Annotated in this window: 50 protein-coding genes and 6 tRNA genes (1 of these 56 only partly in view); 38 read left to right on the forward strand and 18 right to left on the reverse strand. The window is 60.2% G+C overall.

The genetic code is table 11. The features are described 5' to 3' along the window. From pxpC to J0X03_RS17765, 7 genes are all read right to left on the reverse strand, one after another. A protein-coding gene (gene pxpC, locus J0X03_RS17735) for a 5-oxoprolinase subunit PxpC (protein WP_129993245.1) crosses the window boundary here: on the reverse strand, positions 1 to 624 show its 5' portion. Its footprint begins 309 nt before the window's first position; 624 of the gene's 933 nt are visible here — the first part of the coding sequence; it begins with the start codon at positions 622 to 624; its stop codon lies off the left edge, out of view. Continuing rightward, a complete protein-coding gene (gene pxpB, locus J0X03_RS17740) occupies positions 618 to 1,274 on the reverse strand; it encodes a 5-oxoprolinase subunit PxpB (RefSeq protein WP_129993244.1) in 657 nt (218 codons plus the stop codon). Before pxpB ends, pxpC begins: the two co-directional genes overlap by 7 nt. A 159-nt stretch (positions 1,275 to 1,433) precedes the next feature. Next, entirely contained in the window at positions 1,434 to 2,177 is a 744-nt protein-coding gene (locus J0X03_RS17745; RefSeq protein ID WP_016928738.1) for a type 2 GTP cyclohydrolase I, read from the reverse strand. Between the two features lie 18 nt (positions 2,178 to 2,195). Further along, on the reverse strand, positions 2,196 to 3,176 hold the full coding sequence (locus tag J0X03_RS17750; RefSeq protein ID WP_047025695.1) for an MBL fold metallo-hydrolase: 981 nt from the start codon (positions 3,174 to 3,176) through the stop codon (positions 2,196 to 2,198). A gap of 22 nt (positions 3,177 to 3,198) precedes the next feature. Beyond that, positions 3,199 to 4,629, reverse strand: coding sequence for a deoxyribodipyrimidine photo-lyase (phrB, locus tag J0X03_RS17755; protein ID WP_160204084.1), 1,431 nt, complete (start codon positions 4,627 to 4,629; stop codon positions 3,199 to 3,201). A gap of 16 nt (positions 4,630 to 4,645) precedes the next feature. Next, positions 4,646 to 5,602 carry a YbgA family protein gene (locus tag J0X03_RS17760; RefSeq protein WP_033651168.1) on the reverse strand — a complete coding sequence of 319 codons (957 nt, stop codon included), beginning with the start codon at positions 5,600 to 5,602 and terminating at the stop codon, positions 4,646 to 4,648. A gap of 142 nt (positions 5,603 to 5,744) precedes the next feature. Then, the gene (locus tag J0X03_RS17765; protein ID WP_004939916.1) at positions 5,745 to 5,954 is read right to left on the reverse strand and encodes a YbfA family protein; all 210 of its coding nucleotides are present in this window, start codon (positions 5,952 to 5,954) and stop codon (positions 5,745 to 5,747) included. A gap of 441 nt (positions 5,955 to 6,395) precedes the next feature. Between J0X03_RS17765 and J0X03_RS17770 the strand changes: the two genes are divergently transcribed. The 6 genes from J0X03_RS17770 (at position 6,396) to kdpE (ending at position 14,333) form a co-directional block, all read left to right on the forward strand. Further along, on the forward strand, positions 6,396 to 6,485 hold the full coding sequence (locus tag J0X03_RS17770; RefSeq protein ID WP_016928742.1) for a K(+)-transporting ATPase subunit F: 90 nt from the start codon (positions 6,396 to 6,398) through the stop codon (positions 6,483 to 6,485). Further along, positions 6,485 to 8,173, forward strand: coding sequence for a potassium-transporting ATPase subunit KdpA (kdpA, locus tag J0X03_RS17775; RefSeq protein ID WP_033642186.1), 1,689 nt, complete (start codon positions 6,485 to 6,487; stop codon positions 8,171 to 8,173). Before J0X03_RS17770 ends, kdpA begins: the two co-directional genes overlap by 1 nt. A 26-nt stretch (positions 8,174 to 8,199) precedes the next feature. After that, positions 8,200 to 10,269, forward strand: a complete 2,070-nt coding sequence (kdpB, locus tag J0X03_RS17780; RefSeq protein ID WP_160204083.1) for a potassium-transporting ATPase subunit KdpB — start codon at positions 8,200 to 8,202, stop codon at positions 10,267 to 10,269. An 18-nt stretch (positions 10,270 to 10,287) separates the two neighbouring features. Further along, positions 10,288 to 10,857: a potassium-transporting ATPase subunit KdpC gene (gene kdpC / locus J0X03_RS17785; RefSeq protein WP_033642183.1), complete on the forward strand. Its 570-nt coding sequence runs from the start codon at positions 10,288 to 10,290 to the stop codon at positions 10,855 to 10,857. A 73-nt stretch (positions 10,858 to 10,930) separates the two neighbouring features. Then, positions 10,931 to 13,627: a two-component system sensor histidine kinase KdpD gene (kdpD, locus tag J0X03_RS17790; protein WP_160204082.1), complete on the forward strand. Its 2,697-nt coding sequence runs from the start codon at positions 10,931 to 10,933 to the stop codon at positions 13,625 to 13,627. Positions 13,628 to 13,643: 16 nt separating this feature from the next. After that, on the forward strand, positions 13,644 to 14,333 hold the full coding sequence (gene kdpE / locus J0X03_RS17795; RefSeq protein ID WP_033637458.1) for a two-component system response regulator KdpE: 690 nt from the start codon (positions 13,644 to 13,646) through the stop codon (positions 14,331 to 14,333). A 27-nt stretch (positions 14,334 to 14,360) separates the two neighbouring features. On the opposite strand, the gene J0X03_RS17800 is transcribed toward kdpE, so the two are convergent. From J0X03_RS17800 to seqA, 4 genes are all read right to left on the reverse strand, one after another. Further along, positions 14,361 to 14,660: a DUF3861 domain-containing protein gene (locus J0X03_RS17800; protein WP_033642181.1), complete on the reverse strand. Its 300-nt coding sequence runs from the start codon at positions 14,658 to 14,660 to the stop codon at positions 14,361 to 14,363. Further along, positions 14,660 to 15,298, reverse strand: a complete 639-nt coding sequence (locus J0X03_RS17805) for a PadR family transcriptional regulator (RefSeq protein WP_033642180.1) — start codon at positions 15,296 to 15,298, stop codon at positions 14,660 to 14,662. The genes J0X03_RS17800 and J0X03_RS17805 overlap by 1 nt, the downstream gene beginning before the upstream one ends. Before the next feature lie 191 nt (positions 15,299 to 15,489). Then, complete coding sequence (gene pgm / locus J0X03_RS17810; protein ID WP_047025831.1) at positions 15,490 to 17,133, reverse strand: phosphoglucomutase (alpha-D-glucose-1,6-bisphosphate-dependent); 1,644 nt, start codon at positions 17,131 to 17,133, stop codon at positions 15,490 to 15,492. A gap of 77 nt (positions 17,134 to 17,210) precedes the next feature. Further along, on the reverse strand, positions 17,211 to 17,753 hold the full coding sequence (gene seqA, locus J0X03_RS17815; protein ID WP_033651164.1) for a replication initiation negative regulator SeqA: 543 nt from the start codon (positions 17,751 to 17,753) through the stop codon (positions 17,211 to 17,213). A 224-nt stretch (positions 17,754 to 17,977) separates the two neighbouring features. On the opposite strand from seqA, the gene ybfF reads away from it, so the two are divergent. From ybfF to fur, 4 genes are all read left to right on the forward strand, one after another. Then, complete coding sequence (gene ybfF / locus J0X03_RS17820) at positions 17,978 to 18,751, forward strand: esterase (protein ID WP_080273370.1); 774 nt, start codon at positions 17,978 to 17,980, stop codon at positions 18,749 to 18,751. A gap of 256 nt (positions 18,752 to 19,007) precedes the next feature. After that, positions 19,008 to 19,295: a LexA regulated protein gene (gene ybfE / locus J0X03_RS17825; RefSeq protein ID WP_004939936.1), complete on the forward strand. Its 288-nt coding sequence runs from the start codon at positions 19,008 to 19,010 to the stop codon at positions 19,293 to 19,295. A gap of 264 nt (positions 19,296 to 19,559) precedes the next feature. Then, on the forward strand, positions 19,560 to 20,099 hold the full coding sequence (gene fldA / locus J0X03_RS17830) for a flavodoxin FldA (protein ID WP_004939938.1): 540 nt from the start codon (positions 19,560 to 19,562) through the stop codon (positions 20,097 to 20,099). Between the two features lie 329 nt (positions 20,100 to 20,428). Further along, entirely contained in the window at positions 20,429 to 20,875 is a 447-nt protein-coding gene (fur, locus tag J0X03_RS17835) for a ferric iron uptake transcriptional regulator (protein ID WP_019454058.1), read from the forward strand. A gap of 249 nt (positions 20,876 to 21,124) precedes the next feature. Here fur and J0X03_RS17840 read toward each other — a convergent pair whose 3' ends face one another. From J0X03_RS17840 to nagE, 5 genes are all read right to left on the reverse strand, one after another. Then, a complete protein-coding gene (locus tag J0X03_RS17840) occupies positions 21,125 to 23,782 on the reverse strand; it encodes a beta-N-acetylhexosaminidase (protein ID WP_108680281.1) in 2,658 nt (885 codons plus the stop codon). A gap of 13 nt (positions 23,783 to 23,795) precedes the next feature. Next, on the reverse strand, positions 23,796 to 24,122 hold the full coding sequence (chiQ, locus tag J0X03_RS17845; protein ID WP_160204081.1) for a ChiQ/YbfN family lipoprotein: 327 nt from the start codon (positions 24,120 to 24,122) through the stop codon (positions 23,796 to 23,798). A gap of 46 nt (positions 24,123 to 24,168) precedes the next feature. After that, a complete protein-coding gene (gene chiP / locus J0X03_RS17850) occupies positions 24,169 to 25,572 on the reverse strand; it encodes a chitoporin ChiP (protein WP_033642176.1) in 1,404 nt (467 codons plus the stop codon). 575 nt (positions 25,573 to 26,147) lie between these two features. Further along, on the reverse strand, positions 26,148 to 27,812 hold the full coding sequence (gene glnS, locus J0X03_RS17855; protein ID WP_047572354.1) for a glutamine--tRNA ligase: 1,665 nt from the start codon (positions 27,810 to 27,812) through the stop codon (positions 26,148 to 26,150). Positions 27,813 to 28,052: 240 nt separating this feature from the next. Further along, entirely contained in the window at positions 28,053 to 30,089 is a 2,037-nt protein-coding gene (gene nagE, locus J0X03_RS17860) for an N-acetylglucosamine-specific PTS transporter subunit IIBC (RefSeq protein ID WP_033642174.1), read from the reverse strand. Between the two features lie 334 nt (positions 30,090 to 30,423). On the opposite strand from nagE, the gene nagB reads away from it, so the two are divergent. The 12 genes from nagB to J0X03_RS17920 all read left to right on the forward strand — a co-directional run bounded on the left by nagB (position 30,424) and on the right by J0X03_RS17920 (position 38,849). Beyond that, a complete protein-coding gene (gene nagB / locus J0X03_RS17865) occupies positions 30,424 to 31,224 on the forward strand; it encodes a glucosamine-6-phosphate deaminase (RefSeq protein WP_004939952.1) in 801 nt (266 codons plus the stop codon). An 18-nt stretch (positions 31,225 to 31,242) separates the two neighbouring features. Beyond that, positions 31,243 to 32,382, forward strand: a complete 1,140-nt coding sequence (gene nagA / locus J0X03_RS17870) for an N-acetylglucosamine-6-phosphate deacetylase (RefSeq protein WP_033642173.1) — start codon at positions 31,243 to 31,245, stop codon at positions 32,380 to 32,382. 27 nt (positions 32,383 to 32,409) lie between these two features. Further along, positions 32,410 to 33,630: a DNA-binding transcriptional regulator NagC gene (nagC, locus tag J0X03_RS17875; RefSeq protein ID WP_019454064.1), complete on the forward strand. Its 1,221-nt coding sequence runs from the start codon at positions 32,410 to 32,412 to the stop codon at positions 33,628 to 33,630. A 67-nt stretch (positions 33,631 to 33,697) separates the two neighbouring features. Continuing rightward, a complete protein-coding gene (locus J0X03_RS17880) occupies positions 33,698 to 34,450 on the forward strand; it encodes an HAD-IIA family hydrolase (protein ID WP_004939957.1) in 753 nt (250 codons plus the stop codon). A 190-nt stretch (positions 34,451 to 34,640) separates the two neighbouring features. Further along, positions 34,641 to 36,083 (forward strand): chitinase ChiC, encoded by a 1,443-nt coding sequence (gene chiC, locus J0X03_RS17885; protein ID WP_160204080.1) that lies wholly within the window; start codon positions 34,641 to 34,643, stop codon positions 36,081 to 36,083. A gap of 284 nt (positions 36,084 to 36,367) precedes the next feature. Further along, on the forward strand, positions 36,368 to 38,032 hold the full coding sequence (asnB, locus tag J0X03_RS17890; protein ID WP_044031765.1) for an asparagine synthase B: 1,665 nt from the start codon (positions 36,368 to 36,370) through the stop codon (positions 38,030 to 38,032). A 218-nt stretch (positions 38,033 to 38,250) separates the two neighbouring features. After that, positions 38,251 to 38,327: transfer RNA gene (locus tag J0X03_RS17895), tRNA-Met, on the forward strand. 16 nt (positions 38,328 to 38,343) lie between these two features. Beyond that, a tRNA-Leu gene (locus J0X03_RS17900) sits at positions 38,344 to 38,428 on the forward strand. A 30-nt stretch (positions 38,429 to 38,458) separates the two neighbouring features. Then, positions 38,459 to 38,533: transfer RNA gene (locus tag J0X03_RS17905), tRNA-Gln, on the forward strand. A 44-nt stretch (positions 38,534 to 38,577) separates the two neighbouring features. Then, positions 38,578 to 38,652 (forward strand) — tRNA-Gln (locus J0X03_RS17910). A 41-nt stretch (positions 38,653 to 38,693) separates the two neighbouring features. Continuing rightward, positions 38,694 to 38,770, forward strand: a tRNA-Met gene (locus J0X03_RS17915). A 4-nt stretch (positions 38,771 to 38,774) separates the two neighbouring features. Beyond that, positions 38,775 to 38,849 (forward strand) — tRNA-Gln (locus J0X03_RS17920). Between the two features lie 88 nt (positions 38,850 to 38,937). Here the strand turns inward: J0X03_RS17920 and ubiF are convergent. Next, on the reverse strand, positions 38,938 to 40,119 hold the full coding sequence (gene ubiF, locus J0X03_RS17925) for a 3-demethoxyubiquinol 3-hydroxylase (protein WP_033642170.1): 1,182 nt from the start codon (positions 40,117 to 40,119) through the stop codon (positions 38,938 to 38,940). Between the two features lie 197 nt (positions 40,120 to 40,316). Here ubiF and miaB point away from each other — a divergent pair, with 197 nt between their 5' ends. The 12 genes from miaB to J0X03_RS17985 all read left to right on the forward strand — a co-directional run bounded on the left by miaB (position 40,317) and on the right by J0X03_RS17985 (position 52,003). Then, a complete protein-coding gene (miaB, locus tag J0X03_RS17930; RefSeq protein ID WP_033642169.1) occupies positions 40,317 to 41,741 on the forward strand; it encodes a tRNA (N6-isopentenyl adenosine(37)-C2)-methylthiotransferase MiaB in 1,425 nt (474 codons plus the stop codon). A gap of 120 nt (positions 41,742 to 41,861) precedes the next feature. Further along, entirely contained in the window at positions 41,862 to 42,197 is a 336-nt protein-coding gene (locus J0X03_RS17935; protein WP_004939967.1) for a zinc ribbon domain-containing protein YjdM, read from the forward strand. A gap of 258 nt (positions 42,198 to 42,455) precedes the next feature. Then, positions 42,456 to 43,487, forward strand: a complete 1,032-nt coding sequence (locus J0X03_RS17940) for a PhoH family protein (RefSeq protein WP_170853105.1) — start codon at positions 42,456 to 42,458, stop codon at positions 43,485 to 43,487. Further along, positions 43,484 to 43,957 carry an rRNA maturation RNase YbeY gene (gene ybeY / locus J0X03_RS17945; RefSeq protein WP_004939970.1) on the forward strand — a complete coding sequence of 158 codons (474 nt, stop codon included), beginning with the start codon at positions 43,484 to 43,486 and terminating at the stop codon, positions 43,955 to 43,957. The genes J0X03_RS17940 and ybeY overlap by 4 nt, the downstream gene beginning before the upstream one ends. An 84-nt stretch (positions 43,958 to 44,041) precedes the next feature. Then, entirely contained in the window at positions 44,042 to 44,920 is an 879-nt protein-coding gene (gene corC / locus J0X03_RS17950) for a CNNM family magnesium/cobalt transport protein CorC (RefSeq protein WP_004939973.1), read from the forward strand. Positions 44,921 to 44,927: 7 nt separating this feature from the next. Beyond that, positions 44,928 to 46,457 (forward strand): apolipoprotein N-acyltransferase, encoded by a 1,530-nt coding sequence (gene lnt, locus J0X03_RS17955; RefSeq protein WP_089191293.1) that lies wholly within the window; start codon positions 44,928 to 44,930, stop codon positions 46,455 to 46,457. 395 nt (positions 46,458 to 46,852) lie between these two features. Then, entirely contained in the window at positions 46,853 to 47,749 is an 897-nt protein-coding gene (locus J0X03_RS17960) for an amino acid ABC transporter substrate-binding protein (protein ID WP_033642166.1), read from the forward strand. 216 nt (positions 47,750 to 47,965) lie between these two features. Continuing rightward, positions 47,966 to 48,706, forward strand: a complete 741-nt coding sequence (locus tag J0X03_RS17965) for an amino acid ABC transporter permease (protein WP_004939979.1) — start codon at positions 47,966 to 47,968, stop codon at positions 48,704 to 48,706. Beyond that, on the forward strand, positions 48,706 to 49,380 hold the full coding sequence (gltK, locus tag J0X03_RS17970) for a glutamate/aspartate ABC transporter permease GltK (protein ID WP_015376945.1): 675 nt from the start codon (positions 48,706 to 48,708) through the stop codon (positions 49,378 to 49,380). The genes J0X03_RS17965 and gltK overlap by 1 nt, the downstream gene beginning before the upstream one ends. Then, the gene (locus J0X03_RS17975; protein WP_004939983.1) at positions 49,380 to 50,105 is read left to right on the forward strand and encodes an amino acid ABC transporter ATP-binding protein; all 726 of its coding nucleotides are present in this window, start codon (positions 49,380 to 49,382) and stop codon (positions 50,103 to 50,105) included. Before gltK ends, J0X03_RS17975 begins: the two co-directional genes overlap by 1 nt. 113 nt (positions 50,106 to 50,218) lie before the next feature. After that, the gene (gene rihA, locus J0X03_RS17980; RefSeq protein ID WP_149542883.1) at positions 50,219 to 51,151 is read left to right on the forward strand and encodes a pyrimidine-specific ribonucleoside hydrolase RihA; all 933 of its coding nucleotides are present in this window, start codon (positions 50,219 to 50,221) and stop codon (positions 51,149 to 51,151) included. Between the two features lie 147 nt (positions 51,152 to 51,298). Beyond that, positions 51,299 to 52,003: an FMN-dependent NADH-azoreductase gene (locus tag J0X03_RS17985; RefSeq protein WP_160204079.1), complete on the forward strand. Its 705-nt coding sequence runs from the start codon at positions 51,299 to 51,301 to the stop codon at positions 52,001 to 52,003. Positions 52,004 to 52,043: 40 nt separating this feature from the next. On the opposite strand, the gene J0X03_RS17990 is transcribed toward J0X03_RS17985, so the two are convergent. After that, positions 52,044 to 52,526: a zinc ribbon-containing protein gene (locus tag J0X03_RS17990; protein WP_025301844.1), complete on the reverse strand. Its 483-nt coding sequence runs from the start codon at positions 52,524 to 52,526 to the stop codon at positions 52,044 to 52,046. A 285-nt stretch (positions 52,527 to 52,811) separates the two neighbouring features. On the opposite strand from J0X03_RS17990, the gene leuS reads away from it, so the two are divergent. From leuS to nadD, 4 genes are read left to right on the forward strand one after another with little or no spacing between them, the layout of a single operon-like run. Further along, on the forward strand, positions 52,812 to 55,394 hold the full coding sequence (leuS, locus tag J0X03_RS17995; RefSeq protein ID WP_033651151.1) for a leucine--tRNA ligase: 2,583 nt from the start codon (positions 52,812 to 52,814) through the stop codon (positions 55,392 to 55,394). 14 nt (positions 55,395 to 55,408) lie between these two features. Beyond that, entirely contained in the window at positions 55,409 to 55,969 is a 561-nt protein-coding gene (gene lptE / locus J0X03_RS18000; RefSeq protein ID WP_149542881.1) for an LPS assembly lipoprotein LptE, read from the forward strand. Further along, positions 55,966 to 57,000, forward strand: a complete 1,035-nt coding sequence (holA, locus tag J0X03_RS18005) for a DNA polymerase III subunit delta (RefSeq protein WP_047572366.1) — start codon at positions 55,966 to 55,968, stop codon at positions 56,998 to 57,000. Before lptE ends, holA begins: the two co-directional genes overlap by 4 nt. Beyond that, a complete protein-coding gene (gene nadD, locus J0X03_RS18010) occupies positions 56,990 to 57,652 on the forward strand; it encodes a nicotinate-nucleotide adenylyltransferase (protein ID WP_015376938.1) in 663 nt (220 codons plus the stop codon). Before holA ends, nadD begins: the two co-directional genes overlap by 11 nt. The last annotated feature ends 19 nt before the right edge of the window (positions 57,653 to 57,671 follow it).

A 57,671-nucleotide genomic window follows, 5' to 3' on the forward strand; every position in this document is an offset into this window, starting at 1 on the left:
GCCCATGCGATTGCTCTGCGGGCTGAGCTGCCAGGCGGCGCGCCAAAACGTATCTTGCGCCTCTTCGCTGAATTCGGCGGACTCCGGCCCCGGCAACGCACGGATGCGATTGGTGAACAGTAACTGCTTCACGCCACAGCGGGTTTGCGGCAGCGCGGCGGATTTGCCCAGCGGCAACCGATCGCCGTCCTTCAGATTACGCCCCTCGCACCCGCCAAAGGCGGCTTTCATGTCGGTGCTGCGCGAGCCCAGCATTTCCGGCACGGCGATACCGCCGGCGATCGCGAGATAACTGCGCATGCCGCGCTTCGGCGTGCCCAGCACCAGCCGCTGCCCCTTTTTCACCGGGTAGCGCCAGCCGGTCCACAACGGCTTACCGTCCAGCTGCGCGTCGCAGCCGGCGCCGGTCAGGGCGATCCAGCCGGGACGGGTAAACTCGGCGCTGAACTGGCCGAGCGTGATCTCCAGCCCGGCGGCCTCCGGCGCGTTGCCCACCAGCAGGTTGGCGATCTTCAGCGCCGGTTGATCCAACGCGCCGCCGGTACTGATGCCCAGACGGCGAAATCCTTCACGGCCCAAATCCTGCACCGTGGTATAGATGCCGGCGCGCAGAATAATCAGCATACGCCCTCCTTCTGCGGCACAAAGCGTACGCTATCGCCCGGGCGCAGCAGCGTCGGCGGCATTTCATGGGGATTGAACAACGCCAGCGGCGTGCGGCCGATCAGCTGCCAGCCGCCGGGCGTCGCCAGCGGATAGATGCCGGTCTGGCCGCCGCCGATACCGACGGAGCCGGCCGCCACCGCCAGACGCGGTTCGGCGCGGCGCGGCGTCGCCAGTTTTTCCGGCATGCCGCCCAAATAGGAGAAGCCCGGCTGAAAGCCGAGAAAATAGACCACGTAAGCCGCCGCCGCGTGGCATTCCACCACCTGTCGCGGCGTCATGCCGGTATGGCGCGCCACCTCATCCAGATCAGGGCCCTGTTCCCCGCCGTAGACAACCGGGATCTCCACCTGACGCGACTCTGGCGTCAGGCGCTCTTTGCTTTCCCACCCCTGCTGCAGTATCGCGAGCATCGCTTCGGCGTCGGCCTGCGGCGTATGCAACAGCAGCGTCAGGTTGTTCATTCCCGGCACCACTTCCCGCACGTCAGGATGATGATTCAGCTTTTCCGCCAGCGCCCAGATGCGCTGCTGGCTCGGCAACGTCACCGGCGGTGACAGTTCAAGCACTACCGCTCTTTCACCTAAAAGGTAATAACGCGCTTGTTGCACCCTTATTCTCCTTATTATTATCGCGCTGAAAAACACACCAGTTATGCGTGACGCAGCCCCGGCTGTCAATAGAACGCAACCATAAGGAAAATAAGGAAATAGCGCGATAAAAGGATTCAGCCGGCGCGCAGGCCGGGCTGGATCCGACGCAGAAAAAAATCAGGCGGGATTCGGGATATCGATAAAGGTCACATCAAAACCGTGGTGCTGAGCCAGCCATTCCCCCAGCGCTTTCACGCCGCCGCGCTCGGTCGCGTGGTGGCCGGCGGCAAAGAAATGCACGCCCATTTCGCGCGCGCTGTGAATGGTCTGCTCAGACACTTCACCGCTGATGAAAGCATCGACGCCGAAGCGCGCCGCGCTGTCGATAAAGCCCTGGCCGCCGCCGGTGCACCAGGCCACTCGGCGAATATGCTCAGGCGCGTTATCGCCGCAGTGCAGCACCGCGCGCCCCAGCCGGCTTTCGATGCGCTGTTGCAGCGCTTCGCCGGTCAGCGGCTGTTCGAATTCCCCGTGCGGCACCAGCGGCTCGACGTCGCCAATCACCCGAATGCCCAGCGCCTGCGCCAGCTGCGCGTTGTTGCCCAGCACCGGATGCGCGTCCAGCGGCAAGTGGTAGCCGTACAGATTGATGTCGTGGGTCAACAGCGTTTTCAGGCGGTTGCGCTTCATGCCGCGCACCGCCGGCGCCTCGTTTTTCCAGAAATAGCCGTGATGCACGATGATCGCGTCGGCCTGATGCGCCACCGCGGCGTCCAACAGCGCCTGACAGGCGGTGACGCCGGTCACGATGCGCTGCACGTGCGGGCGCCCTTCCACCTGCAATCCATTGGGGGCATAGTCCTGAAACGCCGCGGCGTTCAGTTCCGTGTTGATCAGTTGTTCCAGATCGAGGTTACGCATTCTCTTCTCTCTTCATAGTCAAAATGTCTGCCGATCGCCCTGCGCCATCAGGATGAATTTCACCCCCAGATCGTTGCCCTGCGCCAGCTGCTGCGCAATGGCGGCGCGCGCCTCTTCGCCCTGCTTCAGGCTCGGTTTGATGTGGCTGATCACCACCGGCAGACCGTTCAGCGAGCCTTCGCCGCCGCTGTACTGCGTCAGGTTCTTCAGCTCCTTCAGCAGCCAGGCCGGCGTCAGATGGCCGTACAGATGTTTGTCCTCCACCCCGTTAGGGTAAGAGGTTTCGATAATCATGCCCTTGAGCTTTTTCTGCTCGACAAGCGGCCCCAGCACGCGCCACACGGTATCGAGATCGCGCGACTGCTCCACCTTGTCCGGCCCGGTATCGCCGAAGTAGGCGAAGAACTCGTTGCCGTTGGAAATCAGCAGCATTGACGACGGGTAGCGATCGTGGCTGAGCGGGTACATCACGCCGGTCAACCCGGTCAGGCCGAGGGTAAAGCGCTGCTGCGGCCGCACCGTTTGCAGCCGGTAGGTGCCCAGCCGCGAGCCGTTGCCGGCGTCGGTAAAGTTCGGCCAGGCCTTCCAGTTGAAGTAATGGTTGCGCAGGGTCAGCACGGTGTCCGCCTGGGCGTAAACGGTTTTTTTATTATCCTCGGGCGAGCCGACGATCAGCCCCGCCACGTGGTCCAGATGGCCGTGGCTGATGAAATAGCCGCCGATCAACTGCCGGAACACATAGCCCTGCGGCGTATAAGGCGCGGCCAGCTCGGGGGTCACCTGCGGGAAACTGCCCTTCTCCAGCCCTTTGGCGATGCCCGGCAGCAGCGAGCCGGCGTCCAGCGCCACATACTGCGGCTGATTATCGCTGCGGATCAGATAAGAGGTCAGGTTGCCGTCGCTGACGCCGCCGTCGACGCCCAGCGCCACCACGTCAAAGCCGGCGATCGCCAGCGCGGAATAGCCGCTCAGACACAGGGCCAGCACCTTTTTCATCATTACGTCGCTCCTTGCAGTTGCCTCAAGACTCTCCCCGTTTTGCCGCCTCGAACGCCGCCAGCGTCTCTACACGCGCTTGCTTGTGATCGACGATCGGCAGCGGATAGTTCAGCGGGCATCGCTGCTTTTCCGCCCAGCGATGGGGATGATGGATGTCATTGTCGGGCACATCCGCCAGTTCCGGCAACCATTTACGGATAAAAGTGCCTTGTGGATCAAAACGTTCACCCTGGGTGGTCGGGTTAAAGATGCGGAAATACGGCGCGGCGTCGGTGCCGGTGGAGGCCGCCCACTGCCAGCCGCCGTTATTGGCCGCCAGATCCCCGTCCAGCAGTTGCGACATGAAATAGCGCTCCCCGGCGCGCCAGTCGATCAGCAGATCCTTCACCAGAAAACTGGCGCTGATCATGCGCAGCCGGTTGTGCATCCAGCCGGTAGCGTTCAGTTGGCGCATGGCGGCATCGACGATCGGATAGCCGGTTTCGCCCCGCTGCCAGGCCTGCAGCTTCGCCGCGTCAGCGCTCCAGCGCACCTTGTCCGTCCAGGCGATAAAGGGACGATGGCGGCACAGCTCGGGGTAGGCCACCAGCAGGTGGCGATAGAACTCGCGCCAAATCAGCTCGTTCAGCCAGGCGAAAGCGCCGCTCTCGCGATCTTCCAGCAGCTGCGGGCATTCGGCGCGCAGGCGGTTAAAACACTGGCGCGGCGACAGCGCGCCGATCGCCAGATAGGGCGACAGGCTGCTGGTGCCGGCGAGGGCGGGCAGATCGCGCTGCCGAAGGTAATCTTGCACCTGCTCACGACAAAAGGCGCGCAGCCGCTGCAGCGCGGCCTCCTCGCCGGCGGGATAATCATCCCCGATGTCCGCCGCGGGATAATCGAACGCCACCGGCGCTTCAGGCGCAGGCAACGCGCCATCGGCACGGATCTTCGGCGCCGGCAGGCAGCTCACGTCGGACTCAGTCAGGCGCTGAATGAAGGCGTTGCGAAACGGCGTATAAACCTTGTACATCTCGCCGCCGCCGGTTAGCACGCTGCCCGGCGGCAACAGCAGACTGTCATCAAAACCGTGGCACGTTACCCGTCCATTCAACTGCTGCTCCAGCCGCGCATCGCGTCGCCGTTCATTCAGTTCGTACTGGCGGTTGTAAAATAGCGCGTCCACCTGCTCTCGCCGGCAATACTCCGCCAGCCAGTCGATAGACGCGGCAAAGTCCGTGCCGGCATGGCAATGCAGCGCAATGCCCTTTTGCGCCAGCGCCTGCTGTACCGCCCGCAGGCTGGCGTGGATCAGCGCCGCCTGCCGCGGCGCCATCTCATGTTCCCGCCACTGCTGCGGGGTGGCGATAAACACCGCCAGCACCCGGGCTTTGGGATCGCTGCAGGCAGCGTGCAGCGCTTTGTTGTCGGTGATACGCAGATCGTTACGCAACCAGACCAGATGCGTGGTCATAAAATTCCCTTGTCAATCAATGGCCGTAACGCAAACGCAGCGCCTCCGGATAAGGTTCGAAATAGCGTTGTTCCGCCAAATAACTGTCGGGGTATTCCGCCATGTAATGCTTAAGCAAGGCGATCGGCGCCAGCAGCGGCTGCATGCCCTGCCGGTAGCGGTCGATCAGGTGCGCCAGCTCCTGGCGCTGCGCCGCGCTGAGCTGGCGGCGGAAGTAACCCTGCACGTGCATCAGCACGTTGGTATGGTTGCGGCGCGTCGCCTTGTGCGCCAACAGCGCCATCAGGCGGCTGCGGTACTCCACGGCGAAGTCTTCCAGCGAGTCCCAGCGGTGAATGTCGGCGACGAAACGCCCCAGTTCGCGGTACGCCGGCTGCGAATGCGCCAGCAGCGACAGTTTGTAGCGGCTGTGAAACGCGATCAGCCCGCCGCGGGTCAGCCCCTGACGCCACAGCATGTTCAACTCATACAGCGCGTACACTCGCTCGATAAAGTTTTCCCGCAGCGCCGCATCCTGCAAACGCCCATCCTCTTCCACCGGCAGCCACGGCATCTGGCGCAGCAGCTCGGCGGTAAACAGCCCGACGCCGTTTTTACGCGAGTCCTTGCCGTTCTCGCTGTAGACCCGCACCCGCTCCAGGCCGCAGCTCGGCGACTTGGCGCAGACGATATAGCCGCACAGGTGCTGCAACGCGGCCACGCGCTGCGCGGAGAAACTGCGCATCTCCTCGGTCAGATCCACGCCGGCGTCGTTGCTGTAGCGCATCGCCGGCCACGGCTGCGCCTGTTTCACCAGGCGCAGCGCCGGGCGCGGCGTGGGCAGGCCGATCGCCATTTCCGGGCAAACGGGCTCAAAGCGCACATAGGGCGCCAACTGTTCCACCGCGAAGGCCAGCCGCTTGTGGCCACCGTCGAAACGCACCGCGTCGCCCAGTAAACAGGCGCTGATGCCGATAGGGATCTTGTCACTCATACCGTTCTCTCGTGGTGTTGGTCGATGGGGAAAGTGTAGAAGAATGGCTTGCCAAATACGACCTTGCGCTGGACGGCAGCGGGCTTGGGGCATAAAAAAACCCCCGCCGCAGGGCGAGGGTTGTTCGTGAGTCGGCAGTGACTCAGTAGAAGTCGCAGGACGCCAGTTCCGCCTGCTGCAGCCAGACCGGCTTATCGCTGGTTTTTGACCAGACGCGATGCAGGTAGCTGTAAAAACGCCCGCGATCGCTGCGGAACAGCATCACCGGCAGGGCCAAAATGCCCGCGATCACCACTGCGCTGCGGCGCAGGAGAATCCGATGCAGTGAATAAGCGTGATAGGTCGTAGACATGCGAACCTCCTTAAAAACGCCTGCCGTTGATTTGTCAGGGAAAACGGCGTGGGCGTATCAAATGAACAATCGGTAATTTGGTAACTGGACAAAATTTTAGCGCACTTGATGAAAGTTTACTACTCATCCGACCACTAAATCGCACAAAAAATCGCTAATCACCGCGGCGATTCGTAATTTTGTTACAACCAAGTTAATTTTTAACTTAACATTGGTTACGTTGTGGTTATTATCCGGTTCCTGCTGCCACGCCTCTGCCCTTGCTTATTCACTCATCAGGCGCAATCTCGCCGCCAACCTGCTGGTTGAAATGCTCAATTTTTGCTGAAATTTCAGCCATTTTTATACTTTTTTTACACCCGCCCGCGCGATTTTTTCATCTTCTTTCTACCCCGCTCCCTACACTGCCTCTATCAAAAACAACACCTCTGGAGGTGTCCCGTGAGTTTCAGCGTTATTGGTGGTGCGCTGTTGGTTCTGCTGCTGTTGGCCTATCTGGTCTACGCCCTGTTTAACGCGGAGGATTTCTGATGGCGGCTTCAGCCTTTTTACTGATCGCCAGTTTCCTGCTGGTGCTTCTGCTGCTGGCACGGCCGCTGGGCGGTTTTATGGCGCGCCTGATCGAAGGTGAGCCGCTGCCTGCGCTGCGCGCAGTGGAAGCCGGCGTCTGGCGCGCCTGCGGCATCCGCCCCACCGAGATGAATTGGTGGCAGTACGCGCTGGCGATCCTGGCGTTTAACCTGCTCGGCCTGGCGCTGCTGTTCGCCCTGCTGATGGCGCAGGGCTCGCTGCCGCTCAACCCGCAAGGCTTCCCTGGCCTCTCCTGGGATCTGGCGCTCAACACCGCCGTCAGCTTCGTCACCAACACCAACTGGCAAGCCTACAGCGGTGAAAGCGCCCTCAGCTATTTCAGCCAGATGGCCGGGCTGGCGGTGCAGAACTTCGTTTCCGCCTCCACCGGCATCGCCGTGGCCTTTGCGCTGATCCGCGCCTTTACCCGCCGCGCCGGCAAGACCGTCGGCAACGCCTGGGCCGATCTGTTCCGCATCACGCTGTATGTGCTGCTGCCGATCGCGCTGCTGATCGCCCTGTTCTTCGTCAGCCAGGGCACGCTGCAAAACTTCCTGCCTTACCTGCACGTCACCACGCTCGAAGGCGCGCAGCAGACGCTGCCGATGGGGCCGGTCGCCTCGCAGGAAGCGATCAAGATGCTCGGCACCAACGGCGGGGGGTTCTTCGGCGCCAACTCGGCGCACCCGTTCGAAAACCCGACCGTGCTGACCAACTTCGTGCAGATGCTGGCCATCTTCCTGATCCCTTGCGCGCTGTGCTTCTCTTTCGGACAACTGGCCGGTGAAAACCGTCAGGGCCACGCGCTGATCTGGGCGATGGCGCTGATCTTCGTGGTGGCGGTGGTGGTGGTGATGTACGCCGAGCTGGCGGGCAACCCGCACCTGAGCGCGCTGGGCGCCGACAGCAACATCAATATGGAAGGCAAAGAGTCGCGCTTCGGCATTCTCGCCACCAGCCTGTTCTCGGTGGTGACCACCGCCGCGTCCTGCGGGGCGGTCAACGCCATGCACGACTCCTTCACCGCGCTGGGCGGCATGGTGCCGATGTGGCTGATGCAGATCGGTGAAGTGGTGTTCGGCGGCGTCGGCTCCGGCCTGTACGGCATGCTGCTGTTCGTGCTGCTGACCGTATTTATCGCCGGTCTGATGATCGGCCGCACCCCGGAATATCTGGGCAAGAAGATCGACGTTTACGACATGAAGATGACCGCGCTGGCGATCCTGGTCACGCCGACGCTGGTGTTGCTGGGCAGCGCGCTGGCCATCGGCACCGACGCGGGCCGCGCCGGCATCCTCAATCCGGGCGCCCACGGCTTCAGCGAAGTGCTGTATGCCCTGTCCTCCGCCGCCAACAACAACGGCAGCGCCTTCGCCGGCTTGAGCGTCAATACGCCGTTCTACAACCTGCTGCTGGCCTTCGCCATGTTCGTCGGCCGCTTCGGGGTGATCCTGCCGGTGCTGGCGATCGCCGGTTCGCTGAGCGCCAAGCCACGCCAGCCGGCGGGCAACGGCACCCTGCCGACCTATGGGCCGCTGTTTATCGGCCTGCTGATCGGCACCGTGCTGCTGGTGGGCGCGCTGACCTTCGTGCCGGCGCTGGCGCTGGGCCCGGTGGCCGAGCATTTGCAGCTTTGGTTGGCAAACTAACAGACGTCACAGAGAGAGAATAAGAGATGACTCGCAAACAACGCGCGCTGTTTGAACCGGCTCTGGTGCGCACCGCTCTGATCGATGCGGTGAAAAAACTGGACCTTCGCGTTCAATGGCGCAACCCGGTGATGTTCGTGGTGTATATCGGCAGCCTGCTGACCACCGCCATCTGGCTGGCGATCCTCGCCGGCCAAACCGACGGTGCCGCCGCCTTTACCGGCAGCGTCTCCCTGTGGTTGTGGTTCACCGTGCTGTTCGCCAACTTCGCCGAGGCGCTGGCCGAAGGCCGCAGCAAGGCCCAGGCGGAAAGCCTGAAAGGCACCAAGAAAACCAGCTGGGCGAAAAAACTGGCCGGCCCGCGCCGCGACGGCGCCACGGAGAAAGTGGCCGCCGAGAGCCTGCGCAAAGGCGATATCGTGCTGGTGGAAGCCGGCGACACCATTCCGTGCGACGGCGAAGTGCTGGAGGGCGGCGCCTCGGTGGATGAAAGCGCCATCACCGGGGAATCCGCCCCGGTGATCCGCGAATCCGGCGGGGACTTCTCCTCGGTCACCGGCGGCACCCGCGTGCTGTCCGACTGGCTGGTGGTGCAGTGCAGCGTCAACCCGGGGGAAACCTTCCTCGATCGCATGATCGCCATGGTGGAAGGCGCCAAACGCCGCAAAACGCCGAACGAAATCGCGCTGACCATCCTGCTGGTGGCGCTGACCATCGTGTTCGTGTTGGCCACCGCCACCCTGTTCCCGTTCTCGCAATACAGCGTCGAGGCGGCCGGCAGCGGCAGCGTGGTCACCATCACCGTGCTGGTCGCCTTGCTGGTTTGCCTGATCCCCACCACCATCGGCGGTCTGCTGTCCGCCATCGGCGTGGCCGGGATGAGCCGCATGCTCGGCGCCAACGTGATCGCCACCAGCGGCCGCGCGGTGGAAGCCGCCGGCGACGTGGACGTGCTGCTGCTGGATAAAACCGGCACCATTACGCTGGGCAACCGTCAGGCTTCGGAGTTCCTGCCGGCGCCGGGCGTGAAAGAGCAAGAGCTGGCGGACGCCGCGCAGCTGGCTTCGCTGGCGGACGAAACGCCGGAAGGCCGCAGCATCGTGGTGCTGGCCAAACAGCGCTTTAACCTGCGCGAGCGCGATCTGCAGGCGCTGAACGCCACCTTCGTGCCCTTCTCCGCCCAGACTCGCATGAGCGGCGTCAACGTGCAGGAGCGCATGATCCGCAAAGGCGCGGTGGACGCCATTCGCCGTCACGTCGAAACCAATCAGGGGCACTTCCCGCGGGCGGTGGACGATCTGGTGGAAAGCGTGGCGCGCACCGGCGGCACGCCGCTGGTGGTGGCGGAAGGCGCACGGGTGCTGGGCGTGGTGGCGTTGAAGGATATCGTCAAGGGCGGCATCAAAGAGCGCTTCAATGAGCTGCGCAAGATGGGCATCAAAACGGTGATGATCACCGGCGATAACCCGCTGACCGCGGCGGCGATCGCCGCCGAAGCCGGGGTGGACGACTTCCTGTCGGAAGCCACGCCGGAAGCCAAGCTGGCGCTGATCCGCCAGTATCAGGCGGAGGGCCGTCTGGTGGCGATGACCGGCGACGGCACCAACGACGCCCCGGCGTTGGCGCAGGCCGATGTGGCGGTGGCGATGAACTCCGGCACCCAGGCCGCCAAAGAGGCGGGCAACATGGTCGATCTGGATTCCAACCCGACCAAGCTGATCGAAGTGGTGCATATCGGCAAACAGATGCTGATGACGCGCGGCTCGCTGACCACCTTCAGCATCGCCAACGACGTGGCCAAGTACTTCGCCATCATTCCGGCGGCGTTCGCGGCCACCTATCCGCAGCTGAACGCGCTGAACGTGATGCACCTGCACTCCCCCGCCTCCGCCATCATGTCGGCGGTGATCTTCAACGCCCTGGTGATCGTGTTTCTGATCCCGCTGGCGCTGAAAGGGGTGAGCTACAAACCGATGAGCGCCGCGGCTCTGCTGCGCCGCAACCTGTGGCTGTACGGGGTCGGCGGTCTGCTGGTGCCGTTCGTCGGCATCAAACTGATCGACCTGATCCTGGTCGCGCTGCACGTCGCCGGTTAACCATTGAGGGAAAAGAACATGACATATTTACGACCTGCGCTGGTGATGTTGATCCTGCTGACGCTGCTCACCGGCATCGCCTATCCGCTGCTGACCACCGGGCTGGCGCAGCTGCTGTTTTCGGGCGCGGCCAACGGTTCGCTGCTGTACCAGGGCGACAAGGCGGTCGGCTCCGCGCTGATTGGCCAGAACTTCACGCGCGCCGACTATTTCTGGGGCCGCCCGTCGGCGACCGGCGATTCAGCCTATAATCCACAGGCCTCCGCCGGCAGCAACCTGGCGGCCACCAACCCGGCGCTGGATAAGGTTATCGCCGAACGCGCGGCGCAGCTGCGCCAGGCCAATCCGGCCATGAGCGGCCCGATCCCGGTGGATCTGCTGACCGCCTCCGGCAGCGGGCTGGATCCGCAGATCTCGACCGCTGCGGCGCGGTATCAGCTGGCGCGGGTCGCGGCGGCACGTCATCTGCCGCCGGAACAGGTCGCCAAACTGATCGAAGACAACACCGATCGGGCCACGCCCAACTTCATGGGCGAATCGGTGGTCAACGTGTTGAAGCTGAACCTGGCGCTGGATGCGTTGAAGTAACGCGCCGTATTCAGCATAGTGATAGGGTTCGGCATGCCGAACCCCTTTTTGCTTGGTAACACAAGGAATTGTCATGGTCGAAGAAGAACAGCAGCGTCCCGATCCCGATAGCCTGCTGGCGCTGGCCAATGAAAAACCGCGCGGCCGGTTGAAGGTATTCTTCGGCGCCTGCGCCGGCGTGGGCAAAACCTACGCCATGCTGCAGGAGGCCCAGCGTTTGCGCGCCCAGGGGCTGGACGTGCTGGTCGGCGTGGTGGAAACCCACGGCCGCAGCGAGACCGCCGCCCTGCTCGACGGCCTGGCGCTGTTGCCGCAAAAGCGCATCCAGCATCGCGGGCGACTGGTGCAGGAATTCGACCTCGACGCCGCGTTGGCGCGCCATCCGGCGCTGATCCTGATGGACGAACTGGCGCACAGCAACGCCCACGGTTCGCGCCACCCCAAACGCTGGCAGGATGTGGAAGAGCTGCTGGACGCCGGTATCGACGTGCTGACTACCGTCAACGTACAACATTTGGAAAGTCTGAACGACGTGGTGGGCGGCGTGACCGGCGTGCGGGTGCGCGAAACGGTGCCCGACCACGTGTTTGACGAGGCCAGCGAAGTGGTGCTGGTCGATCTGCCGCCGGACGATCTGCGCCGACGGCTGCACGAAGGCAAAGTGTATATTCCCGGTCAGGCCGAGCGCGCCATCGAGCATTTTTTCCGTAAAGGCAACCTGATCGCCCTGCGCGAGTTGGCGCTGCGCCGCACCGCCGATCGGGTCGATGACCAGATGCGCGAGTTTCGCGACACCCAGGGACGCGAGAAAGTGTGGCACACCCGCGACAGCATTCTGCTGTGCGTCGGCCACAACAGCGGCAACGAAAAGCTGGTGCGCATCGCCGCCCGGCTGGCGGCGCGGCTCGGCTGCCACTGGCACGCGGTCTACGTGGAAACCCCCAAGCTGCACCGGCTGCCGGAAAACCAGCGCCGCGCCATTCTGCGCGCGCTGCGGCTGGCGCAGGAGCTGGGCGCCGAAACCGCCACCCTGGCCGATCCGTCCGAAGAGCGCGCAGTGCTGCGCTACGCCCGCGAACATAACCTCGGCAAAATCATCATCGGCCGCCGCAGCGAGCAGCGCTGGAAGCTGCGCGGCAGTTTCGCCGATCGCCTCGGCCGCCTGGGCCCGGATCTCGATCTGGTGATCGTCGCGCTGGACAGCGACGCCGTACAGCCGCCGCCGGGCAAGGAGCACGACGGCCGCAGCTTCAATGAGAAATGGCGCATGCAGCTGCGCGGCTGCGCGGTGGCGGTGGCGCTGTGCGCGCTGATCACCCTGCTCTCGCAGTGGCTGTTGCCGGGCTTCGATCAGGCCAACCTGGTGATGGTCTACCTGCTCGGCGTGGCGATCGTCGCGCTGTTCTTCGGCCGCTGGCCATCGGTGCTGGCGGCGGTGATCAACGTCGCCAGTTTCGATCTGTTCTTCGTTCAGCCCGAATGGTCGTTCGCCGTCAGCGATATGCAGTATCTGCTGACCTTCGGCGTGATGCTCGCCGTCGGCATCATCATCGGCAACCTGACCGCCGGGGTGCGTTATCAGGCCCGGGTGGCGCGCTATCGCGAGCAGCGGGCGCGCCATCTGTACGAAATGTCACGCGGGCTGAGCCGCGCGCTGACCGTGGCCGACATCGCCGACACCAGCCGTCATTTCCTCTCCAGCAGCTTCCAGGCGAAAACCGTGCTGCTGCTGCCGCAGGAAGACGGCCGGCTGCAGCAAATGATCGGCGAGGAAGGCGGGCTGCTGTCGGTAGACGAAGCCATCGCGCGCTGGAGTTTCGATAAAGGCTTGCCGGCCGGCGCCGGCACCGACACCCTGCCCGGCGTGCCTTACCAACTGCTGCCGCTCAATACCCCCAAACAGACCTTCGGCCTGTTGGCGATCGAACCCAACAACCTGCGCCAGCTGATGGTGCCGGAACAACAGCGGCTGCTGCAAACCTTCGCAGTGCTGATCGCCAGTGCGCTGGAACGGCTGCACCTGGCGCGCAGCGCCGAAGAAGCCAAGCTGGACGCCGAACGTGAACAGCTGCGCAACTCGCTGCTGGCGGCGCTGTCGCACGATCTGCGCACCCCGCTGACCGTGTTGTTCGGCCAGGCGGAAATTCTCACGCTGGACCTGGCGGCCGAAGGTTCCAATCACGCCACCCAGGCCAGCCAGATCCGCCAGCAGGTGCTGAGCACCACCCGGCTGGTGAACAACCTGCTGGATATGGCGCGCATCCAGTCTGGCGGTTTCAGCCTGCGTAAAGAGTGGCAGTCGCTGGAAGAGATCGTCGGCGCTTCGCTGCACATGCTGGAGCCGCTGCTCAGCCAGCATCCGATCGAGGTCGATCTGCCGCCGGAACAGATCCTGGTCAACTGCGACGGCAGCCTGCTGGAACGGGTGTTCACCAACCTGTTGGAAAACGCCAATAAATACGCCGGCGCCGAGGCCACCATCGGCATTCGCGCCCGCACGCTGCCCGAGTGGCTGGAAGTCGAGGTCTGGGATAACGGCCCCGGCATCCCCGCCGATCAGCTGCAGCTGATTTTCGACAAGTTTTCACGCGGCAATAAAGAGTCGGCGATCCCTGGCGTCGGCTTGGGGTTAGCGATTTGTCGTGCCATTATTGAAGTGCATGACGGCCGCATCTGGGCGGAAAACGGCGCCAACGGCGGCGCCAGCTTCCGCTTCGTGCTGCCGCTGGAAAAACCGCCCGAGATCGACGGCGACGCCTTCGATCTGTAATCAACGCAGGGGAAACGTGAGCATAACGCCAACCAACATTCTGATTGTTGAAGATGAAAAAGAGATCCGCCGCTTCGTGCGCACCGCGCTGGAGAGCGAAGGCCTGCGGGTGTTTGAAAGTGAAACGCTGCAGCGGGGGCTGATTGAGGCCGGCACGCGCAAACCGGATCTGATCATCCTGGATTTGGGGTTGCCGGATGGCGACGGGCTGAGCTACATCCGCGATCTGCGGCAGTGGAGCGCCATTCCGGTGATCGTGCTCTCGGCGCGCAACGCCGAAGAGGACAAGATCGCCGCGCTGGACGCCGGCGCCGACGACTATCTCAGCAAACCGTTCGGCATCGGTGAGCTGCTGGCGCGGGTGCGGGTCGCGCTGCGTCGCCACTCAGCTAGCCAACAGGAAAGCCCGCTGGTGAGCTTTTCGGCGATTACCGTCGATCTGGTGAATCGCCGGGTGCTGCGCAACGACGAAGATCTGCATCTGACGCCGATCGAGTTTCGCCTGTTGGCGGAGCTGCTGGCCAACGCCGGCAAGGTGATCACCCAACGCCAGCTGTTGAGCCACGTCTGGGGGCCGAACTACGTGGAGCACAGCCACTATCTGCGCATCTACATGGGCCATTTGCGGCAGAAGCTCGAAGCCGATCCGGCCCGGCCCAAACACCTGCTGACCGAAACCGGCGTCGGCTATCGCTTCATGCCTTAACCCCGGAGGGCGCGGTTTGCCGCGCCTTTACGCCGCCGGGCCCTTCTTCAATCCGACCATAAATTCCTTAAACGCCTCGCGCAGCGGAGCGAACACCGGGTGTTTGCGGTTTTCGATCATCACTTCGGAGAACAGCTTCAACCCCACGGCGAAGGCCGCGCTCTGCTCGGGGCCGAAGTTCAGATCGTCACGCGCCCGAATGCGCTCGACGATCTCGAGAATATCGTCGTGGTTGCTCACTTCAAAACTCAGCGGCGCTTTCTCGACGGGATTGCCCTGGCGATCGCTCAGGGCTTCAACGGTAATGTTAAAACGGTGGCCGGGCATCAGTTCTTCTCCTGTTGCGAAGGTTGAATCTGCATTTCGCTTTCGATCGCCGCCACGGCGGTCAGCAACGCGGCGTTGATGCGCTCCACCTGCTGCGGCGTAAGATCGGCGCGCATCACGTTGCCGCGCAGCAGGCTGCGCAGACGGTTCATGGCGTCGTAGATGCCTTCCGCCAGGTTGCCGTGCCGATGACGCTCGCGGCCGGCGCCCGCCAGACGCGCCAGAATGACCTCAACCACCTGTTGATGCTTTTGCAGCTCGCCCTCGCCCGCCGCGGTGATGCGGTAGCTTTTGCGGCCGTTGCCGGTGGTGAGCGGTTCGAGGAAATCCTGCTCTTCCAGCAGCGTCAGCGTGGGGTAAATCACCCCCGGGCTCGGCACGTACAGGCCGGATGACGCTTCCTCGATCGCCTTGATCAATTCGTACCCGTGGCTGGGCTTGCGCGCCACCAGCGCCAGCAGCACCAGGCGCAGATCGCCGTGTTCGAACAGACGATGACGCCCGCCCCGGCCGCCGCGCCCACCCCGGCCGTGCTCTTCGCCTTCGCCGCCGAAGTGATGGCGCCCGCCGCGATGACGACGACCCTCTTCGCATTCATGGTGATGATGATGCCGGTGTAAGCCTAATCGATGAAACATAAGGTGAGACCTCGCTTTAGTAGGGAACATCAATACGAGGTTGTTTAGATATATCTAAACAGCATCGATAGCGCTAATCTAGATCGATATATCTAAATGCGCAAGCGCGTGCCGTGAAAAAGATATATCTAAATAGCGCCCATAAAAAAAGCGCTGTAAAAACAGCGCTTTTTATCAATCAAGAAAAGTGATTACTTGGCGGAAGCCAGCACTTCGCTGACGATCTCGACCGCTTCGTGCTCAATCTTCTCGCGGTGCTCCGCCCCGAGGAAGCTCTCGCAGTAGATCTTGTAAGCCTCTTCGGTGCCGGAAGGACGAGCCGCGAACCAACCGTTGTCGGTCATCACTTTCAGGCCGCCGATCGACGCGCCGTTGCCCGGCGCTGCGGTCAGACGTGCAGTGATCGGGTCTCCGCCCAGCGTACTGGCCTTGACCATCTCCGGCGACAGCTTGGACAGCGCCGCTTTCTGCGCATGGGTTGCCGGCGCCTGGATGCGGTTGTAGCTTGGCGCACCGAAACGCTTGGCCAGATCGTCATAGTGATGCTGCGGGTTCTCACCGGTTACCGCGGTGATTTCAGCCGCCAGCAGGCACATGATGATGCCGTCTTTGTCGGTCGACCACGGCTGGCCGTTGAAGCGCAGGAACGAGGCCCCGGCGCTCTCTTCGCCGCCAAAGCCCAGGCTGCCGTCGAACAGACCGTCCACGAACCACTTGAAGCCGACCGGCACTTCCACCAGCTTGCGGCCCAGATCGGCCACCACGCGATCGATCATCGCGCTGGACACCAGCGTTTTACCTACCGCAACATCGGCGCCCCACTGCGGGCGATGCTGGAACAGGTAGTTGATGGCTACCGCCAGATAGTGGTTCGGGTTCATCAGACCCTTCGGCGTGACGATGCCATGGCGGTCGTAATCCGGATCGTTGGCGAACGCCAAATCGAATTTGTCGCGCAGCGCCAGCAGGCCGGCCATCGCCGACTCCGACGAGCAGTCCATGCGGATGATGCCGTCGTGATCCAGGTGCATAAAGCGGAACGTCTGATCGATGGAATCGTTCACCAGCGTCAGATCCAGCTTGTAGTGTTCCGCCACCCGCTGCCAATAGGCGATGCCGGAACCGCCGAGCGGATCCACGCCCAGCTTCAGGCCGGCGCGTTGGATGGCCGGCATGTCGACCACCTCCACCAGCCCTTCGACGTAAGGCTGCACCAGATCTTTGGCGTGCAGGTGGCCGCTGTTCCAGGCCTTGTCCAGCGACTGACGCTGCACGCCTTTCAGCTGCTGCGCCAGCAGTTCGTTGGCGCGCTTTTCGATCACTGACGTCAGGTTGGTGTCAGCCGGGCCGCCGTTCGGCGGATTGTATTTGATGCCGCCGTCTTCCGGCGGGTTGTGGGACGGCGTAATGACGATGCCGTCGGCCTGGGCACCGCCGTGGCGGTTGTGGCACAAAATGGCGTGCGATACCGCCGGCGTTGGCGTGAAGCCGTTGTTTTCCTGCACGATCACATCGACGCCGTTGGCGGTCAGCACTTCCAGCACGGAAATAAAGGCCGGCTCGGACAGCGCATGGGTGTCTTTGCCCACGTAGCACGGGCCGGTGGTGCCCTGCTGATGACGAACTTCGGCGATCGCCTGAGCGATGGCGAGGATGTGCGCTTCGTTGAAGCTGTGGCGCTGCGCGCTGCCGCGGTGGCCGGAGGTGCCAAACTTCACCGCATGTGCGGCATTGCCGGCTTCCGGTTGCAGCACATAGTACTGCGACGTCAGCTGGGCTACGTTGATCAGATCGCTTTGACGGGCGGGCTGCCCGGCACGTGGATTATTCGCCATCGACATATCTCCCTCATCCCTGTCGGTGACCGGGCAAATACGTCGCGCACGGCCATCATGACGGGCTGTTCGCTAAATTAGACGGTACCGCAAACTTTCTCGATCAGTTCCGCCGGGAACTGCATCGCCTGCATGATGTGTTCGATCATGCTGCGTTTGCGGCCGGTATTGGTATTGGTGATCACCCAGTAAGGGGTGCCCGGCACATGCTTCGGCTTGGTATGCGTGCCGTTGGCCAGCAGGGTCTGCTGATCGCCGGCGAAATAGGTGCGGGTACGGCCGGTCAACGCCTCGGTGGCGGCGGCAAAACCGGCGGCATCGAGGGTGTACAGCGTGGACAGCACCAGCATGAAACGGTTGACCGCTTTGTTCTGCTCGGCGTATTCATCCGACAGCAGCAGTTCACGCACGGCGCGTACGCGATCGCGCGGGCGCTGAACCGGCGCCGCTTTTTCCGCTTCGACGGACGGCGACGCACTGGCGGCAGGCAACGCGCGCACCGGCTGACCGGCGGTGAATTTCAACATGCGGCGTAAAATATCGGACGCGCTTTCACCGATGTGTTGCGTGTGGCTGGCAATATAACGGTAAAGCTCTTCGTCGACTTCAATAGTTTTCATCTTTATCCAATACTGTTTTTTCTACTTAGAACCTGAAGCCAGATCCTGCATTCAAGCCATGGGATTATAAGGTTAAAAGCGCTGGGGCGAACACAACAATGTGCCTCCGGACGGCAAATGCAGACTAATACCTATAGCCGGCACTGCCAAGCCCGCGCCGCGAAAATTCCGCATGATTCATCGTGCGATTCAATCATGATACCCTAATCTGAATCTCTCTCAGTATGAACTTCGCCATGAAATTACATTATCAACTGCTGGCCGCCGAGTCAGACGCGCTGCCGGTGCTGCTGATCCACGGGCTGTTCGGCAATCTGGACAACCTGGGCGTGCTGGCGCGCGATCTGCATCAGCGTCACAGCGTAATTAAGGTCGATCTGCGCAACCACGGCCTCTCCCCGCGCGCCGACGAGATGAACTACCCCGCGATGGCGCAGGATCTGCTGGAGCTGCTCGACGAACTGCGGCTTGAGAAAGCGATCGTCATCGGCCATTCGATGGGCGGCAAAGCGGCGATGGCGCTGACCGCCATCGCGCCCGAGCGCGTCGCCAAGCTGATCGTCATCGACGTCGCGCCGGTGAATTACCAGACCCGACGTCACGACGAGATTTTCGCCGCCCTGAAGGCCGTCAGCGCCGCCGGCATCACCCAGCGCCAGGCCGCCGCCCAGCTGATGCGTGATTACCTGCAGGAAGAAGGCGTCATCCAGTTCCTGCTGAAATCCTTCCATAACGGCGAATGGCGCTTCAACCTGCCGGTGCTGATTGAACGCTATGATGACATCACCGGCTGGCAGGACGTGCCGGCCTGGCCGCACCCGACCCTGTTCATTCGCGGCGGCCTGTCGCCGTACGTGCAGGACAGCTACCGTGCGGACATCGCCCGCCAGTTCCCGCAGGCCCGCGCGCACGTCGTTGCCGGCACCGGCCATTGGGTGCACGCCGAAAAACCGGAGGCGGTGCTGCGCGCCATCCACCGTTTCCTCGACGAAGCCTGAAAAATACGCTCACCTGGTGAAAAAACGCGCTAAAGATAACGGCTTAGCGCGTTTAGCCCGCAGTTAGGCATTGTCGCCGCTCCATCTGCTGGGGTAATATGGCGCGCTATAATTTTGCCGCCGCGCCAGCGCGTTCGCGAACGCCGGGTCGGGGGTGAATTTGGGTTAGGGTTTATTGGCCCGAAGTGTGTTAACCGATGCCTCCGGAAGCGTGCGAGCGCTTTTTGATGCAAACTCCCTTGCAGTACCGCTACCTATGGCAAAAGAACAAACGGATCGCACGACGCTGGATCTGTTCGCAGATGAACGCCGTCCGGGGCGCCCGAAAACCAACCCGCTTTCCCGCGATGAACAGCTTAGAATCAATAAGCGCAATCAGTTACGGCGCGATAAAGTGCGTGGATTGCGGCGCGTAGAGCTGAAAATCAACGCGGATGCGGTGGACGCCCTGAACAAACTGGCGGAACAGCGCAACATTAGCCGCAGCGAACTCATCGAGCAGATGCTGTTGGCGCAACTGGCGGAAGAACAGCCGGAACATTGATCTCTTCGGCCGCACGCGCGGCGCGGCGTTAAGGACAACGCCGGATCGACCACGCTTTTCTTCATTCTCCGGCATCGCATAAATGCGATAAAACCCCGGCGCCACTTTCTGGCATGATACGCATTTACCGGCAAGAGACTGCGCCTGTCGGCGCCCGCCCCCGTGGCGAAAGGCTCTTGTCATGGCATCATTTTAATCGGCGTCAGCGGCGGCAGTGCTGGCATCGAGTAATGCAATTACTTGAATTTAAAGGTTATACGCGATATGGCTACTGTAGGCATTTTCTTTGGCAGCGACACTGGCAATACCGAAAACATTGCCAAAATGATCCAGAAAATTCTCCAGAAACAGTTTGGCGACGACGTCTCTGAAGTGCATGACATCGCTAAAAGCAGCAAAGAAGACCTGGAAGGGTTCGATATCCTGCTGCTGGGCATCCCGACCTGGTACTACGGTGAAGCGCAGTGTGACTGGGATGATTTCTTCCCGACGCTGGAAGAAGTCGACTTCAACGGCAAACTGGTGGCGCTGTTCGGCTGCGGCGACCAGGAAGACTACGCGGAATACTTCTGTGACGCGATGGGCACCATCCGCGACATCATCGAACCGCGTGGCGCGGCCATCGTGGGCCACTGGCCGACCAAAGGCTACCACTTCGAGGCCTCCAAAGGCCTGGCGGACGACAACCACTTCATCGGTCTGGCGATCGACGAAGACCGTCAGCCTGAGCTGACCAACGAGCGCGTGGACGCCTGGGTCAAACAAATCGTCGAAGAGCTGAGCCTGGCCGATATCGTCGGCTAAACGCCGGGACTGGCGAAAGGTTGAACAAAGGCCCTGTAAAGTGCATAGTGTGCCGACAGGGCCGTCATCGGCAACAGGGATTGCTGCGATAGAAGCTACAGATTTGTAACTTCCCACCCCGTCACGGTAGACTGAGATATCGGTTTATCCCATCCATCAAGGCGTTGCATGCAAAACATGCAATAGTGCAATTATATCTTTGTTAACAACCGGCGGTTTCCATTTAGTACAACCGGTTCTATAATGAGACGCATTAACTCTTTGTGCCGACCGATGCCACAGGCGAGTACGCCTCAACTTGATTAGCATAGTAACAGGACTGAATTCGCATGACCGACAACAACATCGCATTGAAGAAGGCCGGCTTAAAAGTCACGCTTCCGCGACTCAAAATCCTGGAAGTACTGCAAAATCCGGAATGCCATCACGTCAGTGCGGAAGATTTGTACAAAAAACTGATTGATATGGGCGAAGAGATCGGGCTGGCGACGGTTTATCGCGTACTGAACCAGTTTGACGATGCGGGCATTGTGACACGTCACAATTTCGAAGGCGGCAAGTCCGTGTTCGAGCTGACCCAACAGCATCACCACGATCACCTGATTTGCCTGGATTGCGGCAAAGTGATCGAATTCAGCGACGAATCCATCGAAGTGCGCCAGCGTGACATCGCCAAGCAGCACGGCATCAAGCTCACCAACCACAGTCTGTACCTGTACGGCCACTGTGAAACCGGCGACTGTCGCGAAGACGAAACGCTGCACGACAAGAAATAAGCCCTGACCGGCTATGAAAAACCGCCTCACCTTGAGGCGGTTTTTTTATGCCCGCCGTACAACGGGAAAAAAAATCCCCGGACCAGCCGGGGAAAATCATGTCATGAAATACCACAATTGCAGCGGCACAGCGACTCCACGTACTACTCTCACTACAACGTCCGCCCTGCGCCGACACGCGCGGGCGAACGCATTCCCCCTTCGTTATGATGCGGCCCGCCGCCAAAACTGCGGGCCGCACCGCCCTTCTTAGACCTTTTCGGCGCGGCTGTAGCGTTTGCCGTCCGGGCTGACCGAGCGCACCTGTACTTCGCCGGAGACCGCAGGTTTAGCCTTGGCATCATAGCGCTGCCACTGCTTACCGCCGTCGGTGGAGTACTCGATGCCCAACCCCGGCAGCGCGATATTCGCCTCCAGCTTGCCGCCCGCCACGCGAGCGCCCGGCACCGGCAGACGATAAGCCACGCCGCCTTTGTCCAGCTTGGCCAGTTCACGCTGGCCCAGAATATTGGCGAAGCGCAGCCAATCTTTCTCCAGCGTCTTGGTATCGACAAAGTGGGTTTCCCCGCCTTTGTATTCGCGGCCGGCGCGATAGTCCTGCTCCCAACCGGCGCGATGCCAGGCGCGCTCCGCCACCGACAGCGCGCGTGGGAAGATCATGTATTCCATCTGCGGGTCGGTGCGCTGGGTTTCGCTCCACAGCTGAGCGGAAAGTCCATATGCCCCCGGCCACGGCTTGTCGCTCTTGGCGTTGAAGTGGTTGCCGTCTCGGTCAACCGAGGTTTCCGCGTTCTGCGGCATGTTGTCCGGCGCGAAGCTGAACACCTTGCGCTCGTCGCTGAAGCGGGTGCCCCAGTAGTAACCGCGCTCGTCCGGGTTCACCTCGTAAGGGAAGTCCATATAGACGTAGTCCGGGTTGGAGACCACCACTTCATACCCTTTGTTGGCCCAGTCGTTGACGCTGTCGAAACCGCCCCAGTACAGGGTGTCCCAGAAGTTGACCCCCACGCGCGAGGTGGCGAACGCCTTCGAACTCTCGGCGTCTTTCAGGCCGTCTTGCCAGGCCTGCATTCTGTCGATGCCGTGCGCCTTCACCAGCTTGCTGACCTCTTGGCCGAAGTAGCTCGGCAGGTGCTCCATGTCGGCCACTTTGCCCTCTTTGATCATCACCTGGCACACCTGAGACTTGGCCCACGGCTTGTCTTCATTGCTCTGGTCAATGATGCCTTTACCCGGTTCCGGTTTCGCCTTGTCGGTGTAGCCGGCGCCCAGGCGGATGTTTTTCGCTTCGTCGCCGCCAAAGTGCCAGGTCTTAATCGGCTGGCCGGCTTCTTTATGCATCTGGGCAATCTCGCCAATCACCTTGTCGACAAAGCGCTGGGAGGAATCCAGGCACGGGTTCAGGTAACTCTGACGGTTAAAGAACTGCACGGAGGTGGTATTGGAGGTATCGGTCGGATCCACCAGGCGGAACTCGTTGGCCTCCTGCTCTTTGCCGGCGGCATGCAGTTTCTTGTAGCGCGCTTCCATCGAGACCACCGCCGCGCGGGCGTGCGCCGGCATGTCGATCTCCGGGATCACCTCAATCTGGCGCGCCTGGGCGTATTTGATGATGTCGATGTAGTCCTGACGAGTGAAGAAACCGCCGTAGACATCCGGCCCCTGGCCGTACTGCGGCAGCAGGCAGGTGGTTTCGCTCAGATCGTGGCAGCGCTGGCCGCCGACTTCCGTCAACTCAGGCAAGCCGGGAATTTCGATTCGCCAACCTTCGTCATCGCTCAGGTGGAAGTGGAATTTGTTGAGCTTGTAAGCCGCCATCTGATCCAGCAGGCGCAGCACCGCATCCTTCTTATGGAAGTTGCGCGCCACGTCGAGGAAAATGCCGCGATACTGGAAGCGCGGCGCATCGCTGGCGTCGAGCGTGGCGATCTTGCCGCTGCCGTCGGTCGGCACTAACGACAGGATAGACTGCAACCCGTAGAACACCCCGGCCTGATCGAAGCCGATCACCCGCGCCTCTTTCTTGCCGATCTTCAGCTCATAAGCGCCCGGCACCGCCATCGCGCCTTTAAACTTGCCCGGCTGGATGTCGGTCTTGATCGGGTAACCGTTGGCCTGAACCGGCACGCCCAGCAGCGCGAAGCGCTGGTTGACGACATCCGCCGCCGGCTTGACCAACGTGCTCAGATCCGGCGATACCCCTTTGCGCAGATCGGCGTCCTGCTCGTGCACTTTCACCTGCATCGGCGTCGGCACAATCTGGCCGCGCAGCGCGCCGGCGGGCAGCGTCTGCAGATCGGCGTTGCTGACAAAACGCGAAGCCGGCGTCATCAAAATATTTTTGTCGTCCTTGGTGCGCTTCCACTGATCGCCGGTAAACGGCGCCACAAACTGATCCAGATTTTCGGTGTCGGTATTCGCCAGCATTTTCGGCTTGGCGTCGCCGGAAGTGGCATACCAGCGGGGCAGGAAGTCGTTTCTGAACAACTGCCAATATTCGGCGACCACCGGGATTTCCACCGCCTTACCGGCCGGGAAACCGCTGAATTTGGCGGTCGGCTCCAGCTTGTACAGATCGCCGGTGAGGTGAGCGATCTTGAACTGATCGTTGTCTACCCGCAGAGTCTGGCGCGGGCTGTGGAAATAAATGATCCAGTCTTTGCCGTCGATCGCCTGCCCGTCGTTGCTCAGGGTGAACAACACCCGGTTGCATGAGGCCCAGTCGGCGCCCAGCGCCGCGCAATCCACGCCGTTTTCCCCGGCGCGGTTATCCAACATTTTCACGTTCAGCTTCAGTTGGCTCAGCTGATCCACCAGCTGTTGATCGGCCATGGCGCTCCCCATGCCGCCCAGGAATCCCATCGTTGCCGTCAAGGCGGCCAGTGCGCTCAGTTTGAATGCGTTCATCTTCTCGTCCTTCTTAATTATTGTTATCGCGAATTTCTTGCCACAGCTTGCCGCACTTGGCGTCGTAAGCCTGACCGTTGCCGCTGTGAACCGCCATAATGCAGTTCTGATAATCCATCACCCGTACCGTTTCCTGCGCGGCGAACTGCTGGTGCTGTTTCTGTTGTTTCAGCACGTTCAGTACCGCCTTGCACGGCTGCAGACGCTCCGGCGAGCCTTCCGCGGTATTGATGCAGGCGCTGTAAGCCTGTTTCAACCTGGCGTCTTCCGGCGGCGCGGCGGGTTGCGCACAGGCGCTCAGGGCCGCAGCGGCCGCCAACATCAGCATGATTTTTTTCATCGTTGATATTCCCTTAACTGCCCCGGCGGCAAGGCCGGGGAACGCATCAGAAGATGGTGAATGGCGCGATGACCATGAACTTGACGTCTTTCTCGTCCTGGAAGATGTTGCCGTAACCGCCGCCCCAGCTCGGGATGTTGGTGTGGTTGTCATACTGGGTGTAATGCAGCTTGAGCAGCGTGCCCTTGGCTCGCCCTTCCTGGATGGTGTACATCGCGTCCAGACTCCAGGCGCTCTCTTTCAGGCGCTGGCTCTGATCGTAGATCGGGTTGGTGCTCGGCTTGGCGTCCCACGCGTAAACGTAAGAGCCGCCGACCGCCATGCCCGGCAGGTTCCAGTTGCTGAGGTCATACATCACGCCGGCATACACCGCTTTTTCGCCGTTGGCGTTAAAGTCGGAGCGGTTATCCCACCACACGTCCAGGCGACCGTTTGACGAGGCGTAGGTCGGGGTCATACGTTGCAGGAAGAAGCCCTGATTGCCTTCCGCCTTGACCATGGTGCCTTCCAGACGCCAGTTGAACTGGCCGGTGGTGTAACCGAAGGTCAACGCCTGCAGCCAGGCCAGGCCGTCATAGATGCTGTTCGGATCGTTCTTGTTGCTGATGCGGTCTTCCGCGCCATAGAACTGGTAACTGGTGGTCAGCGGGTTGCCCAGCAGATCGAATTTGTAAGACGCCTTGGTGAAGTACTGATTCACGTACCCCTGGGCCTGGCCGTAAGCGGCTTCCAGCACCAGATCGTTTTTGAAATCGTACTTGGCGCCCAGCGAGTGCAGGTAGGAGACGCGGGTTTTCTTATCGTTCTGGCGGAAGTCGTCCATCTCGATATGCCACGGCGCTTTGTATTTGTCGGCCCACATGTAGGAGAAGCTCAACGCGCCGGCATCGCCGTAGTCGAACTTGGCGCCGGCTTCAGCCCCCTGATAAGTGCCCGGCATAAAGCTCCAGTGCGGCGCCAGCAGGGTTTGGCCGCTCGGCTGAATATAGCCGGCGCGCGCCCAGACCGGGCCGTATTTGAATTTGGCGGCGGCTTTGTACAGGCTGATACCCCCTTTATCACCGGAGTAGTCTTCGTCGTAGGTACGGTTCTTCGAGGAGAACGCGATTTCGTTCGGGTGACCGCTGGCGCTGGATTCAGCCAGTTCGATGGCGGTAAAAGTGCCGACATCCAGACCGAACATGTCCCAGGCGTAGCCCGACGCGAAATCCAGGCTCAGGTTGGCGGTAGAGTGGGACAGGTTGGTGGTGTATTGATTGTAATCCTTGCTGTCCGGATTGAGATCTTTACGGTCACGCTCACGTTGCCAGTAATAAATGCCGCCGGTCAGCGTGGAATCCTCGATAAACCCTGCGGCTTTCGCCTCAGGCGCCATGGCAAACCCTGTTCCCAACAGCGCGCCCGCGACTGCGAGCGCCAGCGTTTTACGCTGAGCACCGTGCGTACCCATATTGAAATTCCTCTTTGACTTAACTTAAAAGTTGCAGCCGCCTGTGTTCACCACTGCCCTGCACGACTGCCAATAAAAAACCCGAACGGGTAAAAATATTGCCGACGAGATGTTATTCCCACAGCACTAATTGCTACAGACAGACTATTTTTCGCGACGCGAATTATCAAATGAAAAATGCGGAAGATTTGTCAAAGTATGACAAGGAGCACATATCGGTGATAATTTGTTACGCTGGCACTCATGGAAGGTGTCGAATAAAAAATTCAATTAAATCAGAATAAATACGGATACCAGGTCAACCAGAGACGATTAATGGTTTCAGCCTGACTAAATCCGTCAGTCAGGAGATAAAATTTGAGAGCGCTCTCTAAATGAAATTAATTCGCACCACGAATATATAAGTAAAGATTAAGACTACTAAGCCCAATTAAGAAAACTTATTGATTAACGCACCGCAGTTAATTAAACGCAGCCCGGAAAAACGTGGCGGGAATAGATGATTTACTCAATAGCAGGCATAAAAAAGCGCGGCCTGAGCCGCGCTGATACATTAATTTTCGAGGCGATTAAGATTAGCCTTCGATTTTCGCCCAGGTGTCACGCAGACCGACGGTGCGGTTAAACACCAGGTGCTCAGCCGAAGAGTAATGGCTGTCGGCGCAGAAGTAGCCTTCACGCTCGAACTGATAGGCTTTCTCCGGCTGTGCGGCCGCCAGACTCGGCTCAACGAAACCGTGCTTGATCACCAGCGATTCCGGGTTAATGGTGGAGAGGAAGTCCTCCGCCGCGCCCGGGTTAGGCACGCTGAACAGGCGATCGTACAGGCGAATTTCCGCCGGCAGCGCGTGCGCCGCAGACACCCAGTGGATCACGCCCTTCACCTTGCGGCCGTCGGCAGGATCTTTGCTCAGCGTTTCCGCATCGTAGCTGCAGAAGATGGTGGTGATCTCGCCGGCTTCATCTTTCTCGACGCGCTCGGCCTTGATCACGTACGCGTTGCGCAGACGCACTTCCTTACCCAACACCAGACGCTTGTACTGCTTGTTGGCTTCTTCGCGGAAGTCGGCGCGATCGATATAGATCTCACGGCTGAACGGCACATCGCGGTGGCCCATTTCCGGCTTGTTAGGGTGGTTAGGCATGCTGACCATTTCCACCGCATCGCCCATGTTCTCGATGACGATTTTCACCGGATCCAGCACCGCCATGGCGCGCGGCGCGTTCTCGTTCAGATCGTCGCGGATGCAGGATTCCAGCGCCACCATTTCGACGTTGTTGTCTTGCTTGGTTACGCCGATGCGCAGGCAGAACTCGCGGATCGAGGCGGCAGTATAACCGCGGCGGCGCAGACCGGAGACGGTCGGCATGCGCGGATCATCCCAACCTTCGACGATCTTCTCGGCCACCAGCTGATGCAGCTTGCGCTTCGACATGATGGCGTATTCGAGGTTGAGACGCGAAAACTCGTACTGGCGCGGGTGGCAAGGAATGGTGATGTTATCCAGCACCCAATCATACAGACGGCGGTTATCCTGGAATTCCAGGGTGCACAGCGAATGGGTGATCCCTTCCAGCGCATCGGAAATGCAGTGGGTGAAATCGTACATCGGGTAGATGCACCATTTATTGCCGGTCTGGTGGTGTTCGGCGAACTTGATGCGGTACAGCACCGGATCGCGCATCACGATAAACGGCGAAGCCATATCGATCTTGGCGCGCAGGCAGGCGGCGCCCTCGGCGAACTCGCCGTTGCGCATCTTCTCGAACAGCGCCAGGTTCTCTTCCACGCTGCGACCGCGGTACGGGCTGTCTTTGCCCGGCGCAGTCAGGGTGCCGCGGTATTCGCGGATCTGCTCCGGCGACAGTTCGTCGACGTAGGCCAGCCCTTTGCTGATAAGCTCCACCGCATACTGGTGCAGCTGATCGAAATAGTCTGAGGAGTAACGAACGTTGCCGCTCCACTCAAAGCCCAGCCACTCCACGTCGTGCTTGATAGACTCGACGAACTCGATGTCTTCTTTCACCGGGTTGGTGTCGTCGAAACGCAGGTTGCACTGGCCCTGATAGTCCTTGGCGATGCCGAAGTTCAGGCAGATGGACTTGGCGTGGCCGATATGCAGATAGCCGTTAGGCTCCGGCGGGAAACGGGTATGTACCGACGTGTGTTTCCCCGACGCCAGATCTTCATCGACGATCTGACGGATAAAATTGGTTGGGCGGGCTTCAGCCTCACTCATTTCACTGTTCCTCAATGCAAAGCGCTACACATAACCGCCTATGATCCAACAAGCCACGTCTGGAAACAACCGTTTGTTTCATGAAAAATGCGGCGCGTTGCACCATCGGCGCGCAGCGCACCGCCGTGGGGCGAAACGGGATAAAAAAAGCGGGAAGAGATCGCTCTCTTCCCGCCAAGTCGGGGCAAACTCCGCCATGATGCGTGTTCGGCCCCAGGCACTACTCAGGTAAAAACAGCCTTATTTCTGGATCTCATACAGCTTGGTCTGACCGGCGACTACAGAGCCGCTGGCCAGCGCCGCCAGGCCGGCGTACTCGTCAGAGTTGCTGACTACCACCGGGCTTATCATCGAACGCGCATTGGCATTCAGGTAATCCAGATCCAGTTCCAGAATCGGTTGACCGGCTTTCACTTCCGCGCCCTCTTCCACCAGGCGTTTGAAGCCCTGGCCTTCCAGCGCGACGGTGTCGATCCCCATGTGCACCACGATCTCGGCGCCCTTGTCGGTTTCCAGGCAGAATGCGTGGTTGGTATTGAAGATTTTCACCACGGTGCCGTCAGCCGGCGCCACCACGATCTTGTCGGTCGGGCGAATCGCCAGGCCGTCGCCTACCGCCTTGCTGGCGAAAGCTTCGTCCGGCACCTGTTCGAGCGCCACCACTTCGCCGGTCACCGGCGCCAGCAGCGTTTCAAACGCGGCTTTCGGCGCGTTCGGCACCGCCTGCGGTTTAGCTTCCGCGGCAGGCGCCGCCGCCGGGGCCACCGCTGCCGCTACAGGGCCGGCCGCAATCACGTTGCGCATTGCGCTGGCGATAAGTTCGGCACGGGTGCCGACGATCACTTGCACGCTCTGCTTGTTCAGGCGGATAACGCCCGACGCGCCGAGGCGTTTCGCCAATGCGTCGTTCACCAGCGCGGAGTCTTTCACGTTCAAACGCAGGCGGGTGATGCAGGCGTCGATGCCGGTCAGGTTGTCGGAACCGCCGATCGCGCCGACGTAACGACGAGCCAGGGTGGTGGTTTCGTTCTCGTCTTTACCGGCGTTGCTGTCGACGTTGACGTCGTAGCCGTCGGTTTCGTCACCGGCAACCGCCAGCTCGCGGCCCGGGGTCATCAGGTTGAATTTTTTGATGGTGAAGCGGAACACAACGTAGTAGATGACGAAGAACACCAGGCCTTGCGGGATCAGCATGTACCAGTGGGTCGCCAGCGGGTTGCGAGACGACAGCACCATATCCACCAGGCCGGCGCTGAAGCCGAAACCGGCGATCCAATGCATGCTGGCGGCGATGAACACCGAGATACCGGTCAGCACGGCGTGGATCACGTACAGCACCGGCGCCACGAACATGAAGGAGAATTCCAGCGGTTCGGTAATACCGGTAAAGAAGGCGGCGAAAGCGGCCGCCAGCATGATGCCCGCCACTTTGGCTTTGTTCTCAGGACGCGCGCAGTGGTAAATGGCCAGCGCCGCCCCCGGCAGACCGAACATCATGATCGGGAAGAAGCCCGCCTGATAACGGCCGGTGATGCCGACAACCGCTTTACCGGCTTCGATCGACTGCTGGCCGCCAAGGAAGTTAGGAATATCGTTGATGCCGGCCACGTCGAACCAGAACACCGAGTTCAGCGCGTGGTGCAGGCCGACCGGGATCAGCAGGCGGTTGAAGAAGGCGTAGATGCCCGCGCCGACCGAGCCCATTTTCTGAATGTGTTCACCGAAGTTCACCAGACCGTTGAAGATCACCGGCCAAATGTACATCAGGATGAAAGCCACCAGGATCATCAGGAAGGAAATGAGGATCGGCACCAAACGGCGGCCGCTGAAGAACGACAGCGCCTTGGGCAGCTCGACGCCGCTGAAGCGGTTGTACACTTCGGCGGAGATGATGCCCACCAGAATACCGACGAACTGGTTCTGGATCTTGCCGAACGCGGCGGGCACCTGATCGAGCGGGATCTTCTGAATCATCGACACGGCGGCCGGCGAACAGAGGGTGGTCAGCACCAGGAAGCCGACGAAGCCGGTCAACGCGGCGGCGCCGTCCTTGTCTTTGGACATGCCGTAGGCCACGCCGATAGCGAACAGCACCGACATGTTGTCGATGATAGCGGAGCCGGATTTAATGAAGAAAGCGGCGAGCGCGTTGTCGCCGCCCCAACCAACAGGGTCAATCCAGTACCCGACGCCCATCAAGATGGCGGCGGCGGGCAGCGTGGCGACCGGCACCATCAGCGCCCGTCCCACCTTTTGCAAATAACTAAGAATGTTCACCTTTTCCCCCTATGTTGTCCGCGGACGGACCCTATTAGTAGTTTATTTGGAGCTCTCACTACCTTTTTAGAAACAGCGCTTGGCACGTATCACTCATGCCGAGTGTAAAAAATTTATTTTGTATCGCAAATTAAAACCTCCCTTTTTGTGATAAATATCACCAAAAAGTAGTCTTTACCTCCCAGATTGCTGGCCATCACACAAAACTTATTTTATCATTCAAAAAATCAACCGGACGGACGATTCACGCGAGAATCATAAAGCTGGGTTACGCTTACGACTCCCGCAGGCCCGTACAGTATAGCTTTAGTTTACTTATCCCAAGAGGTGTTAGATGAGACTTATCCCACTGAAAGATACCGCACAAGTCGGCAAATGGGCCGCGCGTCATATCGTTCAACGCATCAACGCATTCAAGCCAACCGCAGAGCGCCCGTTTGTTCTCGGCCTGCCCACCGGCGGCACGCCGCTGGAAGCCTACAAACATCTGATTGCGATGCACAAAGCAGGTGAAGTAAGCTTTAAGCATGTTGTGACTTTCAACATGGACGAGTACGTTGGCCTGCCGCAGGAACACCCGGAAAGCTATCACACCTTCATGTACCGCAACTTCTTTGATCACGTTGATATCCCTCGCGAAAATATCAACCTGCTGAACGGCAACGCCGCGGATGTCGACGCCGAGTGCCGCCAGTACGAAGAGAAGATCAAGTCTTACGGCAAAATTAACCTGTTCATGGGCGGCGTGGGCATCGACGGCCATATCGCGTTCAACGAGCCGGCTTCGTCCCTGGCTTCGCGCACCCGCATCAAAACGCTGACCGAAGACACCCGCATCGCCAACTCGCGCTTCTTCGGCGGCGACGTCAGCCTGGTGCCGAAATATGCGCTGACCGTCGGCGTGGGCACGCTGCTGGACGCGGAAGAAGTAATGATCCTGGTCACCGGCCACGCCAAGGCGCAGGCGCTGGAAGCCGCAGTGGAAGGCAATATCAACCACATGTGGACCATCAGCTGTCTGCAGCTGCACGCCAAAGCGGTAGTGGTGTGCGACGAACCGGCCACCATGGAGCTGAAAGTCAAAACTGTCAAATATTTCCGCGAGTTAGAAGCGGAAAGCGTTAAAAGTCTTTAATCTTTGCAGGGGGCTACGATGTTCGCTTTAACCCACGGCCGAATCTATACCGGCCACGACGTACTTGATGACCATGCAGTCATTATCGCTGATGGGCTGATCGAGAAAGTCTGCCCGGCGGCTGAATTGCCCGCCGGCATCGAAACGCGCGACCTGGGTGGCGCCATCCTGGCCCCCGGGCTTATCGACGTGCAGCTGAACGGCTGCGGCGGCGTACAGTTCAACGATTCGCTGGAAGCGATCTCGGAAGAAACGCTGGAGATCATGCAGCGCGCCAACGAGAAATCCGGCTGCACCAGCTATCTGCCGACGCTGATCACCAGCAGCGACGAATTCATGAAGCACAGCGTCGACGTGATGCGCGCTTATCTGAAAAAGCACCAAAACCAGGCGTTGGGCCTGCACTTGGAAGGGCCATACCTCAGCCCGGTGAAAAAAGGCACCCACAATCCGGCGTTCATTCGCAAGCCGACCCAGGAAATGATCGATTACCTGTGCGCCAACGCCGACGTGATCACCAAGGTGACGCTGGCGCCGGAAATGGTTGAACCGCACTTTATCAAGCAGCTGACCGAGGCCGGCATCGTGGTCTCCGCCGGCCACTCGAACGCCACCTACGATCAGGCTCGCACCGGTTTCGCCGCCGGCATCAGCTTCGCCACCCACCTGTACAACGCCATGCCTTATATCACCGGCCGCGAACCGGGGCTGATGGGGGCAATCTTCGATACGCCGGAGGTCTATACCGGCATCATCGCCGACGGCCATCACGTGGCCTGGGCGAGTATCCGTAACGCCAAACGCCTGAAAGGTGATAAATTGGTCTTGGTCACCGATGCCACCGCGCCGGCGGGTGCAGATATTGACCAATTTATTTTCGCCGGTAAAACAATATACTATCGGGATGGGCTGTGCGTGGATGAGAACGGCACCCTGAGCGGTTCCGCGCTGACCATGATCGAAGCGGTGCGAAACAGCGTCGAGCATATCGGCATCGCGCTGGACGAAGCGCTGCGCATGGCGACGCTGTATCCGGCGCGCGCCATCGGCGTCGATCACCGTCTGGGCACCCTCGAAGCCGGCAAGGTGGCTAACCTGACCGCCTTCACCCGTGATTTCAAGATCACCAAAACGCTCGTTAACGGTAACGAGGTTTAATTCAATGAACAGCGAGTAAAATTATTGATGAGCACTGGCGGACAAGCACAAATAGGGAACGTTGACTTAGTCAAACAACTTAACGGCGCGGCAGTTTACCGCCTGATCGACCAGCAGGGCCCGATCTCGCGCATTCAGATTGCCGAACTCAGCCAGCTCGCCCCCGCCAGCGTCACCAAAATTACTCGCCAGCTGCTGGAGCGCGGGCTGATCAAAGAAGTCGATCAGCAAGCCTCCACCGGCGGCCGCCGCGCGATCTCCATCGTGTCGGAAACCCGTCATTTCCATACCGTCGCGGTGCGTCTCGGCCGCCACGACGCCACCATCACCCTGTATGACATGAGCGGCAAGTCGCTCAGCGAAGAACACTATCCGCTGCCGGAACGCACTCAGGAAACGCTGGAGAATGCGCTGTTCGCCGCCATCGCCCAATTCATCGACGCTAACCAGCGCCGCCTGCGCGAGCTGATCGCCATCGCGGTGATCCTGCCCGGCCTGGTGGATCCGGCGCTGGGCGTGGTGCGCTACATGCCGCACATCAGCGTCAGCAATTGGGCGCTGGTGGACAACCTGCAGCAGCGCTTTAACGTCACCAGCTTCGTCGGCCACGACATCCGCAGCCTGGCGCTGGCGGAGCACTACTTCGGCGCCACCCGCGACTGCGAAGACTCGATTCTGGTGCGCCTGCACCGCGGCACCGGCGCCGGCATCATCGTCAACGGGCAGATTTTTCTCGGCAACAACGGCAACGTCGGCGAGATCGGCCATATCCAGATCGATCCGTTGGGGGAACGCTGCCACTGCGGCAACTTCGGCTGCCTGGAAACCGTGGCCGCCAACGCCGCGATCGAACAGCGCGTGCGCCAGCTGCTGAGCCAGGGCTACCCGAGCAAACTGACGCTGGAAGACTGCGGCATCAACGCCATCTGCAAGGCCGCCAACCGCGGCGATCTGCTGGCCAGCGAAGTGATCGAACACGTAGGCCGCTATCTGGGCAAAGCGGTGGCCATCGCCATCAACCTGTTCAATCCGCAGAAGGTGGTGATCGCCGGTGAGATCACCGAAGCGGACAAGGTGCTGCTGCCGGCGATCCAGAGCTGCATCAATACCCAGGTGCTGAAGGACTTCCGCAAAAATCTGCCGGTGGTGACCTCCGAACTCAATCATCGCTCGGCGATCGGCGCTTTCGCCCTGGCCAAACGCGCGATGCTCAACGGCGTGCTCTTGCAGCGATTGCTGGAAAGCTGATCCGCCGCTTCTGGCAGGCGTGTTATCGTCACCCTTCGCCTGCCGTAATCATGAGAAACAGCGACAAATGAAAATCAAAAACGTTATATGCGATATCGACGGCGTGCTGCTGCATGACAATACGCCGGTTCCCGGCGCCGACCTGTTCCTGGCGCGCATCCAGGAACAAGGCATGCCGCTGGTGGTGCTGACCAACTACCCATCACAGACCGCACAGGATCTGGCGAACCGCTTCGCCGCCGCCGGGCTGGAAGTGCCGGAGAGCGCGTTCTACACCTCGGCGATGGCCACCGCCGATTTCCTGCGCCGTCAGGAAGGCAAAAAAGCCTATGTGGTCGGCGAAGGCGCCCTGATCCATGAGCTGTACAAAGCCGGTTTCACCATCACCGACATCAACCCGGACTTCGTGATCGTCGGTGAAACCCGCTCTTACAACTGGGACATGATGCATAAAGCCGCCTACTTCGTGAGCAACGGCGCGCGCTTTATCGCCACCAACCCGGATAGTCACGGCCACGGCTTCTCGCCGGCCTGTGGCGCGCTGTGCGCCCCCATTGAGAAGATCACCGGCCGCAAGCCGTTTTACGTCGGCAAGCCCAGCCCGTGGATCATTCGCGCCGCACTGAACAAAATGCAGGCGCACTCGGAAGAGACGGTGATCGTCGGCGATAACCTGCGCACCGACATTCTGGCGGGCTTCCAGGCCGGCCTGGAAACCGTGCTGGTGCTGTCCGGCGTCTCCACGCTGAGCGACATCGAAACCATGCCGTTCCGCCCGAGCTACGTCTACCCTTCCGTCGCCGATATCACCATCTTCTGATGCGGCCATGGCGGCCGCCCGGCCGCCATTATTTCCTTCTCCCTCAGCGTCAGTTTGAATTTAATTCGTTCATGGCCGTAAAAGGTTTCAGCCTGCCTGCGTTAAAAATCCTCATTATAACGTTACGCCCCGCCAATAGCTGATATTGCCGGCGAGCGAAAAACCCTTACCCCTAATTAATGAGGCTACCATGAGCACAAATAACACTATTAATGCCGTCGCTGCCGATGACGCGGCCATTATGCCGTCTATCGCCAATAAAAAGATCCTGATGGGTTTCTGGCACAACTGGGCCGCCGGCGCCAGTGACGGCTATCAGCAGGGCCAGTTCACCAATATGAACCTGACCGACATTCCCGCCGAGTACAACGTGGTGGCCGTCGCCTTTATGAAAGGCCAGGGCATCCCGACCTTCAAGCCTTACAACCTGTCCGATGCCGAGTTCCGCCGCCAGGTGGACGTGCTGAACAGCCAGGGCCGCGCGGTGCTGATCTCCCTCGGCGGCGCAGACGCGCATATCGAGCTGAAAACCGGCGACGAAGATAAGCTGAAAGACGAGATTATTCGTCTGGTGGAAGTCTATGGCTTCGACGGCCTGGATATCGATTTGGAACAGGCGGCAATCGGCGCAGCCAATAATAAAACCGTCTTGCCTGCGGCATTGAAAAAAGTAAAAGACTATTACGCCGCGCAGGGGAAAAACTTTATTATCAGCATGGCGCCGGAATTCCCGTATTTACGCACCAACGGCACCTACCTGGATTATATTAACGCCCTCGAAGGCTATTACGACTTTATCGCGCCGCAATATTATAACCAGGGCGGCGACGGTATTTGGGTGGATGAACTCAATGCCTGGATCACGCAGAATAACGACGCCATGAAAGAGGACTTCCTCTACTACCTGACGGAAAGCCTGGTCACCGGCACCCGCGGCTATGCGAAGATCCCGGCGGCGAAATTCGTCATCGGCCTGCCGAGCAACAACGACGCCGCCGCCACCGGCTACGTGATCGATAAACAGGCGGTGTATAACGCCTTCTCCCGTCTCGACGCCAAGAACCTGTCGATCAAGGGCCTGATGACCTGGTCAATCAACTGGGACAACGGCAAGAGCAAAGCCGGCGTGGCCTACAACTGGGAATTCAAAACCCGCTACGCGCCGCTGATTCAGGGCGGCGTTACCCCACCGCCGGGAAAACCTAATGCACCAACGGCGCTGACGGTCGCCGATCTGGGCGCCACCTCGCTGAAGCTGAGCTGGGCCGCCGCCACCGGCGCCTTACCGATCGCCAGTTACACCGTCTACCGCAACGGCACCCCGATCGGCCAGACCGCCGGCCTGTCGCTGGCCGACAGCGGCCTGACCCCGGCCACCCAGTACAGCTACTTCGTTACCGCCACCGACAGCCAGGGCAATACCTCGCTGCCGAGCAGCGCGCTGGCGGTTAAAACCGCCAACGACGGCACGCCACCCGATCCGGGGGCGCCCGAGTGGCAGAACAACCACAGCTACAAAGCCGGCGACGTGGTGAGTTATAAAGGCAAGAAATACACCTGTATCCAGGCGCACACCTCCAACGCCGGCTGGACGCCGGACGCCGCCTTCACCCTGTGGCAGCTCATCGCCTAATCGCTAATCGATTGCCGGCCAAACCGGCCGGCAATCCCGTCATCACGCTAAAAATTGCATAATCGCCAATTTTTCCCGCCAATAACTGAAAATCCGTTAAAAATCGCAGCCACGCAAACAACTATTTCTCAGCGTATGGCTAAAACGCTTGCATCACCTGCAGCTTTAGGCGCATTTTCATAACCACAGCGCAGCAAAACCGCGTTATCGCTGATGAATCGGCAATGCTGCCCATAACAGTAAAAAACAACATCACAGTCATGAAAGCCCGTTAGGAGAGTTGTATGTGTTCTATTTTCGGTGTGCTCGATCTGAAGTCCGATCCCGTTGAACTGCGTAAGAAAGCGCTGGAGCTGTCGCGCCTGATGCGCCACCGCGGCCCGGATTGGTCCGGCGTTTATGCCAGCGACAAAGCCATTTTGGCCCACGAACGCCTGTCGATCGTCGACGTCAACAACGGCGCTCAACCGCTGTATAACGCCGCGCACACCCACGTTCTGGCGGTCAACGGCGAAATTTACAACCACCAGGCGCTGCGCCAACAGCTGAGCGACCGCTACGCGTTCCAGACCGGGTCCGACTGTGAAGTGATCCTGGCGCTGTACCAGGAGAAAGGCCCGGACTTCCTCGACGATCTGCAAGGCATGTTCGCCTTCGCCCTGTATGACACCGAAAAAGACGCTTACCTGATCGGCCGCGATCACCTGGGCATCATCCCGCTGTACATGGGCCACGACGAGCACGGCAACCTGTACGTCGCTTCGGAAATGAAAGCGCTGGTGCCGGTGTGCCGCACCATCAAGGAATTCCCGGCTGGCAGCTACCTGTGGAGCCAGGACGGCCAGATCCGCGAATACTATCGCCGCGACTGGTTCGATTACGACAGCGTCAAAGACAACGTGACCGACGCCGCCGCCTTGCGCACCGCGCTGGAAGAGTCGGTGAAAAGCCACCTGATGTCCGACGTGCCTTACGGCGTGCTGCTGTCGGGCGGGCTGGATTCCTCAGTCATCTCGGCGATCACCAAGAAGTACGCCGCGCGCCGCGTGGAAGATCAGGAACGCAGCGAAGCCTGGTGGCCGCAGCTGCACTCCTTCGCCGTCGGCCTGGAAGGCTCGCCGGATCTGCGCGCCGCGCAGGAGGTCGCCAACCATCTGGGCACCGTGCACCATGAGATCCACTTCACCGTCCAGGAAGGCCTGGACGCCATCCGCGACGTGATTTACCACATCGAAACCTATGACGTCACCACCATTCGCGCCTCGACGCCGATGTACCTGATGTCGCGCAAAATCAAGGCGATGGGCATCAAGATGGTGCTCTCCGGCGAAGGCGCGGACGAAGTGTTCGGCGGCTACCTTTACTTCCATAAGGCGCCGGACGCCCGCGAATTCCACGAAGAGACCGTGCGCAAGCTGCTGGCGCTGCATATGTTCGACTGCGCGCGCGCCAACAAGGCGATGTCCGCCTGGGGCGTTGAGGCCCGCGTGCCGTTCCTGGACAAGAAATTCCTCGACGTGGCGATGCGCATCAACCCGAAAGATAAAATGTGCGGCAACGGCAAAATGGAAAAACACATCGTCCGCGAATGTTTCGAGTCCTATTTGCCGGCCAGCGTGGCCTGGCGCCAAAAAGAGCAGTTCTCCGACGGCGTCGGCTACAGCTGGATCGACACGCTAAAAGAAGTCGCTGCGCAGCAAATCAGCGATCAACAGCTCGAAACCGCGCGTTTCCGCTTCCCGTACAACACGCCGACCTCGAAAGAAGGCTACCTGTACCGCGAGATCTTCGAGGAGCTGTTCCCGCTGCCGAGCGCCGCCGAATGCGTGCCGGGCGGCCCGTCCGTCGCCTGTTCGTCCGCCAAGGCCATCGAATGGGACGAATCGTTCAAGAAGATGGACGATCCTTCCGGCCGCGCCGTCGGCGTGCACCAGGCCGCCTATAAATAATCGCGCGGCGTTTTCCCCAAGGCGGGCCTTTTGGCCCGCCTTTTTGTTGCCTTTCCCCCCTGCCAACTGCCTGAATTGCCGATTTTATCGCCATAATGTTCACAACCCAGACAAACGGCGCTTCCCGGCACTTTTTCGGGAAAAAACTTGTTGACGCAAATCGGTCATATACGCATAATGCGCCCCGCAACGCCGATGAAGGCAAAGCAAAAAAAGAGGGCTACGTAGCTCAGCTGGTTAGAGCACATCACTCATAATGATGGGGTCACAGGTTCGAATCCCGTCGTAGCCACCATCTCTTTTTTGTATTTGCGGGAGTGGCGAAATTGGTAGACGCACCAGATTTAGGTTCTGGCGCCGCAAGGTGTGCGAGTTCAAGTCTCGCCTCCCGCACCATTTCTCTTCATCGTCGGCGCAGTATGTTGATGGGGTATCGCCAAGCGGTAAGGCACCGGTTTTTGATACCGGCATTCCCTGGTTCGAATCCAGGTACCCCAGCCATATTCTTTCGGGAATGGGGTTTCAACATAAGATTTGTTTGCAGGTGGGGTATCGCCAAGCGGTAAGGCACCGGTTTTTGATACCGGCATTCCCTGGTTCGAATCCAGGTACCCCAGCCATAACAAACTGCTTGCAAATCAAAGAAGTAAAAAGTAACATCGGCTACGTAGCTCAGCTGGTTAGAGCACATCACTCATAATGATGGGGTCACAGGTTCAAATCCCGTCGTAGCCACCATAATTGGGGTGTCGCCAAGCGGTAAGGCTCTGGTTTCTGATACCAGCATACCCAGGTTCGAATCCTGGCACCCCAGCCATATTTAGAAAAGCCCGCTTCGGCGGGCTTTTTGCTGTCTGCCGTTCAGCCAACCTTAAATAGGCCCAGCCACCGCTGAGCCCTGTCGGTTACAATCCCAAGGCGTACTTCAACGCATGCTCTTTCAGCTTGCCCGCCCGCTGCGCGGCCATCAGCGCCAGATTGCGCGCCACGGTCAGCGGCGCCAGGTTATTGCTGAAGGCGGTATAGAACAGATCCATGCCGCTCTGCATCAACAGATTGTCGGTACGGCGGCGGCGTTGATAGCGCAGCAGCACCGCCTCGCCGCTCCAGTCTTCTCCCTGCTCTCGCGCCTCGCTCAGCACGTTCAGCAAGGCATCCACATCGCGATACCCCAGATTGACGCCCTGCCCGGCCAGCGGATTGATGGTATGCGCCGCATCGCCCAGCAGCGCCAGGCCCGGCAGCACGTAGCGCTGCGCATGACGGCGCGTCAACGGGAACGATCCGGCGGCATGCACCTTGACCGGGCCCAGTCGCGCCGGAAAAGCAGCGGCGATCTCGCGCTCCAGCTGCGCCGGCGGCATCGCCTGCAGTTGGCGAATGCGCTGCGGGCTGTCATACCACACCAGCGACGCCCAGCTGTCGTACAGCGGCAGGAAAGCGCGCGGCCCTGACGGGAAGAAGCGCTGCCAGGTCACATCCTGCTGCGGCGCGCCGGTATCGACGGTGATCAACATGCACGCCTGACGATACTGCCAGCCGTTGGTGCCGATCGCCGCCAGCTTGCGCACCTGCGAGTTGGCGCCGTCGGCGCCGACAACCAGCCGCGCCTGCAGCGTTTCACCGCTGTCCAGCGTCAGTTGCCAGGCCTTGTCCGCCCGCTGCAGCGATTGCAGCCTGGCGGGGCACAGCAGCGTCAAATTGGCGCACTGTGCGAACTGCTGCCACAGCGCCAGCTGCAAAATGCGGTTTTCCACCATAAAGCCCAACTCCGGCAGCCCCAGCGATAGCGCATCGAACGCCACGCGCGACGACGCCCATTCCCAGGTCTCCAGCCGGCGATACGGCACCGTGCGCATCGCCGTCACGGCGGGCCAGGCGCCGAGCTGTTTCAGCAGCCCCACCGAGGTGCAGCCGATAGCGGAAATGCGCAGGTCCGGCGGGCTTTGCGCCTCGAACGCCTGCGGCGCCTGATGTTCCAGCAACGCCACCGACCAGCCCGCCTGCGCCAGGCCCAGAGCCGCCGCCGCGCCGACCATGCCGCCGCCCACCACCACCGCGTCGTACCGATTTTGAGATGTCTTCATATTGGCTATGTTTTCTATGTGAATGCTCGCCATCCCACCCGACATGGCGTTTTGCGCAGTGTACCGGATTTTCGCTTCGGCTTCAGGTTGCATGCCATTTTCCCCCGCGCTGGTCACAACGGCGGCAAATGATTACAATACGCGCCCTGCATGTCGCGTAACGCAACTTTCGCTCCGCACTGAGTAATGGCAAGTCAATGACGAAAAAACTACATATCAAAACCTGGGGCTGCCAGATGAATGAGTACGATTCATCGAAAATGGCCGACCTGTTGAACAGCACGCACGGCTTCGAGTGGACCGACAACGCCGAGGAAGCGGACGTGCTGTTGCTGAATACCTGCTCGATCCGTGAAAAAGCGCAGGAAAAAGTTTTCGCCATGCTGGGGCGCTGGCGCTTGCTGAAAGAGAAGAACCCGTCTGTCATCATCGGCGTCGGCGGTTGCGTGGCCTCGCAAGAAGGCGAACTGATCCGCAGCCGCGCGCCTTGCGTCGACGTGGTATTCGGCCCGCAGACCCTGCACCGCCTGCCGGAAATGATCAACCACGTTCAGGGCACCCGCAGCCCGGTGGTCGATATCAGTTTCCCTGAGATCGAAAAGTTCGACCGCCTGCCGGAGCCGCGCGCCGAAGGCCCGACCGCGTTCGTGTCGATCATGGAAGGCTGCAACAAATACTGCACTTTCTGCGTGGTGCCATACACCCGCGGCGAGGAAGTGAGCCGCCCGAGCGACGACGTGCTGTTCGAAATCGCCCAACTGGCGGCGCAGGGCGTGCGCGAAGTCAACCTGCTCGGCCAAAACGTCAACGCGTACCGCGGCGCCACGCATGACGGCGATATCTGCTCGTTCGCCGAACTGCTGCGCCTGGTGGCCGCCATCGACGGCATCGATCGCATTCGCTTCACCACCAGCCACCCTATCGAGTTCACCGACGACATCATCGCGGTGTACGAAGACACGCCGGAGCTGGTCAGCTTCCTGCACCTGCCGGTGCAGAGCGGTTCGGATCGCATCCTGACCATGATGAAACGCGCCCATACCGCGCTGGAGTATAAGGCGATTATCCGCAAGCTGCGCAAGGCGCGCCCGAACATCCAGCTCAGCTCCGACTTCATCGTCGGTTTCCCGGGCGAGAGCCAGGCCGACTTCGAACAAACCATGAACCTGATCGCCGACGTCAACTTCGACGTCAGCTTCAGCTTCATCTATTCGTCTCGCCCCGGTACGCCGGCGGCAGACATGGTTGACGACGTCAGCGAAGAAGAGAAAAAACAGCGGCTGTATATTCTGCAGGATCGCATCAACCAGCAGGCGCTGCAGTTCAGCCGCCGCATGCTCGGCACCGTCCAGCGCATTCTGGTGGAAGGCACCTCGCGCAGAAGCGTGATGGAGCTGGCCGGGCGCACGGAGTGCAACCGTGTGGTAAACTTCGAAGGCACGCCCGACATGATCGGCCAGTTTGTCGACGTGGAAATTACCGAGGTGCTGACCAACACCCTGCGTGGCGCAGTGGTGCGCACCGAACAGCAGATGGATCTGCGCGTACATGAATCCCCGCAGTCGGTGATCGCCCGTACCCGCAAAGAAAACGCGCTGGGCGTCGGCATTTACCAGCCCTGACGCCGCGGCGGCCCGCATTATCGCCGCCCGTTCGCGCTACTCCTTACCGTTTCTCCGCCGGGCGTCCACGCCCGGTGATGTTCTTTTTTTTATTTTTTATTGTTGAAGAGGCGACATAACATGCAACTCCCACACTGCCCGAAGTGCAACTCCGAATACACCTACCAGGACAATGCCCTGTTCATCTGCCCTGAGTGCGCCCACGAGTGGAGCGACAGCGCCCCGGCGGAAGATCAGGACGCGCTGATCGTCAAAGACGCCAACGGCAACCTGCTGGCAGACGGCGACGCGGTCACCGTGATCAAGGACCTGAAGGTTAAAGGCAGCTCCTCGATGCTGAAGATCGGCACCAAGGTGAAAAACATTCGTCTGGTGGAAGGCGACCACAACATCGACTGCAAAATCGACGGCTTCGGCCCGATGAAACTGAAATCCGAGTTCGTGAAAAAGAACTGATTCTCGGCGGCCTTGTTCTGTGATGACGCGGCGGGCTTTGCGCCCCGCCGCGTTTTTTCCTTATCTTCCCTTGAATTCCGCCGACGGCGCACAGATAGATCAGCGGTAAACTTGCGCCGTTGCGGCGCACCATGAATAATTCAAGAAAGAGAGTATTCAGGCTCGCCCTGAACGCGCGCGTCCCGGACGCGCTATGTGACATCAACCAGGCCCGATGTGACCTAGAGGAATAGTTTGAACGTCGCAACACAAGAAATTATGTTGGAGCCCGCAGACAACAAGCGTTTGCTCAGCCTGTGCGGCCCGTTTGATGACAACATCAAGCAACTCGAGCGCCGATTGGGCATCGAAATCAATCGTCGCGACAACCGCTTCAAGCTGGTCGGCAAAAACCTGTGCGTGGTCGCCGCCGCCGATATCCTGCGCCATCTGTACGTGGATACCGCGCCGATTCGCGGCGTGATCCCGGATATCGATCCGGAGCAAATCCATCTGGCGATCAAAGAGAGCCGGGTGCTGGAACAGGTGGCGGACAGCGTGCCGGATTACGGCAAGGCGGTCACCATCAAAACCAAGCGCGGCATGGTGAAACCGCGCACGCCTAACCAGGCGCAGTACATCGCCAACATTCTCGATCACGACATCACCTTCGGCATCGGCCCGGCCGGTACCGGCAAAACCTACCTGGCGGTCGCCGCCGCGGTGGATGCGCTGGAACGCCAGGAAATTCGCCGCATTCTGCTGACCCGTCCCGCGGTCGAAGCCGGCGAAAAGCTGGGCTTCCTGCCGGGCGATCTGAGCCAGAAGGTTGATCCTTATCTGCGCCCGCTGTACGACGCCCTGTTCGAAATGCTGGGCTTCGAGCGCGTGGAGAAGCTCATTGAGCGCAACGTGATCGAAGTCGCGCCGCTGGCCTATATGCGCGGCCGTACGCTGAACGATGCCTTTATCATTCTGGATGAGAGCCAGAACACCACCATCGAGCAGATGAAGATGTTCCTGACGCGCATCGGCTTCAACTCTAAGGCGGTCATCACCGGCGACGTCACCCAGATCGACCTGCCGCGCAACCAGAAATCCGGCCTGCGCCACGCGGTGGAAGTGCTGTCGGACGTGGAAGAACTGAGCTTCAACTTCTTCCACAGCGAAGACGTGGTGCGCCACCCGGTGGTGGCCCGCGTGGTCATCGCTTATGAGGCCTGGGAAGCGGCCGAACAGAAACGCAAAGACGCAATTGCCGAACAACGTAAGCGCGAGGCGCTCGCCGCCTCCGAGCAGGAGACACCATGAGTCAGGTGATTTTGGATCTGCAGATTGCCTGTGAAAGCAGCGACGGCCTGCCGGATGAAGCCACGTTCCAGCGCTGGCTGGAAGGCGTGCTGCCGCAATTTCAGGAAGAGGCCGAGGTGACCGTACGTCTGGTGGACGAAGCGGAAAGCCACGAGCTGAACCTGACCTATCGCGGCAAAGACAAGCCGACCAACGTGCTCTCTTTCCCGTTCGAGGCTCCGCCGGGCATCGAACTGCCGCTGCTCGGCGATCTGATCATCTGCCGCCAGGTGGTTGAACAGGAAGCGATTGAGCAAGGCAAGGCGCTGGAGGCCCACTGGGCGCATATGGTTGTCCACGGCAGCCTTCATCTGCTAGGGTATGACCACATCGAAGACGATGAAGCCGAAGAAATGGAGTCTTTGGAAACCGAAATCATGCACGGACTGGGCTATCCTGATCCGTACCTGGCGGAAAAAGACCCCGTCTGACGTCAGCCGTTTACCTTACAGCCCCTAACGGGGCTGTCGCTGACGCCCCTTAACTCTGACATGAGTGACAGTAACGAAAACGCCATGAGCGACGACCATTCACAAAGCAATGACAGCCCCAGTCCCAAGAAGGGGTTCTTTACTCTTATCCTTAACCAGCTGTTCCACGGCGAACCCAAAAACCGTGGCGATCTGGTCGAGCTGATCCGTGATTCCGAACAAAACGACCTGATCGATCCCGATACCCGCGACATGCTGGAAGGCGTGATGGATATCGCCGAACAGCGCGTGCGCGACATCATGATCCCTCGCTCCCAGATGGTGACGCTCAAGCGCAACCAGACGCTGGAAGAGTGCCTGGACGTGATTATCGACTCCGCCCACTCGCGCTTCCCGGTGATCAGCGAAGACAAAGATCACATCGAAGGCATCCTGATGGCCAAGGATCTGCTGCCGTTCATGCGCGCAGACTCCGAGCCGTTCAGCATCGACAAAGTGCTGCGCACCGCGGTGGTGGTGCCGGAAAGCAAGCGCGTCGACCGGATGTTGAAAGAGTTCCGCTCCCAGCGCTACCACATGGCGATTGTCATTGACGAATTCGGCGGCGTGTCCGGCCTGGTCACCATCGAAGACATTCTGGAACTGATCGTCGGCGAGATCGAAGACGAATACGACGACGAAGACGATCTGGATATCCGCCAGCTCAGCCGCCACATGTACACCGTACGCGCGCTGGCACCGATCGAAGACTTCAACGAAGCCTTCGGCACCCATTTCAGCGACGACGAGGTCGATACCATCGGCGGTTTGGTGATGCAAGCCTTCGGCCATCTGCCTGCACGCGGGGAAACCATTGAAATCGAAGGTTACCTATTTAAAGTTGCCATGGCAGACAGTCGACGTATCATCCAGGTTCATGTAAAAATTCCGGACGACTCTCCACCACCGAAACTGGAAGATTAAATCCAACATGGCTAAAGCCTCATTACTTGAACGCCAGTGGGTTCGCGCCCTGCTGGCGCTGTTGTCAGGTGCCGGCGGGACGCTGGCGTTCTCGCCCTACGATTTCTGGCCCGCGGCCATCGTCTCCCTGTTCGGCCTGCTGGCCGTTACCCTCAATCGCACCACCAAACAGTCCGCCCTGCTCGGCTTTGTCTGGGGCTTCGGGTTGTTCGGCAGCGGCATCAACTGGGTGTATGTCAGCATCGCCGATTTCGGCGGCATGCCCTTCGCCGTCAACGTCTTCCTGGTGGCGCTGCTCGCCGCTTACCTGTCGCTGTATACCGGGCTGTTCGCCGGGCTGCTGACCCGCCTGTGGCCGGCTACCCGCTGGTGGCGGCTGGCCATCGCCGCGCCGGCGCTGTGGCAGGTCACGGAATTCCTGCGCGGCTGGGTGCTGACCGGCTTCCCGTGGCTGCAGTTCGGCTATAGCCAGATCAACGGCCCGCTGAAAGGCATCGCGCCGCTGCTGGGCGTCGACGCCATCACCTTTGTGCTGATGGCCATCGCCGGCCTGCTGGTGTACGCCGTCAATCAGCGCCGCCTCTCGGCGGCGGTGATCGCCGCCGCGCTGCTGCTGTTGCCATGGCCGCTGCGCCAGCTGCAGTGGTTTACTCCGCAGACGGATAAAGCGGTGAATGTCGCCATGGTGCAAGGCAACATCGCTCAATCGATGAAATGGGATCCGAAAGCGCTGGTCAGCACGCTGCAAACCTATCTGGACGAAACCCGTCCCTACATGGGTAAGGCACCGATCGTCATCTGGCCGGAATCCGCCATCCCGGATTATGAAGCCAATCAGAACGGTTTCCTGACGATGATGGACGACCTGATGCGGGCGAAGAACAGCAGCCTCATCACCGGCATCGTCGACGTGCGCGCCACGCCGCAGGGCCAGCAAATCTACAACAGCGCCATCGTGCTCGGTGAACCGACGCCGTACAGGTACCCGGCCAACGATCGCTACAACAAGCACCACCTGGTGCCGTTCGGCGAGTTCGTACCGCTGGAGACGCTGCTGCGGCCGCTGGCGCCGTTCTTCGACCTGCCGATGTCCTCCTTCAGCCGCGGCGACTACGTACAACCGCAGCTCAGCGTACGCGGCTACAACCTGACGGCGGCCATTTGCTACGAAATCGTGTTGGGCCAGCAGGTGCGCGATAACTTCCGCCCGGACACCAACTTCCTGCTGACCATCTCCAACGACGCCTGGTTCGGCCACTCCATCGGCCCATGGCAGCACTTCCAGATGGCGCGCATGCGGGCGCTGGAACTGGGCCGGCCGCTGCTGCGCAGCACCAACAACGGCGTCACCGCCGCAGTGGACGCGAACGGCGACGTGATCGCCGAGATCCCGCAGTTCACTCGTCAGGTGCTTGAAGTGAAGGTCACACCGACCACCGGCGTCACGCCTTACGCGCGTTTCGGCGCCGCGCCGCTGTGGGTGATCACCCTGTTGCTGGGCGGTTGGGCGCTGATGTTGGGCCTGCGCCGCAAATAGTCCTGTTCGCCGGGGCGCGCCCGCCGCGCCCCGCGTTTCCGTAAACGTTCCCCCACCTCGGTCAAAAAACGTCGTTAAATCAACGCGGCTGGCACACTCCTTGCTTTATCTAAGGTGACATCGCACGTCGGTTAACTTTTGCTGACGTTTTGTCGCACCCGTGCACATTTTGGAGGCGCCGAACGCACCATGCAGGTGCATCGGGGTTTGGTTGCATTGATTTGGTGCGCGCGGCGTCTCAAAAAATGAAACATTTTAGTTTCAAGATATTCACAATCGGTTATTTTTTAACGGCTATCCGTTCTAAGACTATCTTTATAACCTGAGCAATAAATAGTCGATTTAAACCTGACGCTCTTTAGTCAGAGCCACCACAACAGCAAAGGAGTTGGACCATGCAAATGCGTAAATTGGCGTTATCGTTACTGCTGCTCGGTATGGCAGGTAGCGTGGCGCACGCGGAAGACCTGACCGGTACGCTGAAGAAAATCAAAGACAACGGCGTTATCGTTGTCGGCCACCGCGAATCGTCTGTGCCCTTTTCCTACTACGACAACCAGCAAAAAGTTGTGGGCTACTCTCAGGACTACTCCAACCAAATCGTTGAAGCCGTTAAGAAAAAGCTGAATGCACCGAATCTGCAGGTGAAAATGCTGCCGATTACCTCGCAGAACCGCATCCCGCTGCTGCAAAACGGCACCTATGACTTCGAATGCGGTTCTACCACCAATAACGTAGAGCGCCAGAAACAGGCCGCCTTCTCCGACACCATCTTTGTGGTCGGCACCCGCCTGCTGGTGAAGAAAGGCTCCGACATCAAAGACTTTAAAGACCTGGCCGGCAAACCGGTGGTGGTCACCTCCGGCACCACGTCCGAAGTGTTGCTGAACAAACTGAACGACAGCGACAAAATGAACATGCGCATCATCAGCGCCAAAGACCACGGCGACTCCTTCCGCACCCTGGAAAGCGGCCGCGCGGTGGCCTTCATGATGGATGACGCCCTGCTGGCGGGCGAGCGCGCCAAAGCCAAGAAGCCGGATCAATGGGAAATCATCGGCACGCCGCAGTCGAAAGAAGCCTACGGTTGCATGCTGCGTAAAGACGATCCTGAGTTCAAGAAACTGGTCGATGACACTATCGCCCAGGCGCAAACCTCCGGTGAAGCGGCCAAGTGGTTTGATAAATGGTTCAAGCAGCCTATCCCACCGAAAAACCTCAACATGAACTTCGAGCTGTCGGACGACATGAAGCAACTGTTCAAAGCGCCTAACGACAAAGCGTTGAACTAACTCAATAGAATAAAGCCGGGGCGGCCGCCAAGCCAAACCGGCCCAGTTGATGACTGGGACAGACAGGAATGAGGGGGGCCGTTCCCCTCCCTCATTTTCCCCAAGGCGCGTCACCGATCTCCGCACACAACAAGCCAGCCCGACTGGCCGCACGGCGATCGGCGCCTATCAAGTCATCACTCTTCGGCGCCCTGCGCCCGTTTATCGGAGTTTGTTATGTCAATAGATTGGAACTGGGGTATCTTCCTGCAGCAGGCCCCGTTTGGGAACACCACTTACCTCGGCTGGATCTGGTCCGGCTTTCAGGTCACGGTGGCCCTCTCCGTCTGTGCATGGATTATCGCTTTCTTCGTCGGTTCGCTGTTCGGTATCTTGCGTACCGTGCCCAACCGCTTTCTTTCCACTCTCGGCACCTGTTACGTCGAACTGTTCCGCAACGTGCCGCTGATCGTGCAATTCTTTACCTGGTATCTGGTGATCCCCGAGCTGTTGCCGGCCAATATCGGCACCTGGTTCAAGACCGAGCTGGATCCCAACGTGCAGTTCTTCGTCTCTTCCATGCTCTGTCTGGGGCTGTTTACCGCCGCCCGCGTTTGCGAGCAAGTGCGCGCCGCCATTCAATCCCTGCCGCGCGGCCAGAAAGCCGCCGGGTTGGCGATGGGCCTGACGCTGCCGCAAACCTACCGCTACGTGCTGTTGCCGAACGCCTACCGGGTTATCGTGCCGCCGATGACCTCGGAGATGCTCAACCTGGTCAAAAACTCCGCCATCGCCTCCACCATCGGACTGGTGGACATGGCCGCACAGGCCGGCAAGCTGTTGGATTACTCCGCACACGCCTATGAATCCTTTACTGCCATTACGCTGGCTTATATCGGCATCAACGCCGTGATCATGCTGTTTATGCGTCTGGTCGAAAAGAAAGTGCAGTTGCCTGGCAACCTGGGGAGTAAATAATGTACGAATTTGACTGGGCGTCGATCGTCCCAAGCTTCCCTTATCTGCTGCAGGGCATGGCGATCACGCTGAAGATCACCGTGACCGCCATCGTGGTCGGCATTCTGTGGGGCACCGTGCTGGCGGTGATGCGTCTGTCGCCGTTCAAGCCCATCAGCTGGTTCGCCACCCTGTATGTTAACCTGTTCCGCTCGGTGCCGCTGGTGATGGTGCTGCTGTGGTTCTATCTGGTGGTTCCAAGCTTATTACAACAGGTTCTAGGCCTGTCGCCGAAAACCGATATTCGCCTGATCTCGGCTATGGTAGCCTTTTCCCTGTTTGAAGCGGCCTATTACTCGGAAATCATCCGCGCCGGTATCATCAGCATCTCGCGCGGCCAATCCTCCGCCGCGTTGGCGCTGGGCATGACGCATTGGCAATCCATGCGGCTGGTGATCCTGCCGCAGGCGTTCCGCGCCATGGTGCCACTGCTGCTGACCCAGGGCATCGTCCTGTTCCAGGATACCTCGCTGGTTTACGTACTGAGCCTGGCCGACTTCTTCCGCACCGCATCGACCATCGGCGAACGCGACGGCACCCAGGTTGAAATGATCCTGTTCGCCGGCTTTGTCTATTTTGTTATCAGCCTCGCCGCCTCGGCGCTGGTAAGCTATTTGAAGAAAAGGACTGTTTGATGATATCCCTGAAAAATGTTTCCAAGTGGTACGGTCACTTTCAAGTGTTGACCGATTGCACCACCGAAGTGAAAAAAGGCGAAGTGGTCGTCGTCTGCGGTCCTTCAGGCTCCGGCAAGTCCACCCTGATCAAAACCGTCAACGGCCTGGAGCCGATCCAGCAGGGAAGCATCCTGGTGAACGGCACGCCCGTTAACGACAAGAAAACCAACCTGGCGCAGCTGCGCGCCAAGGTCGGCATGGTGTTCCAACACTTTGAACTGTTCCCGCACCTGTCCATTATCGACAACCTGACGCTGGCGCAGGTAAAAGTGCTCAAGCGCGACAAGACCGCCTCACGCGAGAAGGGCCTGAAGCTGCTGGAACGCGTCGGCCTGTCCGCCCATGCCAACAAGTTCCCCGGTCAGCTCTCCGGCGGCCAGCAACAGCGCGTCGCCATCGCCCGCGCGCTGTGCATGGATCCGATCGCCATGCTGTTCGACGAACCGACCTCGGCGCTCGATCCGGAAATGATCAACGAAGTGCTGGACGTGATGGTCGAGCTGGCGAACGAAGGCATGACCATGATGGTGGTGACCCACGAAATGGGCTTCGCCCGCAAGGTGGCGAACCGCGTGATCTTTATGGACGAAGGCAAAATCGTCGAAGACCGCAACAAAGACGATTTCTTCAACAACCCCGAGTCCGATCGCGCCAAGGACTTCCTCGCCAAGATCCTGCACTAAGTTCTCACTATGCGCCCCGCCAGGGGCGCATCTTTTCTCCCGGCACGAAAAGCGCTTGTATCTCCTCGTTTTTGATCCGATGCTCGCCGGATAACAAACAGAGGAGAAAGAACATGCCCCGCCCTATTATCATCGATTGCGATCCCGGCCTCGACGACGCCATCGCGCTGGCTATGGCGCTGCGCTCGCCGGAGCTGGACATCAAAGCCATCACCACCTCCGCCGGCAACCAGACGCCGGAAAAAACCCTGCACAACGCGCTGGGTCTGTTGACCCTGATGCAGCGCGAGGACATCCCTGTCGCCGCCGGCGCCGCTCGCCCGCTGATGCGCGAGCTGGTGATCGCCGACTATGTCCACGGCAAAACCGGCATGGGCAACACCCACCTGCCGACGCCGACAATCAAACCCGATCCCCGCGGCGCCGTCGAGCTGATCGCCGACCTGCTGCGCGCCAGCCCGCAGCCAATCACCCTGGTGGTGACCGGCCCGATGACCAACATCGCCCTGCTGTTGGCCCAGCATGCCGAGCTGAAAAGCCGTATCGAGCGCATCGTATTTATGGGCGGCGGCATGAATGCCGGCAATACCACGCCGGTGGCGGAATTCAATATCTTCGTCGATCCCGAAGCCGCCGAGATGGTGTTGAAATCCGGCGTGCCGCTGACCATGGCCGGGCTGAACGTCACCCATCAAGCGCTGGTGCTGCCGCAGGATATCGAGCGCATTCGCCAGATAGACAATCCGGTCGCGCAGGCGGTCGCGGAGATGCTCGATTTTTACCTGCCGCTGTATCTCAGCCACCCGCGCGGCCTGCCTGGCGCGGCGATGCACGATCCCTGCACCATCGCCTGGCTGCTGGCGCCGCAGCTGTTTACCGGCGTTGAACGCTGGGTCGGTGTGGAAACCAAAGGGGAGTACACCGTCGGCATGACGGTGGTGGACTATTTCCAGCAAACCGGCAACACGGCCAACGTGGAAGTGCTGACCGGCATCGATCGCGCAGGCTTTATCGATCTGCTGGCTGAGCGCGTCGCGCGTTATTGATCCTCTCGGGGCGCGCTCGCGCCCTCATTCAACTTTTTTGATTTAACTCAGCGAATTTTTGCGCTATCACTGTTGATGGCTTGCCTCTACCATGCGTTTACACCGATTGACATCGTTACCGATTACACTTCGCCTGGAGATAAGCCAATGAGCCGCGTACTGGTCCTGAAATCAAGTATTCTGGGTGAATATTCCCAGTCTGGAAAATTAGTCGATTTTTTTGTTGAACAATGGCGAGAAGCTCACCCGGAAGACACCTTCACCGTGCGCGACTTGGCTAACCCAACGCTGCCGGAGCTGGATGGCGAAGTGATGGCCGGCTTTACCGCAGGCGACAACCCGCTGACGCCGCATCAGCAAAGCACCCTGGCGCTGTCCGATGAGCTGATTGCCGAGCTGAAGTCGCACGACACGCTGATCATCAGCGCCCCGATGTACAACTTCAACATCCCGACGCAGCTGAAGATCTACTTCGATCTGATCGCCCGCGCCGGTCAGACGTTCCGCTACACCTCCGCCGGCGCCGAAGGGCTGGTGACGGGCAAAAAAGCGTTCGTCATCTCCAGCCGCGGCGGCATCCACGCCGACACGCCGACGGATCTGATCACCCCGTACGTGAAACTGTTCCTGGGCTTTATCGGCATCACCGACGTTGAATTCGTGCTGGCGGAAGGCTTCGCCTACGGCCCGGAAGCGGCGGAGAAAGCCGCCCAGGACAGCCGCATCGCGGTCGCGCAGAAAATCCCGGCCGGCGTCGCCGTCCCGGCCAGCGCACCGGCGCCGGCAAACGTCGCCCAAGAAGCCGTCAGCGGCGGTTTCCTGAGCAACCTGCTGAAGAAACTGTTCCGTTAACGGTAAACGTCAGCGTTCCCCGCCGCGGCGGGGGACGTCATCAGGGTTCAAATGGCCGACGCTGGAACTGGTCGTGACCGCATTTCGGGCAGAGCGGCAGCACCTCCGGCGTGTAGAACGCCAGGTGGTAATGGCACTGCTCGCACACCAGATTGCCCAGCCCCACCACTTCACCGCTGTGGTACACGCCGTGGTGGCTGACATCCTTGAACACCTCGCGCCACTCCAACTGGGTTTTATCGGTAATATCCGCCAGTTCCTGCCACAGGCTCTCCTTAATCACCCGCATAAACACGCTGTCGGTAAACTCGTCCCGGCTTTCCTGATAGCTGCGGGCGAACTCTTCCAGATCGCGCCGCACCGCCTGCGTCACCTGCCGCACCTCGTCGCGCGTCAGATCTTCGGCCTCGTTCAACCGCCGCTCCGCGCTGGCCACCAGTTCGTCGATATCGCGTTCGCCGTTTTTCAGACGTTCGGTCAGCGATGCCACCAATTCGCGGTAATACTGAGCAACCTTGTTCATAGACTCTCCTCGATAAACGCTGCGCCGGACTTGGCCATGGGGATACCCTTAAGCTACTTGTTCTTATTTTAGCCGTAAATGACTGATGTCACTTGGCAAGACGCGGGATCCGCAGGTTGTGAGCCGCGTCATGGCGGCGTTTTTTTTAAATGCGCCGAGTCAGGCGCTTGGAGTTGTTGCCGGGAGGTCTTATCAGCTATGCTATGCGGATCTACGAATACTAAATGTTCATTGCGTTGCCTCTGACCGGGGCAACGGTTTACACCTACAGGACCACCGGCCGCCATGCAAGAGCAATACCGTCCAGAAGACATAGAATCGAACGTACAGCTTCACTGGCAAGAGAAGCAGACTTTCAAAGTTACCGAAGACGACAGCAAGGAAAAGTACTACTGCCTATCCATGCTGCCTTACCCGTCCGGCCGACTGCACATGGGCCACGTTCGTAACTACACTATCGGCGACGTGATCTCGCGCTATCAGCGCATGCTGGGCAAAAACGTACTGCAGCCGATCGGCTGGGATGCGTTCGGCCTGCCGGCGGAAGGCGCGGCGGTGAAAAACAACACCGCGCCGGCCCCATGGACCTACGACAACATCGAATACATGAAGAACCAGCTGAAACTGCTGGGCTTCGGCTACGACTGGGATCGCGAAATCGCCACCTGCCAGCCGGAATACTATCGCTGGGAACAGTGGTTCTTCACCAAGCTGTATGAAAAAGGCCTGGTCTACAAGAAGACCTCGGCGGTGAACTGGTGTCCGCACGATCTGACCGTGCTGGCCAACGAACAGGTTATCGACGGCTGCTGCTGGCGCTGCGACACCAAGGTCGAGCGTAAAGAGATCCCGCAGTGGTTCATCAAAATCACCGCCTATGCCGATCAGCTGCTGAACGATCTGGACACGCTGGAAAGCTGGCCGGAGCAGGTGAAAACCATGCAGCGCAACTGGATTGGCCGTTCCGAAGGCGTGGAAATCACCTTCGACGTGGCTGGCAGCGAAGAGAAGCTGACGGTTTACACCACCCGTCCCGACACCTTCATGGGCGCCACCTACGTGGCGGTCGCCGCGGGTCACCCGCTGGCGCAACAGGGCGCGCGCAACAACCCCGCGCTGACCGACTTCATCGACGAATGCCGCAACACCAAAGTGGCCGAAGCCGAAATGGCGACGATGGAGAAGAAAGGCATGCCGACCGGCCTGTTCGTTGTCCATCCGCTGAGCGGCGAGAAGCTGCCGGTGTGGGTCGCCAACTTCGTGCTGATGGAATACGGCACCGGCGCCGTGATGGCGGTGCCAGCGCACGACCAGCGCGACTGGGAATTCGCCACCAAATATGATTTGCCGATCAAACCGGTGATCCTGAACCTCGACGGCAGCCAGCCTGACGTGAGCGCCGAAGCGATGACCGACAAAGGCGTGCTGTTCAACTCCGGCGAGTTTGACGGTCTGGACAACGAAGCGGGCTTTAACGCCATCGCCGACAAACTGGTCGCCAAAGGCGTCGGCCAGCGCAAGGTCAATTACCGTCTGCGCGACTGGGGCGTTTCCCGTCAGCGTTACTGGGGCGCGCCAATCCCGATGGTGACCCTGGAAGACGGCACCGTGATGCCGACGCCGGAAGATCAGCTGCCGGTGATCCTGCCGGAAGACGTGGTCATGGACGGCATCACCAGCCCGATCAAGGCCGACCCTGAGTGGGCGAAGACCACCGTCAACGGCCAGCCGGCGCTGCGTGAAACCGACACCTTCGACACCTTTATGGAGTCCTCCTGGTACTACGCGCGCTACACCTGCCCGCAGTATGACCAGGGCATGCTGGATCCGGCCGCCGCCAACTACTGGCTGCCGGTCGATCAATATATCGGCGGCATCGAGCACGCCATCATGCACCTGATGTACTTCCGCTTCTTCCACAAGCTGATGCGCGATGCGGGCCTGGTGGATTCCGATGAGCCGGCCAAGCGCCTGCTGTGTCAGGGCATGGTGCTGGCCGACGCCTTCTACTACACCGGCAACAGCGGCGAGCGCGTCTGGGTATCCCCGGTTGACGCCACCGTCGAGCGCGACGACAAAGGCCGCATCATCAAGGCCACCGATCCGCAAGGCCGTGAACTGGTCTATGCTGGCATGAGCAAAATGTCGAAGTCGAAGAACAACGGCATCGACCCGCAGGAGATGGTGGAAAAATACGGCGCGGACACCGTGCGTCTGTTCATGATGTTCGCTTCACCGGCAGAAATGACGCTGGAGTGGCAGGAATCCGGCGTGGAAGGGGCTAACCGCTTCCTGAAGCGCGTATGGAAACTGGCCTACGATCACGTGGAAAAAGGCGCGGTGCAGCCGCTGGACGTGGCGTCGCTGAACGAAGAGCAGAAAGCGCTGCGCCGCGATCTGCATAAAACCATCGCCAAAGTGACCGACGATATCGGCCGCCGCCAGACCTTCAACACCGCGATCGCCGCCGTGATGGAGCTGATGAACAAACTGGCCCGCGCGCCGCAGGAGAGCGAGCAGGATCGCGCGCTGCTGCAGGAAGCGCTGCTGGCCGTCGTTCGCATGCTGTATCCGTTCACCCCGCACGTGTGCTTCGCCCTGTGGCAGGCACTGGGCGGCGAAGGCGACGTGGACACCGCGCCATGGCCGGTTGCCGACGAGCAGGCGATGGTCGAGGACTCCAAGCTGGTGGTGGTGCAGGTGAACGGCAAGGTTCGCGCTAAAATCACCGTATCTGCCGATGCGACCGAAGAGCAAGTGCGCGCGCGCGCTGCCGAAGAGCATCTGGTGGCTAAATATCTGGACGGCGTCACGATTCGCAAAGTGATCTATGTTCCGGGCAAACTGCTTAACCTGGTTGTGGGTTAACACAAGGAGGAGTTGTGCGACAACGTATTCTGACGCTGTTGCTGGGGTTGGCGGTGCTGGTCACCGCCGGCTGCGGTTTTCACCTGCGTGGCACCACGCAGGTGCCTAATGAAATGAAAACGCTGATCCTGGACAGTTCGGATCCTTACGGGCCATTGACGCGCGCGGTGCGTGAGCAACTGCGTTTGAACGCCGTGACCATCGTCAGCGATCCGAAGCGTAAAGACGTGCCTTCTCTGCGCATCGTCGGCGCGACGGAAAGCCAGGATACCGCCTCGATCTTCCAGGACGGTAAAACCGCCGAGTATCAGCTGGTGCTAACCGTGCAGGCCCAGGTGCTGATCCCGGGGCATGACCTGTATCCGCTGTCGGTGAAAGTGTTCCGTTCGTTCTTCGACAACCCGCTGACCGCGCTGGCCAAAGACTCCGAGCAGGAGATCATTCGCCAGGAAATGCGTGAGCAGGCGGCGCAACAGCTGGTGCGCAAACTGCTGACCGTGCACGCGGCGGAAGAAGAAAACCGGCAAAAAGCCGCTGCCGTCGGCGAACGAGCGGCAAGCCAAACCGTACAATGATCCGCATTTATCCGGAACAACTTGCCGCGCAGCTCCGAGAGGGGCTGCGCGCTTGTTATTTATTGAGCGGCAATGAACCGCTGCTGCTGCAGGAAAGCCAGGATCTGCTCCGGCAGGCCGCGCAACAGCAGCAGTTCAGCGAGCACTACAGCATTTCCCTCGACGCCCACACCGACTGGGACGCCATCTTCGGCATCTGCCAGGCGATGAGCCTGTTCGCCAGCCGCCAGACGCTGCTGCTGATTTTCCCGGAAAACGGCCCAACGGCGCCGATCGGCGAACAGCTGACCAAGCTCGCCACCCTGCTGCACGAGGATATTCTGCTGATCCTGCGCGGCCCGCGCCTCACCAAAGCGCAGGAAAACAGCGCCTGGTTCAAGGCGCTCAGCCCGCACGGCGCCCTCGTCAGTTGCCAGACGCCGGAGCAGGCACAGCTGCCGCGCTGGGTCGCCACGCGCGCCAAGGCGATGAAGCTGGAGTTGGACGACGCGGCCAATCAGCTGTTGTGCTACTGCTACGAAGGCAACCTGCTGGCGCTGTCGCAGGCGCTGGAGCGGCTGTCGCTGCTGCACCCGGACGGCAAGCTCACCCTGCCGCGCGTCGAGCAGGCGGTGAACGACGCCGCCCACTTCACGCCGTTCCACTGGCTGGACGCCTTGCTGGCCGGCAAGAGCAAGCGCGCCTGGCATATTTTGCAGCAGCTGCAGCAAGAGGACGTCGAGCCGGTGATCCTGTTGCGCACCCTGCAGCGCGAACTGCTGCTGTTGCTGACGCTGCAGCGCCGCATGGCGTCCGCGCCACTGCGCACGCTGTTCGATCAGCACAAGGTCTGGCAGAACCGCCGCCCGCTGGTGACCCAGGCGCTGCAACGCCTGTCCAGCGCCCAGCTGCAGCAAGCGGTACAGCTGCTGACGCAAATAGAGCTGACCCTCAAGCAGGACTATGGCCAGTCGGTCTGGCCGGAACTGGAAACCCTGTCGATGCTGCTGTGCGGCAAACCCCTGGCCACGAGTTTTACCGATGCCCACTAATCCGGAACACCCCACCGTATTGCACGCGCTGTTTGGCGGCACCTTTGATCCGATCCACTACGGCCATCTGCGGCCGGTGGAGGCGCTGGCCGCCGAAGTGGGCCTGAATCGCGTCACGCTGCTGCCTAACCACGTGCCGCCACACCGCCCGCAGCCCGAGGCCAACGCACAGCAGCGCTTGAAGATGGTCGAGCTGGCGATCGCCGGCAATCCGCTGTTCGCGGTCGACGATCGCGAACTGCATCGCACCACCCCCTCCTACACCATCGAGACGCTGGAAACGATTCGTAAAGAGCGTGGCGCCGCCCAGCCGCTGGCGTTTATTATTGGCCAGGACTCGCTGCTGACGCTGCATAAATGGCATCGTTGGCAGGCGCTGTTGGACGTCTGCCATCTGCTGGTGTTGGCGCGCCCGGGCTATAACGATCGCATGGACACGCCGGAACTGCAGCAGTGGCTGGAACGTCATCGCACCGCCGACCCGGCGCTGCTCAGCCGCCGCCCGCACGGCCATATCTATCTGGCCGATACGCCGGAGCTGGAAATTTCCGCCACCGAGATCCGCCAGCGCCGCCATCAGGGCCTCAACTGCGACGATCTGCTGCCGCGCCCGGTGCAGCGCTATATCGAGTTGCAGGGTTTATATCGCTAGCGAAAGGTGCGTGATATAC

This window comes from Serratia ureilytica (assembly GCF_017309605.1).
GTDB lineage: Bacteria > Pseudomonadota > Gammaproteobacteria > Enterobacterales > Enterobacteriaceae > Serratia > Serratia ureilytica.

Bases quoted from the DNA above. Each gene is read 5' to 3' on its own strand.
- kdpD (WP_160204082.1), top strand. From the start codon at position 10,931: ATGGTCGAAGAAGAACAGCAGCGTCCCGATCCCGATAGCCTGCTGGCG.
- kdpB (WP_160204083.1), top strand. From the start codon at position 8,200: ATGACTCGCAAACAACGCGCGCTGTTTGAACCGGCTCTGGTGCGCACC.
- fur (WP_019454058.1), top strand. From the start codon at position 20,429: ATGACCGACAACAACATCGCATTGAAGAAGGCCGGCTTAAAAGTCACG.
- gltK (WP_015376945.1), top strand. From the start codon at position 48,706: ATGTACGAATTTGACTGGGCGTCGATCGTCCCAAGCTTCCCTTATCTG.
- J0X03_RS17940 (WP_170853105.1), top strand. From the start codon at position 42,456: ATGTTGGAGCCCGCAGACAACAAGCGTTTGCTCAGCCTGTGCGGCCCG.
- pgm (WP_047025831.1), bottom strand. From the start codon at position 17,133: ATGGCGAATAATCCACGTGCCGGGCAGCCCGCCCGTCAAAGCGATCTG.
- nagB (WP_004939952.1), top strand. From the start codon at position 30,424: ATGAGACTTATCCCACTGAAAGATACCGCACAAGTCGGCAAATGGGCC.
- J0X03_RS17805 (WP_033642180.1), bottom strand. From the start codon at position 15,298: ATGTTTCATCGATTAGGCTTACACCGGCATCATCATCACCATGAATGC.
- nadD (WP_015376938.1), top strand. From the start codon at position 56,990: ATGCCCACTAATCCGGAACACCCCACCGTATTGCACGCGCTGTTTGGC.
- kdpC (WP_033642183.1), top strand. From the start codon at position 10,288: ATGACATATTTACGACCTGCGCTGGTGATGTTGATCCTGCTGACGCTG.
- J0X03_RS17965 (WP_004939979.1), top strand. From the start codon at position 47,966: ATGTCAATAGATTGGAACTGGGGTATCTTCCTGCAGCAGGCCCCGTTT.
- J0X03_RS17765 (WP_004939916.1), bottom strand. From the start codon at position 5,954: ATGTCTACGACCTATCACGCTTATTCACTGCATCGGATTCTCCTGCGC.
- J0X03_RS17935 (WP_004939967.1), top strand. From the start codon at position 41,862: ATGCAACTCCCACACTGCCCGAAGTGCAACTCCGAATACACCTACCAG.
- J0X03_RS17840 (WP_108680281.1), bottom strand. From the start codon at position 23,782: ATGAACGCATTCAAACTGAGCGCACTGGCCGCCTTGACGGCAACGATG.
- ybfF (WP_080273370.1), top strand. From the start codon at position 17,978: ATGAACTTCGCCATGAAATTACATTATCAACTGCTGGCCGCCGAGTCA.
- rihA (WP_149542883.1), top strand. From the start codon at position 50,219: ATGCCCCGCCCTATTATCATCGATTGCGATCCCGGCCTCGACGACGCC.
- J0X03_RS17750 (WP_047025695.1), bottom strand. From the start codon at position 3,176: ATGATGAAAAAGGTGCTGGCCCTGTGTCTGAGCGGCTATTCCGCGCTG.
- miaB (WP_033642169.1), top strand. From the start codon at position 40,317: ATGACGAAAAAACTACATATCAAAACCTGGGGCTGCCAGATGAATGAG.
- J0X03_RS17760 (WP_033651168.1), bottom strand. From the start codon at position 5,602: ATGAGTGACAAGATCCCTATCGGCATCAGCGCCTGTTTACTGGGCGAC.
- nagC (WP_019454064.1), top strand. From the start codon at position 32,410: ATGAGCACTGGCGGACAAGCACAAATAGGGAACGTTGACTTAGTCAAA.
- chiC (WP_160204080.1), top strand. From the start codon at position 34,641: ATGAGCACAAATAACACTATTAATGCCGTCGCTGCCGATGACGCGGCC.
- J0X03_RS17745 (WP_016928738.1), bottom strand. From the start codon at position 2,177: ATGCGTAACCTCGATCTGGAACAACTGATCAACACGGAACTGAACGCC.
- J0X03_RS17960 (WP_033642166.1), top strand. From the start codon at position 46,853: ATGCAAATGCGTAAATTGGCGTTATCGTTACTGCTGCTCGGTATGGCA.
- corC (WP_004939973.1), top strand. From the start codon at position 44,042: ATGAGCGACGACCATTCACAAAGCAATGACAGCCCCAGTCCCAAGAAG.
- lnt (WP_089191293.1), top strand. From the start codon at position 44,928: ATGGCTAAAGCCTCATTACTTGAACGCCAGTGGGTTCGCGCCCTGCTG.
- chiQ (WP_160204081.1), bottom strand. From the start codon at position 24,122: ATGAAAAAAATCATGCTGATGTTGGCGGCCGCTGCGGCCCTGAGCGCC.
- J0X03_RS17975 (WP_004939983.1), top strand. From the start codon at position 49,380: ATGATATCCCTGAAAAATGTTTCCAAGTGGTACGGTCACTTTCAAGTG.
- J0X03_RS17990 (WP_025301844.1), bottom strand. From the start codon at position 52,526: ATGAACAAGGTTGCTCAGTATTACCGCGAATTGGTGGCATCGCTGACC.
- J0X03_RS17800 (WP_033642181.1), bottom strand. From the start codon at position 14,660: ATGCCCGGCCACCGTTTTAACATTACCGTTGAAGCCCTGAGCGATCGC.
- seqA (WP_033651164.1), bottom strand. From the start codon at position 17,753: ATGAAAACTATTGAAGTCGACGAAGAGCTTTACCGTTATATTGCCAGC.
- J0X03_RS17880 (WP_004939957.1), top strand. From the start codon at position 33,698: ATGAAAATCAAAAACGTTATATGCGATATCGACGGCGTGCTGCTGCAT.
- asnB (WP_044031765.1), top strand. From the start codon at position 36,368: ATGTGTTCTATTTTCGGTGTGCTCGATCTGAAGTCCGATCCCGTTGAA.
- ubiF (WP_033642170.1), bottom strand. From the start codon at position 40,119: ATGAAGACATCTCAAAATCGGTACGACGCGGTGGTGGTGGGCGGCGGC.
- holA (WP_047572366.1), top strand. From the start codon at position 55,966: ATGATCCGCATTTATCCGGAACAACTTGCCGCGCAGCTCCGAGAGGGG.
- ybfE (WP_004939936.1), top strand. From the start codon at position 19,008: ATGGCAAAAGAACAAACGGATCGCACGACGCTGGATCTGTTCGCAGAT.
- nagA (WP_033642173.1), top strand. From the start codon at position 31,243: ATGTTCGCTTTAACCCACGGCCGAATCTATACCGGCCACGACGTACTT.
- chiP (WP_033642176.1), bottom strand. From the start codon at position 25,572: ATGGGTACGCACGGTGCTCAGCGTAAAACGCTGGCGCTCGCAGTCGCG.
- J0X03_RS17985 (WP_160204079.1), top strand. From the start codon at position 51,299: ATGAGCCGCGTACTGGTCCTGAAATCAAGTATTCTGGGTGAATATTCC.
- leuS (WP_033651151.1), top strand. From the start codon at position 52,812: ATGCAAGAGCAATACCGTCCAGAAGACATAGAATCGAACGTACAGCTT.
- fldA (WP_004939938.1), top strand. From the start codon at position 19,560: ATGGCTACTGTAGGCATTTTCTTTGGCAGCGACACTGGCAATACCGAA.
- ybeY (WP_004939970.1), top strand. From the start codon at position 43,484: ATGAGTCAGGTGATTTTGGATCTGCAGATTGCCTGTGAAAGCAGCGAC.
- kdpA (WP_033642186.1), top strand. From the start codon at position 6,485: ATGGCGGCTTCAGCCTTTTTACTGATCGCCAGTTTCCTGCTGGTGCTT.
- phrB (WP_160204084.1), bottom strand. From the start codon at position 4,629: ATGACCACGCATCTGGTCTGGTTGCGTAACGATCTGCGTATCACCGAC.
- glnS (WP_047572354.1), bottom strand. From the start codon at position 27,812: ATGAGTGAGGCTGAAGCCCGCCCAACCAATTTTATCCGTCAGATCGTC.